The organism is Pseudomonas sp. FH1, assembly GCF_000510895.2.
GTDB lineage: Bacteria > Pseudomonadota > Gammaproteobacteria > Pseudomonadales > Pseudomonadaceae > Aquipseudomonas > Aquipseudomonas azotoformans_A.
Genome location: NZ_AOHM01000058.1, coordinates 114,251 through 170,475, shown reverse-complemented (window position 1 = coordinate 170,475; position 56,225 = coordinate 114,251). Strand labels below are relative to the sequence as shown.

The window sequence follows — 56,225 nt, the reverse complement described above, 5'->3', positions numbered from 1 at the left end:
CAAAACCGTTGGCGGTGACGATCTGGCCGTTGGAGTCCAGGTGGAAAGTACCGTCACGGGTGTAGGAAGTGGTGCCATCCGGTTGCAGGATCTGGAAGAAACCACGGCCGTTGATGGCCATGTCCAGCGGCTGGCCGGTCTGTTGCAGGTTACCGGCGCTGAAGTTCTTCTGGGTGCCGACGATCTGCACACCGGTACCCAATTGCAGGCCCGACGGCAGTTCGCTGTCCTGGGTCGACTGGGCGCCTGGCTGCTTCTTGATCTGATAGAGCAAGTCTTGGAACTCGGCACGATCACGCTTGAAACCCGTGGTCGACACGTTGGCCAAGTTGTTGGAAATGGTGGTCAGGTTGGTGTCCTGGGCGGACAGACCGGTTTTGGCAACCCATAGAGCCGGAAGCATGCTGTTCTCCTCTGCGCGCCTGTTTGTTGGCGCTACATCACAAATTAATTAGTGGGCTGCAATCAGCTCATCTGCATGACGCGGGTCATGGCCTGGTCGTCTTCCTTGGCGCTGTTCATCATCTTGATGTGCAGCTCGAACTGCTTGGAAAGCGCCAGCACTGCGGTCATTTCTTCCACCGCATTGACGTTGCTCGCCTGCAGGAAGCCCGAGGTCAGCGTGACCGTCGCGTCAGCCTGGGCCGGCCGGCCATCCTTGGTGTGGATGGTGCCGTCGAGGCCTTTATTCATGTTCTTCAGGTCCGGCTGGACCAGCTTGATGCGGTCCACTTCCGCCATCACGCGCGGACCTTCACCCATGGCGCGAATGCTGATGGTGCCATCAGCCCCCACTTCGATCTTCTGCTGGGGCGGCACGGCAATCGGGCCACCGTTGCCCATGATCGGCATGCCGTTGCCGGCGCGCAGCACACCCAATGCATCGACGTTCATGCTCGCGCTGCGCACGTAGGCTTCGCTGCCGTCCGGGGTCTGCACGGCCATCCAGCCATTGCCGCTGACGGCAACGTCCAGGTCACGGCCCGTCTCGATCATGGCGCCAGGCGTGAAGTCGGTGGCTGGACGCTCGGTCATGGCAAACGCGCGCGCCGGAAAGCTGTCACCGAACACCGGCATCGAACGCGCCTGCTCCAGGTCACGTTGGAAACCATTGGTGGAAATGTTCGCCAGGTTGTTGGCATGGGCCTTCTGCGCCAGAGCATTCTGGCTGGCGCCGGTCATTGCCACATAAAGGTACTTGTCCACGCTCTTTCCTCTTTCTGACGGACGCTTGCCGCCCACCGCTGTACTGATGAGGCTTAAGCAATTTGCGAACCAACTTTTTAAAAGAGGATGAAGTGCAGGCGGGGCGGGGGTTTGCGGGCGGGCGTCAAGAAATGACGCCCTCTCGATAGTCGAAAAAACGGCGGACTACTGCCGCCTGCGGCAAGCGCAGGTTACTTGTCGGCCTTGATCACTTCGTAATCGCGCAGCTTATTGGCGATGGTGGTATGAGACACCCCCAGGCGCTTGCCCAACTGTCGGCTGCTGGGGTGCTCGGCGTACAAGGCTTCCAACACCGCCTTCTCGAATCGACCAACGATGTCTTCCAGGCCGCCCTCCAGGGAAAAATCGCCAAGGGGCTGACGCACGCCATAATCCGGCAGCCGAATATGTTCGGCCTTGACCGTCCCGCCGTCACACAACGACACCGCCTGGAACAGCACGTTTTCCAACTGCCGTACGTTGCCCGGCCAGTGGTAGTGGCTCAGGCGGTCCATGGCGGCCGGCGCCAGCTTGGGCAACGGGCAGCCGATCTGGCGACTGGCCTGGTCGAGAAAGTGATCAACCAGCGGCGCAAGCCCGTCGAGACATTCACGCAGCGGTGGAATATGCAGGGACAGCACGTTGAGGCGGTGATAGAGGTCTTGGCGGAATTCGCCACGAGCGCACAGCTCGGACAAGTCCACCTGGGTCGCGCAGATCACCCGCACGTCCAGGTACACCTCTTCATCGCTGCCTACGCGACGGAAGCAACCGTCCTGCAAAAAGCGCAGCAATTTCACCTGCAAGCGCGCGCTCATCTCCCCGACGCCATCGAGAAACAATGTACCGCCCGCTGTCAGTTCCAACAGACCGAGCTTGCCTTCGGCCCGTGCACCTTCGAACGCGCCAGGGCCGTAGCCGAAGAGCTCGGTCTCGGCCATCGACTCGGGCAGGCCCGCGCAGTTGAGTGCCATCAACGGCGATTGCCCACGCGGGCTGGCCAAGTGACAGGCGCGCGCCAGCAGTTCCTTGCCGGTGCCGGTTTCGCCTTCTATTAATAGAGGCGCATCCAGCGGCGCCATACGACGGGCTTCGCGCACCACGGCGGCCATGACTTTGGAGCTTTGGAAAATGCTGTCAAAGCCACGCAGCTCCTGCTTGCGCACGTTGTAGATGCGCTCACCGACGCGGTCGGCGCGGTGCAGGGTCAGCACAGCGCCGGCCATGGCCTCGCTGTCGTCATGTTCGGAGGATTGCAGCGGCGCGATGTCCGCCAGGAACACGTCACCCTTGACCTTGACCCGCAGGCCGTTGATCCGCGATTTGCTGGCGCGCACCAGTTCCGGCAAATCGAAGTCCTCGGCATACCGCGACAACGGAATGCCTGGCACCTCATCCACCCGCACCCCAAGCAACTGTGCCGCCGCGCGGTTGGCAGCAACGATCGAGCCGCCCATGTCGATGGACAGCACCGGGAACTCCAGCGCGCCGAGCAGTGCATTGAGCTCCATATGCCGGCGCTCGCTGGGCATCAACCCTACCCTTTTGACGCCAAATACCCCGGCAATCGCCTCGAACTGTGGGCGCAATGCCTGGAACTGCATGTTCACCAGGTTCGGGCAAAACAGGTAGATGGCATTGCCATGCTCACCGCCCACCTCGCCCTTGGCGACGTTGACACCGTATTCCACCAGCAGGTTGAGAATGTCCCGCAGGATGCCGATGCGGTTCTGGCAATGCACTTTGATACGCATGAAGAGGCCCGAAAAGTGGGGAGGCGCCGCGTCTTTTTGTCGCTGGACGCAGATAGTCGTCAAGATTATGTGACAGCTTGCGGGCTTTTCCCAGCCCAAGACAACGGCCAGCCTCATAAGCGTAACGAATACTTTACGGAAACTGGTAAGTTTTCCTACGTAAAGGCGTTTAAAACAGATGGAATCTGGCCGCGCACGGGTTATCAATAAGCTCATCGCAGGACATAACAAGAACGAATGCCTAGCAGGAGAGCCGTATGAAGCAGACGCAGTACGTGGCCCGCGAGCCCGATGCGCAAGGTTTTATCCACTACTCGCAGGAAGAACATGCGGTGTGGAACACCCTGATCACTCGCCAGTTGAAAGTGATCGAGGGGCGCGCCTGCCAGGAATACCTGGACGGCATAGACAAGCTCGGCCTGCCCCATGACCGCATTCCGCAACTGGGCGAAATCAACAAAGTGCTGGCCGAGACCACCGGTTGGCAGGTCGCCCGCGTGCCGGCGCTGATCCCCTTCCAGACTTTTTTCGAATTACTCGCCAACAAGCAGTTTCCTGTGGCGACGTTTATCCGCACCCGCGAAGAACTCGACTATCTGCAAGAACCGGATATTTTTCACGAGATCTTCGGCCACTGCCCATTGCTGACCAACCCTTGGTTCGCCGAATTCACCCACACCTACGGCAAGCTCGGCCTGGCGGCCACCAAGGAGCAACGCGTGTACCTGGCGCGCCTGTATTGGATGACCATCGAATTCGGCCTGGTGGACACGCCCGAAGGTCGACGCATCTACGGTGGCGGCATTCTGTCGTCGCCCAAGGAGACGGTGTACAGCCTGTCGTCCGAGCCCGAGCATCAAGTGTTCGACCCGCTGGAGGCGATGCGCACGCCGTATCGCATCGACATCCTGCAACCTTTGTACTTCGTGCTGCCAGACCTCAAGCGCCTGTTCGAAGTCGCGCAGGAGGACATCATGGGCATGGTGGAACGTGGCATGCAGCTGGGTCTGCACGCACCGAAGTTTCCACCCAAGCCCAAGGCGGCTTGAACCTTACATCTTGAGGCCAGGTGAGTCTGTTCCCTGGCCGCGCGTTGCTTTAGGGTGACGCTACTGATCTTCATACCTTCGAATTCAGGACACCACCATGACCACCTTGAACCAAGCCCACTGCGAAGCCTGCCGCGCCGATGCCCCGCAAGTCAGCGACGAAGAACTGCCGGTGCTGCTCAAGCAGATCCCCGACTGGAACATCGAAGTCCGCGACGGCGTGATGCAACTGGAAAAGGTTTTCCTGTTCAAGAACTTCAAATTCGCCCTGGCCTTCACCAACGCCATGGGTGACATCTCCGAAGCCGAAGGCCATCACCCAGGCCTGCTCACCGAGTGGGGCAAGGTCACCGTGACATGGTGGAGCCATTCCATCAAAGGCCTGCACCGCAACGACTTCATCATGGCCGCGCGCACCGACGAAGTGGCCAAGGACGCCGAGGGCCGCAAGTAATGCATTTCGATGCCATTGGCCGCGTGCCCGACGACCCAATCCTCGGGCTGATGGACCTGTACGCCCAGGACAACAACCCGAACAAATTCGACCTGGGCGTGGGCGTCTACAAAGACGACCAGGGCCTGACCCCGATTCCGCACTCGGTGAAGCTGGCCGAGCAGCGCCTGGTGGACACGCAAACCACCAAGACCTACATCGGTGGCCACGGCAATGCGGCGTTCGGCAAGCTGATCAGCGAGCTGGTGCTCGGCGCCGATTCGGCGCTGATCCGCGAGCGACGTGTCGGCGCCACCCAGACCCCAGGTGGCACCGGCGCCCTGCGCCTGAGCGCAGACTTCATCGCGCAAAACCTGCCTGGTCGCGGCGTGTGGCTGAGCAACCCGACCTGGCCGATCCACGAAACCATCTTCGCCAAGGCCAGCATTCCGGTCAGCCATTATCCGTACGTGGGCGCTGACAATCGCCTGGACGTGGCGGCGATGCTCGCCACCCTGTCCAGCGTGCCCAAGGGCGACGTGGTGCTGCTGCATGCCTGCTGCCATAACCCGACCGGTTTCGACCTGTCCCAGGACGACTGGCGCCAAGTGCTACAGATCGTGCGCGAGCGCCAGTTGCTGCCGCTGATCGACTTCGCCTACCAAGGCTTCGGCGATGGTTTGGAGCAGGACGCCTGGGCCGTACGGTTGTTTGCGGCCGAACTGCCGGAAGTGCTGGTCACCAGTTCGTGCTCGAAGAACTTCGGCCTGTATAGCGACCGTGTCGGCGCGTTGATCGTGTGCGCGGCGGATGCCGAGAAACTGACGGATGTGCGCAGCCAACTGGCCAACACGGCGCGCAACCTGTGGTCGACGCCGCCGGACCATGGTGCTGCGGTAGTGGCGACCATCCTGGGGGATGCCGAGCTGAAAAAGCGTTGGAGCGACGAGGTCGAAGCCATGCGCTCACGGATCGCACACCTGCGTTCGGGCTTGGTGGAGGCGTTGGCGCCCCACGGTCTGTCGGAGCAGTTTGCGCACATCGGGGCGCAGCGTGGGATGTTTTCCTATACCGGCTTGAGTGCCGAGCAGGTGAAGCAACTGCGCGAGAAGCACAGCGTGTATATGGTGAGTTCGGGGCGGGCCAACGTGGCGGGCATTGATGCGACACGCCTGACGTTGCTGGCTCAAGCCATTGCCGATGTCTCCAACTGAAGAAACCGAATCAAAACTGTGGGAGCGGGCTTGCTCGCGAAAGCGGTGTGTCATCCGACACATCAGGTGACTGACCTACCGCATTCGCGAGCAAGCCCGCTCCCACATTTTCGACCGAGTCAGGCTCTAGCCCGCTACCATCTCTGCCTTGAGCTGCGCCTCTTTCGCCTGCGCATCCGCCAACCGATACAACTCGATGCTCCCATCCCAGTGCTCGATCAACGCCGTGCACGACTCCACCCAATCTCCGCAATTAAGGTAATCCACCTCGCCCACCTTGCGAATCTCCGCATGGTGGATATGCCCGCAGACCACGCCATGCAACTCGCGCTTGGTCACCTCGTGGGCGATAGCTTCTTCAAAATCACTGATGAAGTTCACCGCCGTCTTGACCTTGTGCTTGAGGTACGCCGACAGCGACCAATAGCCATAACCGTAGCGCGCACGCCAGTGGTTCAGCCAGCGGTTCAGCGTGAGGGTGAACTCGTAGGCCGAGTCACCGAGGAACGCCAGCCAGCGGTGGTAACGGGTGATCACGTCGAACTGATCGCCGTGGATCACCAGCAGATGACGGCCGTCGGCAGTCACGTGGATTGCTTCGTCGACCAGCTGGATATTGCCCAGGATCAGCTTGGAATAGCGACGCAGGAATTCGTCGTGGTTGCCGGTGACGTAGATCACCTCGGTGCCACGCTTGGCCATGGTCAGCAAGCGGCGGATCACGTTGGTGTGGGCCTGGGGCCAATACATGCCGCCGCGCAGTTTCCAGCCGTCGATGATGTCACCGACCAGGTAGACCTTGTCAGCGTGATAGCCCTTGAGGAACTGCGACAAATGTTCGGCCTGGCAATCCCGGGTGCCCAGGTGCACATCGGAAATCCACAGGGTACGAACCCGTTGTTTGCGGCTGGGCTTGGCGAACTCGGCACTGGTCATGGGCATCCCTCGACGGTGTTTTCGCGAGCTTGCGCCCTGGCGATTAATAGCCCATGACAACTGTGCGTCAGTCTGATGACAGCGCTCAGGGCCCGCAAAGCGTTGTAGACTGCCCGCTTGCCGCCCAGGAGACCACAATGGGACCCACCCTCACCCTACGCCACTACGTCGAAGCGCCCCTCGCCCACAGCCATGACCATGCGCAGTTGGTGTTCGGCCTGTCCGGGCACCTGGACCTGGAAGTGGACGGCCGTGGCAGCCAGGTGCGCGAAAGCAGCGTGATGGTGCTGCCCTTCTCGGCCCACCATGCGTGCGGCAGTCGCGATGGCAGCCGTTGCCTGGTGCTGGATGTGCCGACCGAGCATTGGGTGCTGCAATCGCTGGGCGAGCATGCCGATGCCAGTCGCCGCCTGCTCGACCAGCCCGCGCGGCTGACCTTGGACTCGCGGCAAAGCCAACTGGTGCAATGGCTGGCACACAGCCCGGTACATGACCCATTGATCGTGCAGCAAGGCGCGGTGCTGTTGCTGGCCAGCCTCAATCATCCGCTGGCCCCACCGCAGCCGGGCCGACGCTTACCGTACGCAGCCTTCAATCAACATATCGAGCGACACCTTGCACATCCGTTGCAGGTGGCTGACCTGGCGCGTATCGCTGATTTGTCAGTGGCGCGCCTGCACGCACGGTTCATGGCGGAATGCGGGCAAACACCGATGGACTACATCCGTAGCCGTCGCCTGCACATGGCCCTGGACCTGTTGCGCAAAACACCGCTGCCTATCGGTGAAATCGCCGATCGCGTCGGTTACGCCTCGCAAAGTGCCTTCGCCGCTGCAATGCTGCGGGAATTTGGCGCCTCGCCGGGTGCTTTACGGCGTAAGCCGTAGGAAGAGTCTCGCGATAAACATCGCGAGCCGGACGACAGACACCGATGCGGGCCACCCACTAGACTGCGGTTCTGTCACACCAAGACTCAAGGATCGCAATGACTCCCCGCTCAGCCCTCGGCGCCCTGCATATCGGCGCACTGATGTTTGGCCTCACCGGCGTATTCGGCAAACTGGCGGCCGCCTCCCCGGCCATCATCGTCTTTGGTCGCGCGGTGTTTGCCGTGGTGGCTCTGGCGGTCTTTGCACGGTTCGCCAGCAGCACCGCCTGGAAAACCCTGGAATTGCGCGACTGGCGCCGGCTGCTGGTCAGCGGCGTATTGTTGGCGGCGCACTGGGTGACCTTCTTTATTGCCGTGAAAGTCGCCGGCGTAGCGGTTGCGACCTTGGGCTTCACCGCATTTCCAGCTTTTACCGTGATCCTCGAGGGGCTGATTTTCCGCGAGCGCATCCGCGCCAACGAAGTGGTCCTGGTCGTGCTGGTCAGCGTCGGCCTGGTGTTGGTTACCCCGGACTTCAACCTTGCCAGCGAAGCCACCGGCGGATTGCTCTGGGGCATCGCCTCGGGGTTGCTGTTTTCCCTGTTGTCACTGAATAACCGCGCCAGCTCCGGACGTATCCCGGCGGTGCAGGCGGCGCTGTGCCAGAACGTGGTGGTCGCCGTGTGCCTGTTGCCCGTGGCGGCGCCCGGTCTGACAGAGGTGCGCGCAATCGACTGGTTGTGGATCGGTTTGCTCGGCGTGTTCTGCACCGGCCTGGCCCATAGCCTGTTTGTTGCCAGCCTCGCGGTGATCAAGGCGCGTACCGCTTCGGTGGTGTTCGCCATGGAGCCGGTCTACGGCATCACCGCGGCTTGGCTGCTGTTTGCCGAAACCCCGACCCTGCGCATGCTCTTGGGCGGTGTGTTGATCATCGTCGCGATCGTGCTGTCAGGGTTAATGGGCGGTGCCAGCCAGGCCAAGCAGCCCGCAACCACGGCCTGATCTATACTTTAAACATCCGCAACAGTCTGCAGTCGTTCAACGGATAACCGACAGCTCGACGACAGCCTGGGTGCGTTCTGAAGTTGCTGCACGCGAGTGGTCACAACTCAACGCGATGCGGGAGCTTTACCATGGAAATGCTCATCAATTTGTTAGTGCAGATCATCAGCGGGGCCGTCGGCGGCAACATTGCCGGTATGACCAAACAGAGCCTCGGGACCGGGCTCAATACACTGATCGGTGGTGTCGGCGGGCTGGTGTTGGGCCAGGTCGTCGCGGTACTCACCGGCACCTCGGGCGGTGAAGCGCTGGATGTGGCGGCGGTTGGCAGCAACATTGTCGGGGGTGGTGTCGGCGGCCTAGTGTTGACGTGGCTGATAGGCTTCATCAAACAAAAGATGGCCGCCAAATAGGACTGCGCTGCAGGGTCACCGCCTTTACAAGGCGGTGACTTTCACTGTGTGCGGTCGTTATGCCCCAGGTCGCGCTGCGGGTCGATCTGATCGCGCACGCGCTGCTTGAGTACCTTGGCCTCGGGAAAACCGCCGTCGACCTTGCGCTCCCAGATCTGCACGCCATCACAGGTGATGCGAAATGCGCCACCGGTGGCCGGTTCCAGCGCCACTTTGCCCAGGTCATCAGCAAACGTACTCAACAGTTCCTGCGCCAACCACGCGGCGCGCAGCAACCACTGACACTGGGTGCAATAGGTGATGACGATCTCGGGTTTGATCAGCGACATGATTTGAAAGGCTCCTGGCGTAACGGGCTAGGCGGATCGAGTGGTTATAATACCGGCCTTTATCGCCCAGCCTCGAGATTCATGATGCGCCGCCTGCTGTCCTGCCTGTTTCTGTGCTTGCTCCCCCTTGTCGCTGATGCCATTGAACCGCCACGCCCGAAGATCGGCCTGGTGCTGTCCGGCGGCGCCGCCCGTGGGTTGGCACATATCGGTGTGCTCAAGGCGCTGGAAGAGCAAGGCATCCAGATCGATGCGATTGCCGGTACCAGCATGGGCGCGGTGATCGGCGGGCTGTACGCCTCGGGCTACAAGATCGATGAGTTGGAAAAACTGGCGCTGAGCATCGACTGGCAACAGGCACTGTCCGACGCACCGCCGCGGGAAGACGTGCCGTTCCGGCGCAAGCAGGATGACCGGGATTTCCTGGTCAAGCAGAAACTCAGCTTTCGCGACGACGGCAGCCTGGGCCTGCCACTGGGCGTGATCCAGGGCCAGAACCTGGCGCTGCTGCTGGAAAGCATGTTCGCCCATAGCAGCAACACGCGTAACTTCGACAAGCTGCCGATCCCCTTCCGCGCGGTGGCGACCGATATCACCACCGGCGAGAAAGTGGTATTCCGCAAGGGTCACCTGCCCCAGGTGATCCGCGCCAGCATGTCGATCCCGGCGGTGTTCGCGCCGGTTGAGCTGGATGGCCGACTGCTGGTGGACGGCGGCATGACCGATAACATCCCGCTGGATGTGGCGCGGGAAATGGGCGTGGATATCGCCATTGTCGTCGACATCGGCACCCCACTGCGCTCGCGCAAGCAACTGGCGACGGTGGTGGACGTGCTCAACCAGTCGATCACCCTGATGACCCGGCGCAACTCCGAAGAACAACTCAAGGACCTGCACCCCAAGGATGTGCTGATCCAGCCACCCCTCGCCGCCTATGGCGTGACCGACTTCGGCCGCGCCAAGGACATGATCGATGCCGGCTATCGCGCCACCCGCGCCCTCGACGCGCGCCTGGCCCACCTGCGCCCCGCCGAGCCGATCGACCCGCAACTGGTGGCCGCCCGCACACCCGGTGAACGCACGCCGGTGATCACCGCCATCAACGTGGAGAACGACTCGAAAGTCAGCGACGACGTGATCCGCTACTACATCCGCCAACCCTTGGGCGAGCCGCTCAACCTGGGGCGCCTGCAAACCGACATGGGCACCTTGTACGGCCTGGATTACTTCGAGCAGGTGCAATACCGCGTGGTGAAAAAAGGCCAGGACAACACCCTGGTGATCAGCGCGCGCGGCAAACGCAGCGGCACCGACTACCTGCGCCTGGGCTTGAACCTGTCGGATGACATGCGCGGCGACAGCGCGTTCAACCTCGGCGCGAGCTACCGCATGAACGGCATCAACCGCCTCGGCGCCGAATGGCTGACGCGGGTGCAGATTGGGGATCGACAAGAGCTGTACAGTGAGTTCTACCAGCCAATGGACACGGGTTCGCGTTACTTCGTCGCGCCGTACATCAGCGCCCAGGCCCAGAACGTCGAGCTGATCCTGGACAACGACCCCATCTCCGAATATCGCCTGGAACGCTACGGTTTCGGCTTGAACGTCGGACGGCAGATCGGCAACAGCGGCGAGATCCGCTTCGGCGTCGGCGAAGCCTGGGGCAAGGCAGATGTGCGCATCGGCGACCGGGATCTGCCCAGCGTGAGTTTCAGCGAAGGTTTCTATGAACTGAAGTACTCCTTCGACTCCCTGGACAACGTGTACTTCCCCCACACCGGCGAAGACATCGGCCTGGCCTACCGCGAATTCGAACCGGGACTGGGCTCGGACCAGCGTTACCGCCAGTGGGAGTTCAAGCTCGACAAGGCCATGAGCCACGGCCCGGACACCCTGGTGCTGGGCGGGCGTTACGGGCGCACCCTGGATGATTCGGACGTGGTGATTTCCAGCTTCCTGCTGGGTGGTGCGCGGCAGCTGTCGGGCTTCCGCCAGGATGCAATCTCGGGGCAGAACATCAGCCTGATGCGCGCGGTGTACTACCGCAGGCTCACACCGCGTTCGTACCTGCCGCTGGATTTCCCGCTGTACCTGGGCGCGTCACTGGAACGCGGCCGCGCGTGGAACAATGACAATGAATTCGACAGTGGGTATATCAACGCGGCGAGTATTTTCCTGGGGTTTGATACACCGTTGGGGCCGCTGAACTTCAGCTATGGGTTCAATGATGATAATCAGAAGGCGGTGTATCTGAACCTGGGGCAGACGTTCTGACGGTTTGAACAGAACCCTTTTGAAGTGAGCGGGCTTGCCCGCTCACTACAACAAGCCCGTGCGGTGTTTGCTTCAGGACTTTTCCAGATTCGACAGGATATGCGCATGCACGCGCATGCACACACTCAAATCAGCTTCATCTACCCCCACGAACAGCTCATGCCGCAGGGCCGTGGCGATGGTTTCGATCTGTTCGATCAACGGGCGGGCGGTGTCACACAGCAGAATGCGCTTGGCACGACGGTCTTCCACCACGGCCTGGCGTTGCACCAAGCCCTGGCCTTCCAGGCTGTCCAGCAGGCGGGCCAATGTCGGCCCTTCTACACCCACACTCTGCGCCAGCTCACGCTGGGTGGGGGCTTCTTCAAAACGGGCCAGGTGCAGCAGCACCAGCCAGCGCGCCTGTGACAGGCCAAGCCCGGCCAGACGGCGATCCAGCTCGGCGCGCCAACCACGGGACATTTGCGCCAGTTGCATGCCAAATCGGTGTTGATCGGTTAACGGCATAAAAAACTCATGTTTTAGACTGAAAATAAAGTGTGGCTAATTATTAGTCAGCTAAGCATGAGCTTTGCCCATAGGCAAGAGTTGCTATGTACTGATTCGTTACATTGTCGTAATTGGCGCACTAAATTTCGAATTCAGACTGCAAAGCCGCCCGCACGCAGTACAAAACACCTTCAGGAACGCGCCCGGTGAACAGCGGGGCAATCTCCGCCACAGGTGGCAATTCGCCCTCTCCGTCCAGGAATGCATCCTGGATTTCGCCGAGCAGATCCTCGGGTAAATCAAGAGCTTGTTCCAGCGACAACTGCTGCTTGCCGATGGATTCAGCGAGCAAGGTGTAGACGTTCTTTTCAGAGCATTGCAACTGGCCGGCGATCTGGATCGGAGTCATGCCAGCACGTGCCAGGCTGATCAGTTCGTGGCGGAGATCGGCGACTTCCTTGGGCGCTTCGGCCTGGCCGCCGAGTACCTCAAGGAAGGCCTGGCCGTAACGCTCCAGCTTGCGCGCGCCCACACCACTGACCCGCGCCATCTCGGCCATGCTGGTGGGTTGCTCGCGCAGCATCTCCAGCAGGGTGGAGTCGGGGAAAATAACGTACGGCGGCACGCTGTGTTCCTGCGCCAGTTTGCGGCGCAGGGTGCGCAAGGCTTCCCACTGCTCGCGTTCTTCGCCACGTACAAGCTGGCTGGCCTGGCTGGTGCTGGTCTTGGCGGTGGTCTGCGGCTTGAGGTCACGGCGCAGCTCCAGACTGACTTCGCCCTTGAGCAACGGCCGGCAGCTGTCATTCAGGCGCAGGCCGCCATAGCCTTCGATGTCGATGTCCACCAGGCCGCGCGCCACCATCTGCCGGAACAGCGAGCGCCACTCGCCTTCGGCGCGGGCCTTGCCGACACCATAGACCGAGAGCTTTTCATGGCCGAAGCTGCGCACCTTCTCGTTGTCCTTGCCCAGCAACACATCCACCAAGTGACCGACGCCATAACGCTGGCCGGTGCGATAGATGGCGGACAAACCCTGGCGCGCCGGCTCAGTGGCGTCCCAGGTCTGCACGCCGTCGACGCAGTTATCGCAATGGCCGCACGGCTCGGGCATGTCTTCATCGAAATAGGCCAGCAGGGTCTGGCGACGGCAGCGGGTCTCTTCACACAGCGAGAGCATGGCGTCGAGTTTGTGCTGCTCCAGGCGCTTGTGGCGCTCGTCGCCCTCGGAGTTCTGCAGCATCTGCTTGAGCATCACCACGTCTTGCAGGCCGTAGACCATCCACGCATCCGCCGGCAAACCGTCACGGCCGGCGCGCCCTGTTTCCTGGTAGTAGGCCTCGAGGGATTTGGGCAGGTCCATGTGCGCAACGAAGCGCACGTTGGATTTGTCGATGCCCATGCCGAACGCGATTGTAGCCACCATGATCAGGCCTTCCTCGTTGAGGAAGCGCTTCTGGTGAGCTGACCGTGTTTCGTTGGGCAGGCCGGCGTGATACGGCAACGCTGGGTAGCCTTGTTCACAGAGAAACGCGGCGACTTCATCGACCTTCTTGCGCGACAGGCAATAGACGATGCCCGCATCGCTGCGCCGCTCGGAAAGGAACGCCAGCAGCTGTTTGCGCGGCTGCTCCTTGGGCACGATCCGGTAGAAAATATTCGGACGGTCAAAGCTCGACAGGAAGCGCTCGGCGTTCTGCAGGTGCAGGCGCTCGACGATTTCTTCGCGGGTACGCTTGTCGGCGGTGGCGGTCAGGGCGATGCGCGGCACATCGGGAAACAGCTCTGCCAATTGGCCGAGCTGCAAATACTCGCGACGGAAGTCATGACCCCATTGGGAGACGCAGTGGGCTTCGTCGATGGCGAACAGGGCGATTTCCAGGCTTTGCAAAAAAGCCAGCATGCGCGGCTGCACCAGACGCTCGGGGGCCAGGTACAGCATCTTCACTTCACCGCGCTTGATCCGTGCCGCCAGGTCGCGCTGCTGCTCGGCACTGAGGGTGGAGTTCAACGAAGCGGCGGCGACGCCGAGTTCTTCAAGGGTGGCCACCTGGTCGTCCATCAGGGCGATCAGCGGCGACACCACCACGGCCAGGCCATTGCGCAACAGCGCAGGCACCTGGAAGCACAACGATTTACCACCGCCAGTAGGCATCAGGACCAGTGCGTCACCGCCACTGGCCACGCGCTCAATGATCGCACCCTGGCGGCCACGAAAACTGTCGTAGCCGAAGATGTCCTTGAGGACGCGTTGTGCCTGCTCGAGCATGTAAAACTCCAAAATAGTGCCGAAATCCCTCTGTACAGGCTGGCCGAAAAAAACCGCTTTCACGGGAAATAATCCGTAAGCGAAGTTTTCGCGCACTGGCGCTTGGCCTGCAAGGGCATCACAAAACGCGGCAGTATACCCGAGCGCTACCCGGCAAAGGGCGCCACTGACGAACAGCGAGCGCTATCTAAAACCTGGCAAATATGCAGTGCGGCTGGCCTGGGCGCTCAAGAAAGCCTAGAATTCAGCATCGTTTATTCCCAAGGTAGTCCTTCAATGTCCTTCGCTGAGCAACTAACCCGCCTGCAAGCCTTCCTCGACGCCGATGAGCTGCATGACGAGGCGCTGGACTACGTGGCCGCCCACGGCTACCTGACCGCCCTGTCGATCTGCTCCGACGTCGTCCCCGACCGTGAATGGATCGATGCACTGTTTGCCGAAGAGCCGCACTACACCGACGCCGCCCAACGCGAAGAAATCGAATCCACCCTGCTGGCCCTCAAGGCCCACATCGGTCGCCAACTGGCTTCCGACGAAGAGTTCGAGCTGCCGTGCGAACTGGACCTGGGCGAAGAGCCGGATGACTCCGACCTGCGCGGCTGGTGCATCGGCTTCATGGAAGGCGTTTTCCTGCGCGAAGCCGCGTGGTTCGAAACCGCCGAGGAAGAAGTCAGCGAAATGCTGCTGCCGATCATGGTTGGTTCCGGCCTGTTCGACGACCAGCCTGAATTCGCCGACATCGCCGCCGACGCCAACCTGATGGACGACATGATCGTTCAGATCCCGGAAGCCCTGACCGCGCTGTACCTGCTGTGCAACGCACCTGACGAAAAACCGGCGATCCTCAAGCCACGTCACCACTGAGTCGCTTGCCCGTGACACCCATGGGCAATCGTCCTCTGCTCCTGCGCTACCTGTTGCTGGCCATCGGCTTGCTCAGTGTGGCGTTAGGGGTAATCGGGATTTTCCTGCCGGTATTGCCGACGACACCCTTCCTGCTGCTCGCTGCCGCCTGCTTCGCCCGAAGCTCCCCACGTTTCTACCATTGGCTGGTGCAACACCCGCGCCTGGGACCGTGGATCCGTGATTACCTGGATGGCAATGGCATTCCTCTCAAAGCCAAGGTCTACGCCATCGGCTTGATGTGGCTGAGCATCGGCGTGTCCTGTTACCTGGTGCCACTGCCGTGGGCGCGGGGTTTCATGCTGACCAGCGCGGTGCTGGTGACTATTTACATTCTGCGCCAGAAAACCCTGCCACCCCGCTAGGCCGCGACATCACGTCGCGCTCAGACCTTGGTCGACACTGACTAACCCCAAGCATTCTGCGAGACTGTCCAACCGGGCCTGGAATGCCCGGGTGTTCTTATGCGCGGAGTTACCATGACGTTGTCCAGCGGGCTGATCGCCGCCGTTGCCCTGGCCTATATGGCCATTATGTTTGCCATCGCCTTCTACGGTGATCGCCGCCGTGCGCCGCTACCGCCGCGTATGCGTGCCTGGGTGTACAGCCTGTCGCTGGCCGTTTATTGCACCAGTTGGACATTCTTCGGCGCCGTAGGCCAGGCTGCCGAACAGTTGTGGGCGTTTTTACCGATCTACCTGGGACCGGTGTTGTTGCTGGTGTTGGCACCTTGGGTGCTGCAGAAGATGATCCTGATCAGCAAGCAGGAAAATATCACCTCCATCGCCGACTTTATTGCAGCACGCTACGGCAAATCCCAATCCCTGGCCGTGGTGGTTGCACTGATCTGCCTGGTCGGCGTGCTGCCTTATATCGCGCTGCAACTCAAAGGCATCGTGCTGGGCGTCAATCTGCTGATCGGCGCTGGCGCCGACACCACCGGCACCCGCGCCCAGGACACGGCGCTGATTGTGTCGCTGGTGCTGGCGCTGTTCACCATTGTGTTTGGTACGCGCAACCTTGATGCCACGGAACACCACCGGGGCATGGTGCTGGCGATTGCCTTTGAATCCCTGGTCAAACTGCTCGCGTTTCTCGCGGTCGGCGCGTTTGTGACCTACGGGCTGTACGACGGTTTCGGTGATCTGTTCAGCCAAGCCATGCTCGCGCCCCGCCTGGATGAATACTGGAAAGAGACCGTCAACTGGCCATCCATGGTGGTGCAGACCGGCGTGGCCATGATGGCGATCATCTGCCTGCCCCGGCAGTTCCATGTCACGGTGGTGGAAAACATCGATCCCCAGGACCTGCGCCTGGCCAAGTGGGTGTTTCCCGCCTATCTGATTCTTGCCGCACTGTTTGTAGTACCTATCGCCCTGGGCGGCAAGATGATGCTGCCCAGCTCGGTACTGCCGGACTCCTACGTCATCAGCCTGCCCATGGCCGAAGCCCATCCGGCACTGGCCGTGCTGGCCTTCATCGGCGGCGCGTCGGCTGCGACCGGCATGGTCATCGTGGCGAGCATCGCGCTGTCGACCATGGTCTCCAACGACATGCTGCTGCCCTGGTTGCTGCGTCGCTCCAGTGCCGAGCGGCCGTTCGAAGTGTTCCGCCACTGGATGCTCTCGGTACGCCGCGTAAGCATCGTGATCATTCTGTTGCTGGCCTACGTCAGCTATCGCCTATTAGGCTCCACCGCGAGCCTGGCGACCATCGGCCAGATCGCCTTTGCTGCCGTGACGCAACTGGCTCCCGCCATGCTCGGTGCGTTGTATTGGAAACAAGCCAACCGACGCGGGGTATTTGCCGGGCTGGCAGCCGGTACTTTCCTGTGGTTCTACACCTTGGTCCTACCGGTGACGGCGAAAAGCCTGGGCTGGTCCCTCAGCCTTTTCCCAGGGCTGACATGGATGCATTCCCACCCGCTAGGCCTGTCTGTCACCTCATTGACCTTGGGTACCGTGTTTTCCCTGGCCGGCAACTTCACGCTGTTTGTGTGGGTGTCGATGCTGTCGCGCACGCGCGTGTCCGAACACTGGCAAGCCGGGCGTTTCATCGGCCAGGAAATCAGCCAACGTGCCAGCGCCCGTTCGATGTTGTCGGTGCAGATCAGCGACTTGCTCAGCCTGGCGGCGCGCTTTGTCGGTGAAGAACGCGCCCAGCAGAGCTTTATCCGTTTCGCCTATCGCCAGGGCAAAGGCTTCAACCCCAACCAGAATGCCGACAACGATTGGATTGCCCACACCGAGCGATTATTGGCCGGCGTACTGGGCGCCTCGTCGACACGTGCAGTGGTAAAAGCCGCCATCGAAGGTCGGGAAATGCAGTTGGAGGACGTAGTCCGCATCGCTGACGAAGCGTCGGAGGTGCTGCAATTCAACCGCGCATTGCTGCAAGGGGCCATCGAGAACATCACCCAGGGCATCAGCGTGGTCGACCAGTCCCTCAAGCTGGTGGCCTGGAACCGGCGTTATCTGGAGCTGTTCAATTACCCGGACGGGCTGATCAGCGTTGGCCGACCGATCGCCGACATCATCCGCTACAACGCCGAACGCGGGCTGTGCGGGCCGGGCGAGGCCGAAGTACATGTGGCGCGGCGTCTGCACTGGATGCGCCAGGGCCGTGCGCACACCTCCGAGCGTTTATTTCCCAATGGGCGGGTGATCGAGCTGATCGGCAACCCGATGCCGGGCGGCGGTTTTGTCATGAGCTTCACTGACATTACCGCGTTCCGCGAAGCCGAGCAGGCACTCACCGAGGCCAACGAAGGCCTGGAACAACGGGTGACCGAGCGCACCCATGAACTGTCCCAACTCAATGTGGCACTCACCGACGCCAAGGGCGTGGCCGAGTCCGCCAGCCAGTCGAAGACCCGCTTCCTGGCGGCGGTCAGCCATGACTTGATGCAACCTTTGAATGCTGCGCGCCTGTTTTCCGCCGCCCTCTCCCACCAGAACGACGGCCTCTCCACCGAAGCCCGGCAATTGGTGCAGCACCTGGACAGCTCCTTGCGCTCCGCCGAAGACCTGATCAGCGACCTGCTGGATATCTCGCGCCTGGAAAACGGCAAGATCAATCCGCAGCGCCAGCCCTTTGCACTCAACGAACTGTTCGACACCTTAGGCGCAGAGTTCAAGGCGCTGGCCAACGAGCAAGGTTTGCGTTTCCGCCTGCGCGGCAGTCGCTTGCGCGTCGACAGCGATATCAAATTGCTGCGGCGCATCCTGCAGAATTTTCTCACCAACGCATTCCGTTATGCCGACGGCCCGGTGCTGCTCGGCGTACGCCGACGCAAGGGCGAGCTGTGCCTGGAAGTGTGGGACCGTGGCCCCGGCATCCCGCTGGATAAACAGAAGGTGATCTTCGAAGAGTTCAAACGCCTGGACAGCCACCAGACCCGCGCGGAGAAAGGCTTGGGACTGGGCCTGGCAATCGCCGATGGCTTGTGCCGCGTACTCGGCCATCGGTTGAGCGTACGCTCGTGGCCAGGCAAAGGCAGCGTATTCAGCGTGCGCGTGCCGTTGGCGCGCAATCAAGTCAGCGCGTCGATCAAGACACCCCAGGAAACCGGGCTACCGTTGAGCGGCGCACAGGTGCTGTGTGTGGATAACGAAGAGAGCATCCTGATCGGCATGCGCAGCCTGTTGACCCGCTGGGGCTGCGAGGTGTGGACCGCCACCGACCAGGCGCAATGCGCGGCGTTGCTCGCCGACGGCGTGCGTCCGCAGTTGGCCCTGGTGGATTACCACTTGGACCATGGCGAAACCGGAACTGAGCTGATGGGGTGGCTGCGCGCACAATTGGCCGAGCCGATTCCCGGTGTGGTGATCAGCGCCGACGGCCGCCCGGAGATGGTGGCCGAAGTGCATGCGGCGGGGTTGGATTACCTGGCCAAGCCGGTGAAGCCAGCGGCGTTGCGGGCATTGTTAAGCCGACATCTTCCCTTGTAACTCAGTTACTCGGGTAGGTGCGCGACACCGTCTGAATCCGTCATCGCCCGCTCGAGCAAATCCGCCGGCAGGCTTTTACTCGCCCGCGCCCCCAGCAACCTCAATTGCTCGGTGCGGCTGACCAGATTTCCGCGTCCATCTGTCAGCTTGTTTCGCGCCGCACTGTAAGCCTTATCCAACTGCTGCAAACGGTTACCCACTTCATCCAGGTCCTGGATAAACAGCACAAACTTGTCGTACAGCCAACCGGCGCGCTCGGCGATTTCCCGGGCGTTCTGGCTCTGGCGTTCCTGTTTCCACAGGCTGTCGATCACACGCAGGGTCGCGAGCAAGGTGGTTGGGCTGACAATCACGATATGACGGTCGAACGCTTCCTGGAACAGGTTGGGCTCAGCCTGCAACGCAGCGGAAAATGCCGCTTCGATCGGCACGAACAGCAACACGAAATCCAGGCTGTGCAGGCCTTCCAGGCGTTTGTAATCCTTGCCGGCCAAGCCTTTGACGTGGTTTCGCAGCGACAGTACGTGCTGCTTCAGGGCCGCCTGGCCGATCACTTCATCGTCTGCTGCCACATACTGTTGATAAGCGGTGAGGCTGACCTTGGAGTCCACCACCACCTGCTTGTCGCCGGGCAACATGATCAGCACGTCGGGCTGGAAACGCTCGCCGTCCGGGCCCTTGAGACTGACTTGGGTCTGGTACTCACGGCCCTTCTCCAGCCCGGCGTGCTCCAGCACCCGCTCAAGGATCAGCTCACCCCAGTTGCCCTGGGTTTTCTGGCCCTTGAGCGCGCGGGTCAGGTTGGTGGCTTCGTCCGACAGACGCAGGTTCAACTGCTGTAGGCGCTCCAGCTCCTTGGCCAGAGAAAAACGCTCACGTGCCTCGTTCTGGTAGCTTTCTTCCACGCGCTTTTCGAAGGACTGGATGCGCTCCTTCAGCGGGTCGAGCAATTGACCCAGGCGCTCCTGGCTGGTTTCGGCGAAGCGCTGTTCACGCTCGTCGAAGATCTTGCCGGCCAACTCGGCGAACTGCGCACGCAGCTCATCACGCGAGCCTTGCAGGTCGGTAAGGCGTTGTTGATGACTGTCCTGTTGTTCACGCAGTTCGGCGCGCAGAGCGGCCGACAAGGCATCGAGGCGGCGTAGCTCGACTTCCTTGGCGCTGCGGTCGAGGTTCCAGGCGTGGGCGGCGTCGCGGGCATTGTCACGGTCGATCTGCAGCAACTCGACTTCGCGACGCACAGCGGCCAGGTCAGCCTGCTTGGCGGCGTTGGCCTGGCTCAAGTCGCTGATCTCGTCGCGGCTGGCATCCAGCTGAGCGGCCAGGCCTTCCTGGGCCAGCTGTGCAGTGGCCAGGCGCTCTTCGAGCAGTTCCCAGCCGGTCATGCGTGCGCTCAGGCGTCGCTGGAGCTGCCAGCACACGGCCAATAACGGCACGGCAGCGCCAGCCAGGCCCAAGGCAATACTGGTCCAGTCAAAAACCATAGACATGTCTGCCATCACCGAAAAAAACCAAGGTTAGCGGAGCACAGGGCCTGAGGACAGCTCAGTCTTCGACTTGGCCTAATTCGCGCTGGGCGCGGCGGTCACCGGCGCGGGCGGCAAGGCGTAGCAGGTCGTGGCCGATGCGGCGGTCGCGGGCATTCCCGCATTCGCGGCACATCAGTTGGCCCAGGCGGCTTTGCGCGGCAACCACACCCTCACGGGCCGGCTGCTTGAGCAAACGCCCGGCGAAGTGCTTTACGTTGGTGTTGTGACCCAGGCGCGGACTGTCGAGCAACCACAAGGCAACTTTCAACGAGAAGCGCTTGGGGGCGGTAACAGTTTGAGGGGTGTCGGTAACAGAAGGTGATACTGAGCGAAACTTCATAAAGCACTGTGGGACAGAACGGAAGGCGCGCCACTCTACTCTTTTTTTCGTACAGGTAAAGCTGAAAAAACTCGGCACGCCCGTTCTAGAGCAAGCGCTCGGGACAATCCACAGAAGCTGTGGATAACTCAGTGGACAACCCCCCTTTAACTCGCGCAAAGCCCCATGGAATGGGGGCCGCAGTCAAACTGACGATTTTTTCACCAATAAAAAAAAGCCAGATTTTTCATTGACTTAAATTTCCATTACAGGCAAATGGCGGCCCTGCAGTGCAGTTGACAGCGCGGTTACACACGCCGCAACTAATGTGCACAAGTACCCATTCGATGGTTATATCCCCGGCTTTTTTTGAAGCGACTCGCTGAAAAAATGTTACCGCGAGGGCAAAGCGGGGACTTTTCAAATCTTTCCCGGCTCGCCACACTCCCCCACCTACATCGCAACGGTGGGTGGGTTGATGAAAGGGATTCTGTTATTCGCCGTGTTGCTGCTGGCCATCTGCGCCGTTTCCTTGGGGATCAATGCCGCACTGCCGTCACCGGATGGGGCGCTGTTCGCCATCGCGATCCTGCTGTCGGCGGCGTTCACGGCCGTGAGCCTGTGCATCGAACTGGGTGAAGGCCGGATAAACGACATGGGCGACGTGATGAAGGTGGTAGAAACCGGTCAATCCTTACGCCTGACGCTTGCCGCCTACGGGCTGGGCTGCTCCCTGGCGGCAGCGACCACCGTACTGGTCTATCGCGGCCTGTTGGGCGGCTGATGAAAGTTTTTTGGCTAACACACTTCCCTTACCTGTTTCAATCCGTTACTATCCGCGGCGTTAGTACCAAGCTGAAAGTCAATTCTGGTCGAACAACTCCCCTGTCCAACACGGGATCGACCACCTCGATGGTTTCCAGGTATCACTTGCGACGACACTGCCTTTGAACAAGCAAAGGGTGTCGCGAAGTTTCCGTACTCTGACCGAACCAACCTGCAAATTGATCAGGATCTTCACCCCGGGCCCAGAACCTTTGCCCCTGTTGTGTTGCCTGCCCTCCTAAGTACCTACCTGCCAGCCCAAGCGCGCCTGAACTAATAGCGCTTCAAACTGGCTGCGTTGTTCCAGTCGGGTTCTTCGTTTGATCAATAGTGGTCAACGTCACTGGAACGTTTTAATACGGCACGGTTCTTATCCGTGTCATTTGTAGGAACACCAATAATATGAACGCTCAAATCCATACTCAGGATGCCATTCGCACCCTCACCAACGCTTTTGCTCCAATGAACTGCCTGATCATGGCCGCTCGCAAAGGCTGCTTCAGCTTCACCCTGGTCAACGAACACGGCATCGCTCGTCACAGCGAACGCCTGTACCCCGATCAATACTCCAGCGCAGAACCGCTGCAGGCCGTGATCGAGCGTACCCGTCAGGCGCTGACTGCCTGATCGACCCGAGTCGCTGAAACACAAAAACCCTGTTTGAAAAGCAGGGTTTTTTATTGCCCGGAATTTGCCTATTGAGCTTTTGCACTAAGTTCGAATAGATATAAACGTTATAACTAAATGAAGAAGATGTTTTAAAAACAGTCCTTTACATCACAAATATGACACTACACTTCAACTCAAGCGGCATGATCCGCTTCCGGCGAGCCTGAGATCCGATCCACTGCTGCCAAGCCCCCACCTTCTCAGGCTTCGTCGACCACTTTCACGGATTGAGGCGTGTATGGGTATCGCTGCCAGCGAATTGTGTCGTTATGTGATCCGGCCGACCTTGATGTACCTCGGCCGCCATAACCCGACGGCCGAGTCCCTGCTGCTGGGCATTGCCGCCAGCCAGTCGGAACTCGGTTCCGCGCTGCACGACCGCCGTGGGCATGGCCTGTACAGCATCACCGAACCGCGCCACCGCGCCTTGTGGGATAACTACCTGGCGCTGGACCCCGAGCGCGCCAGCCTGGTACGCGGGCTCGCGAGCCAGCACGCGTTCCTCAGCGCCCCGCAATTGGAGCTCACCGTCAACCTGCGTTACGCCACCGCCATTGCCTGGTTGTTGGTCGAACAACACACCCCCGCACTGCCTCCGCCCGGTGACGTACTGGCCATGGCGCGTATCTGGAAAGAAATTTTTCATCCACAAGGAAGGCTGCGCGATTTCACTCAAGCCTGGCAAACCTGTGTTTCACCCATGAATCAGGTGGTTTGCTGACCGGGCAATTTGCAAGATTCGCCAAAAACCCTGGAATTTGGTCGGATTGTCCTACAAAACCGCTCTATCTCCTACATTACAGCCTATAGCGCGATCTTAAAATTATTGTTACTTTCCGCAGCGGTGATCACCACGGAGTTCTAATAATGAAAAAAGTAATGCTCAAGACCACACTTAGCCTCGCCGTTGCCATGGCATCCTCCCACCTGTTCGCAAGCGGTTTCGCACTGAACGAACAGAGCGTCAGCGGGATGGGTACGGGTTTCGCAGGTCGCTCTTCTTCTGCCGATGATGCAAGCACTGTTTACGGTAACCCTGCCGGTATGTCTCGCCTGAATGGCCAGCAAATCACCGGTGGTGTTGCTGCGATTGATGCTTCGACCGATATTAAAGATGCAAGCGGCCGCCCAAGCGGCTCCAACAAAGGTGACATGGTTCCGTTCACCGCGGTGCCATTTGGTTTCTACACCAACAAACTCAATGACCAGTGGGCTATCGGCTTCGGCGTTTATGCTCCGTTCGGCCTGGTGACCGACTACGAAAGCGGCTTCCAGGGCCGTGGGTTCGGCAGCAAGAGCGAAGTGAAGGTCATGACCTTCCAGCCAACTGTCAGCTATGCGTTCAACGACCGAGTATCCATTGGCTTTGGTCCGACGATCAACCGTATTTCCGGTGTGCTCGAGTCGGATAAAACACTGGTGATTGGTGCCCCGTTCGGTGACACCAACGTCAAGATCAAGGGTGACGACACTGCGCTCGGCTTCAACTTCGGCGTATTGGTCCAAGCGACCGACACCACCCGCGTCGGCCTGACCTACCACTCGAAGGTCAAGTACAAGCTGGAAGGTCACACCACCGTCAGCGGCCCGGCCCAAACTCAAACGGCCCTGCGTAACAACCGTTACGATGCCTCCTTGAAAATCGACACCCCAGAATCCTATGACCTGTCGGTGACGCAAGACCTGACTGACGCATGGAAACTGTACGGCGGTGCGACCTGGACACGCTGGAGCCGCCTGAAAGAAATCACCGTCAAAAACGAAGGCGTGACTGCCGTAAACGGTGGTGGCTTGGCCCCAAGCCGAATCAGCAACATCACCGAAGAGCAAAACTGGCATGACACCTGGGCTTACGCCGTGGGTACTTCGTACCAGTTGACCAAGCAGGTAGTGCTGCGTACCGGCCTGACCTTCGACCAGTCGCCAACCAACAACAAAGATCGCTCGCCACGTATTCCTACCGGCGACCGTACGATCTTCAGCGTGGGTCTTGGCTACAAAGTGATGGATAACATGACCGTCGACCTGGCTTACTCCTACCTCAAGGAAGAAGACGTCAAGGTCAACAACACCTCCCTTCCGTCGAACTACCAAGCCAAATACCAAAACAGCGCCAACGGTTTCGGCCTGGGCATGACTTACACCTTCTGATCCAGACCGGTGTAAAAAAGCCCCGCTCTCCTGCAAAGGAGGCGGGGCTTTTTAATGGCTGACGATCAAGGCTTGGACGCTATCGCCTCCTCCACCGCCTTGATCATGTCCGGACTGTCCGGCTTGGTAAGGCTGGAAAAATTGGCAATCACCTTGCCCTGCCGATCCACCACGTACTTGTAGAAATTCCACTTCGGCGGCGCGTCGGTCTGCTGCGCCAATACCTTGAACAGGTGCACCGCATCCGGTCCCTTGACCTTCTGTGGCTCGGTCATGGTGAAGGTCACGCCGTAATTCACGTAGCAGACCTTGGCGGTTTCTTCGCCGGTCTTGGCTTCCTGCTTGAAGTCATCTGACGGCACGCCGATCACTTCCAGCCCTTCGCCCTTGTAACGCTGGTACAAGGCTTCGAGGCTTTTGAATTGTGGAGCGAACCCGCAAAAGCTGGCGGTGTTGACGATGACCAAGGGCTTGCCGGCGAAGCGCTGGCACAGGTCGATGGATTCCTTGGCGCGCAGCTTGGGCAATTGGCCTTCCAACAGCGGCGGGCAACTGGCGGCCATGGCGGCACTGCCAATGGCCATCAGGACGGGTACAGCGAGCCAGCGCATCTGCATGTGGTGTGTCCTTGAAAGTATTCAGACCACGAACTTAACAGATCGACATACCCAGTTGCATCAATGCCAGCCCGCCGTTTTGCCAGCCCCACCAGGCCAGCAACATCAAAACCAACACTGCGGCGAGTATCACACCGCGTATCGCTATGTTCATGCCGCCTCCATCTGTGCCTGCAATCGCGCCACTGGCCGCTCGCGTACCGGCCAATTCAGGGCCGCGGCGAGCAGGCTCAACAGGATCGCCACCTGCCAGATCAAATCGTAGTTGCCGGTTCGATCATAGACCACCCCGCCCAACCAGCCGCCCAGGAACGAACCGAGCTGGTGGAACAGGAACACGATCCCACCGAGCATGGAGAGGTTTCGTACACCAAACAACGTTGCGACGGTACCGTTGGTCAGCGGCACGGTGGACAGCCACAGGAAGCCCATCGCCATACCGAACAGGTAGGCCGTGACTTCGGTGACCGGCGCCCACAGGAACAACACGATCACCACTGCGCGCAGCAGGTACAGCCCGGTCAGCAAACGCGGCTTGGACATGCGCCCACCGAGCCAGCCGGCGGTGTAGGTGCCGAAGATATTGAACAGGCCAATCAGCGCCAGCACCGTTGTACCGACGGTGGCCGGCAAGTGCTGGTCCACCAGGTAGGCTGGCAAATGCACGCCGATAAACACCACCTGGAAACCGCAGACAAAAAAGCCGAAGGCCAACAGCCAGAAACCGGAATGGGAACAGGCTTCCTTCAAGGCTTCGCGCAAGGTTTGCTGACCGGCCAGCACCGGCAATGGACGATCCTTGAGCATGGCGACCAGCGGCAGAATCAGTGCCACCATCAGCCCCAGCGCCAGCAGTGCTGCGGACCAGCCCAACCAACTGATCAAACCCAGGGTGCCCGGCACCATGGCGAACTGGCCGAACGAACCTGCAGCACTCGCGATGCCCATGGCCATGCTGCGTTTTTCCGGCGCCACGGCCCGGCCGACCACGCCGAGAATCACCGAGAACGACGTGCCGGACAGACCGATACCAATCAGCAGGCCCGCACTGAGGGACAGCGACCACGCCGAATCGGACATACCCATCAACACCAGGCCCGCCGCGTAAAGGACGCCGCCGACAAACACCGCTTTAGTCGCACCAAAACGGTCGGCCAGGGCGCCGGTGAACGGCTGCGCCAGGCCCCAGATCAGATTCTGCAAGGCGATGGCAAAGGCGAAGGTCTCACGGCCCCAGCCGAATTCGCTGCTCATCGGCGCCAGGAACAGGCCAAAACCGTGCCGCACGCCCAACGACAACGCCAGGATCAGCGCACTCCCTACAAGAATCCAGCCACTGGTGCGCCACATCGAGGTCATTTCTTATTCTCCGCTCGCGGGTATATACCCGCTTGTATTCGAACCAACCCGCGCTCAGGCGAGTTCGTCCAGCAAGGCCAACAAGGTTTCGCGTTTTTCCGCGCCGAGTTGATCGATCAATTTCTGCTGCGCCGCTTCCCAGGCGGGTAATGCCGCGGCCAGTCGTGCTTCACCGTCCTCGGTCAACATCACCAGACGGTTGCGCAGGTCATCGCCTTCCACCAATTTCACCAGGCCCTCGCCTTCCAGCACCCGCAGGTTGCGCCCCAACGTGCTGCGATCCAGGCCCATGGCTTCCGCCAGGCTGGAAATGCTCGGCTGATCGAGGCGCTGCAAGTTACACAGCAAAGAATACTGGGCGACATTGATCCCGAAGCCATCAAGAGCGCCGTCGTAATGCCTGCTGACGCCACGGGCGGCACGTCGCAGGTTGGTACACAAACATTGGGAGGCAAGCATGGAAGGTGTATATACCCGCGATTGAGGGAATGCAAGAAAGTGTTACAGCGCCAGGCCAACCAGAACCGCGACTTCCAGCAGCTCCAGCAAGGCGCCTGCGGTATCACCCGTGGTGCCGCCCAGGCGGTTGACCATCAAATGGCGCAGCCCGATAAAGCAGATCGCAGCGAGCAATACAGCCATCCCACCGCTGAAGCCGCCGATAAGAATGCAGGCCAAACCACTGAGGATCAGTACCTGTTGGCCGACGATTCTCGGTAAATGATCCGACAATGCCTGACCCAATCCACCAGCACGCACATAGCGGGTGGTAAGAAACAGCGCCAGCATCGAGGCGCGGCCGATCAGCGGCGCCAGGATCAGTGCGGCGCCGTTGCGCTGCTCGATCAAAGCCACCAACGCGGTGAACTTGAGCAGCAGCACCAACCCGAGCGTGACCACGGCAATCGGACCGCTGCGGGGGTCCTTCATGATCGTCAGTGTGCGCTCGCGGTCGCCAAAACCGCCGAGCCAGGCATCGGCGCTGTCCGCCAAGCCGTCCAGGTGCAGGCCACCACTGAGCAACACCCAGGCCGTCAGCAACAATGCGGCATGCAGCAGCAACGGGGCGCCCATCAATACCGAATTCAAGCCCAACAACAGCACGCCGAACAACAACCCAACCAACGGATAAAACAGCAGTGAGCGTCCCAACTCCTGAGGCTGCGGCATACCCGGCAGACGAATCGGCAGGCTGCTGAGAAATTGCAGGGCGATCCAGAAGGGCAGCATGTCTACACGCCTTCCGTCAGTGTGCCGCCAGCATCGACGTGCAGGCTGAACAACCCGCCATGGCCCACTTCGACATTCAACAGTTGCTCCCTTGGCAGGCCACGCGCTCGCGCCAATAACAGACGCATCACACCGCCATGACTGATCAACAGCACACGCTCACCGGCATAGGCCTGATGCAAGCGTGCGACAGCGCCCAGGACCCGGTCGGAAAAGGCGCTGACAGGCTCCCCTTCCGGTGGCGTAAAGCTGTAGGGGTCAGCCCAGAACAACCCCAGCCCTTCGGCGTCGGTCTCCATCAAGGCCGCTGCACTGTGCCCTTCCCAGGCACCGAAGTGCAGCTCTTGCAGATCTTTTTCCAGGCTCACCGGCAGCTTGAGTTGAGCCCCCAATTCCTCGGCAAACCGCGCGCAGCGTTGCAGCGGCGAGCTGACCAGACGGTCCCACGGCCCCTGCGCCACCACGGCCGCGCGCATCTGCGCCCAGCCATTGGCGGTGAGCGCATCGTCCAGGCTGCCGCGCAATCCGCCGCCCAGCTCGGTTTCACCGTGGCGCAGCAAGTCCAGGCGCAAGGTCATGCCGGGCGATCTGCCACAGCCGCTTCGGCGAAGGTTGCCATCTGCCCGTGCAACGCACAGGCCAGGCGCAACAACGGAACAGCAATCGCCGCGCCGCTGCCTTCGCCCAGGCGCAGGCCCAGTTCCAGCAGCGGCTGTGCGTCGAGACTTTGCAACACATGGCGATGACCCGGCTCGGCGCCGCGATGGCCGAACACAAGCCAGTCACAGCAGGCCGGATTCAAACGTGTCGCGACCAGCGCCGCGACGCTGCAGATAAAGCCATCCACCAATACCACGATGCCTTCCTGGGCGCAGGCCAGGTACGCGCCCACCAGCGCGGCAATTTCAAAGCCGCCCAGATTGAACAGCGTCTGCAACGCGTCACCACGCTGGCCGGCGTGCAGCGCCAGGGCGCGCTCGATCACGGCCACTTTGTGGCTGACGCCTTGGGCATTCAACCCCGTCCCCGGCCCAGTGAGGTCACTGACCGGGCAATCGAGCAAGGCACACGCCAACGCACTGGCGGCGGTGGTGTTGCCGATGCCCATCTCGCCGCCGATAAACAGCTGCGCCCCACCTGCCAACGCACGCCGCGCACTGTCGCGACCGGCTTGCAGGGCGAGTTGCCCTTGGGCCTCAGTCATCGCCGGGCCGTTGACGAAATTAGCGGTGCCCGCGCCGATATTCAGGTGACGCACACCGGGCAGGTCCAGGGACGGCGTGACCGTGCCGAGATCGACCACTTCCAACTGCGCGTCCAACTGCCGCGCCAACACACTGATGGCGGCGCCACCGCTGACAAAGTTGTGCAACATCTGCCCGGTCACTGCCTGGGGAAACGCCGACACACCTTCCGCGACCACGCCATGGTCACCGGCAAAGATGGCGATCCACACGTGATCCACCAACGGTTTGACCTGGCCCTGCAAGCCCGCCAATTGCACCGCCAGCGCCTCCAACTGCCCGAGGGAGCCGGCCGGCTTGGTCAATTGCTGCTGGCGAGCCAGGGCGTGTTCGTACGCTTGAGCGTCAATCGCCTTACAAGGGTTGAGCCACCAGGTGTCAGTCATAACGCAGTACCTTTCAAAGTCAGGGGCAGGCCGGCGACCGTCAGGACAACACGCTGACAACGCTCGGCCAAAGCTTGATGCAGCCAACCGGCTTCATCCACATAGCGGCGAGTCAATTCGCCCAGCGGCACGACACCCAGACCGGTCTCGTTGCTGACAAAAATGATTTCACCCGGCAGCGTGGCCAGGGTTTCCAGCAGTTGATCGCGTTCGGACGCCAGGCGATTAGCGTCTTCAAGCATTAGCAGATTGGTCAGCCACAGGGTCAGGCAATCCACCAGCAAACACTGCGCAGGCGCCGCGTTGTCGCGCAGCACGCGAGCCAGTTCCACAGGTTCTTCGATCAGGCCCCAATGCTCGGGGCGACGCTGACGATGCAGCGCGACGCGCTCATTCATCTCACCATCCAACGGCTGGCTGGTGGCGATATAAGTGACGGGCAAACCACTGTCGCTGGCGAGCTTTTCGGCGAGACGACTTTTGCCGGAACGGGCGCCGCCGAGGATCAGTTGAAGCATGGGATGGCACCTTGATCTGGCTGAAATGTATCGGCCCTCAGGCCGCCTTCGCGGGCAAGCCCGCTCCCACTGAAAAGCCAATCTGCGTTTGATCTGGCTGTTGATCTGGCTTTTGATGTTGATCTCAAGCGCCCCGTAAAACCACGCTGGCCGAGCGCAGGCTTGAATCCGTGGGTAACCCGGCAGGACGCCGGGTTAGCCGTCCTGGGCCAAGGATGGCCCATGACGGCGGCCCACGGATTCAAGCCGGAGCGAGGGCACACCGAGCCTAGGCGAGGTGCCGAGTGGTGGGGCGAGAGCCTTTTGGTTACTTTTGGGCTCTTCCAAAAGTGACCCGCTGTAAGAGCGGAACCATATTCAGCCGTTACCGCAGCAACGGATATGCACACCGAAACACCGCCTTCGCGAGCAAGCCCGCTCCCACATTGGGACCGCGTACTCACCGTCAAACCCCACACAGCTTGCGTAACAAATCGGTATCCAAGTGGTTCTCCACCAAATCCGCCAAGCGCTCGATATCGCGCTCACGCAAAGCGTGGTAATCCACAGATTGCACATCCTGCAATCCAGCCCAGCGCAGCAAGGCACTACACGCCGCCGGATTTTCGAACAACCCGTGCAGGTAAGTACCAAGGATCTGTCCATCAGCGCTTTGAGCACCGTCCGTGCGACCGTCATCCAACAACACAGCAGCGTTAAGCAATGCTTCGCCGGACGTCACACCCGCATGAATCTCATAACCACTGACCTCGGCATCCTCCAGCAACAGACGCCCACGTACATTACGCAACTGCTTCTCTTCTTCCAGCGTAGTGCTGAACGCCAGCAACCCCAGGCCATCGCTGGAACCGGCAGCCCCTTCCATGCCCAACGGGTCATGCACCTGCTCGCCAAGCATCTGCAGGCCACCGCAAATACCCAGCACCTTGCCGCCATAGCGCAAGTGCCGCGCCACGGCCGTGTCCCAGCCGTTGGCGCGCAAGTACGCCAAGTCGCTGCGCACGCTTTTCGAGCCGGGGAGGATGATCAGGTCGGCAGCCGGGATCGGCTGGCCTGGCCCGATAAATTGCAGATCCACTTGGGGATGCAGGCGCAGTGGGTCGAAATCCGTGTGGTTGCTGATGCGCGGCAACACCGGCACCACCACCTTGAGTACCTGGGCCGCCTTGTCGATCTGGCGCCTGTCGATGCCGTCTTCAGCTTCCAGATGCAGGTCCATCACATAGGGCAACACGCCGACCACCGGTTTGCCGGTGCGCGCTTCCAGCCAGTCCAGGCCGGGTTGCAACAGCGCGATGTCACCGCGAAAACGATTGATGATAAAGCCTTTGACCCGCGCCTGTTCCGTGGGCGACAGCAGTTCCAGGGTGCCGACCAGATGGGCAAACACGCCGCCACGATTGATATCGGCGATCAGCAACACCGGGCAATCCACCGCCTCGGCGAAGCCCATGTTGGCGATGTCATTGGCGCGCAGGTTGATCTCCGCCGGAGAGCCCGCGCCTTCCACCATCACCACCGGGTAGGCCTGGCTCAACCGGGCGTGGGAGGCCAGCACCGCCTGCATCGCGATGGCTTTGTAGTCGTGATAGGCCACCGCGTTCATGCTGGTGACGGCGCGACCGTGGATGATGACTTGGGAGCCGGTGTCGCTGTTGGGCTTGAGCAACACCGGGTTCATGTCGGTGTGCGGCGCCAGGTGGGCGGCCTGGGCCTGCACGGCCTGGGCGCGGCCGATTTCGCCGCCTTCGGCGGTCACGGCGCTGTTGAGCGCCATGTTCTGCGGCTTGAACGGCGCCACCGCCACGCCCTGGCGGACCAACCAGCGGCACAGCGCGGTCACCAAGGTACTTTTGCCGGCGTCGGAGGTGGTGCCTTGCACCATCAGCGTACTCATGTGGCGTCCTTATAGGCGAGCAGGGCTTGATCCAGACGCAGCCAGTCAGCCTCGGTATCGGGCAGGCCAAGGCGCAGGCTGCTGTCATGGACAAACAGCCGCAGCAAAATGCCGCGCTGGGCCATGAATTCGTGCATGCGTTCGGCGTGGGGCGTGATCAGCCATTGAAACAACGCGCAGCCGCCCTGGGGCTGGAAGCCGTGGCGCTCTAGCAGGGCGAACAACCGCTCGCCCGCCTCGATGCAACGCGTGCGTTGCCGCGCATGCCCGGCCGTGTCGCGCAGGCATACCTGGCCCAACACCCGCGTCGGCCCGCTGACCGCCCAAGGGCCGACCTGTTCGGCCAGCAACTTGAGCAGCTTGCGCTCGGCCAACACAAAACCCAGCCGCACCCCGGCCAGGCCGAAGAATTTGCCGAACGAGCGCAACACGATCAGGCCAACCTGATGGGCCTGGCCCGCCAGGCTCAGTTGAGGGGTGACATCCATGAAGGCTTCGTCTACCACCAGCCAGCCGCCGCGCTGGGCCAGCCGCGAGTGCCAGTCCAGCAAACGTTGCGGGGTCAGGCTCAGGCCGGTGGGATTGTTGGGGTTGACCACCACCAGCACGTCGAGACCATCGAGAAAGAAGTCGACTTCCTGCTCCTGCACTTCGCGCACCACGTAGCCGGCGCGACGCCAGGCTTCGGCGTGTTCGGCATAACACGGCGACAGCACGCCGACTTTGCCCGCTCGGCGCAGGCGTGGCAGCAACTGGATGGCCGCCTGGGAACCGGGCACCGGCAACACGTGCGCAGCGCCGTAGTATTCGCTGGCGGCCTGCTCCAGGCCATCGTCGGTTTCTGGCAGGCGTGCCCAGGCCCGCAGCGGGATCTCGGGGATCGGCCAGGGCCAGGGCGCGAGGCCGCTGGACAAGTCGAGCCAATCGGCCTCGGCAATCCCGTACTGAATCGCCGCCTTACGCAGCCGGCCACCGTGCTCAAGCATAGAATTGCGCCCCCGCGCATAGGATCAGCAGCCACAACCATACGCCGCGCTGCACCAGTTGCCAGCCTCGGTCGATGGAATCGGCATCCGCCGGAGGGCCTTCGCCCAGTTGCGGACGCTGGTGCACTTCGCCGTGATAGATCGCGGCGCCGCCCAACTCCACGCCAAGCGCACCGGCACCGGCCGCCATGACCGGGCCCGCGTTGGGGCTGTCCCAGGTCGGGCCCTGGGTGCGCCAGCATTTGAGCGCCAGGCGCGTCTTGCCCAGTACGGCGTAGGTCAACGCCACCAGGCGCGCAGGAATGTAGTTCAGCACATCGTCGATCTTTGCCGCCGCCCAGCCGAAACGCTCGAAACGTTCGTTGCGATAGCCCCACATGGCGTCGAGGGTGTTGCTCAGGCGGTAAAGCACCACGCCCGGCACACCCGCGACGACAAACCAGAAAATCGCAGCAAACACCGCATCGCTGCCGTTTTCCAGCACCGACTCGGTGGCGGCGCGGGCGACTTCGGTGCGGTCCAGCTCACTGGTCTGACGGCTCACCAGGTAGCTCACGCGCTTGCGTGCTTCCTCGAGGTCATCACTGCGCAAGGCCTGGGCCACCGGGATCACATGTTCACCGAGACTGCGCATGCCAAGGGCGCAGTACAACGCCAGGATCTCCAATACCCAGCCGATATACGGCGCCCAGGACAACGCCGTGGCCAGCAGGGTCAGCGGCACCACAGCGATAAACCACGCGGTCACGCCATGGCTGCGCCAGCCGCGACCACCGGTATTGAAACGTTGCTCGATGCGCCCGGCGAAATTGCCGAACGCCACCAGCGGATGCCAGCGCCTGGGTTCGCCCAGCAGCGCATCCAGCGCGACTGCAGCGACACACAGCAAGGCCACACTCATTGACTCACTCCCCACCCATTCTCATACAACATGTCACTCAGCGGCCGGGGCTCGGTCCAGCCCTCGAGTTGCAACATCGGTGCCGGGTAGAACTCGGCCACCGGCCCCAGGCACAGCACGGCCAACGGTTTCGCGCCGGGCGGCAAGCCCAGCAGATCGGCCAGGGCCTGGGGCTCGAACAGCGAGACCCAGCCCATGCCCAGCCCTTCGACACGGGCCGCCAGCCACAGATTCTGGATAGCACAGGACAATGACGCCATGTCCATTTCCGGCAAGGTGCGCCGCCCAAAGATGTGCCGCTCACGATCATCCATCAACGCCGCCACCAGTACTTCGGCGCAGTCGTGAATGCCTTCGACCTTGAGCTTCATGAACTCGTCGGAACGCTCGCCCAGGGCTTCGGCGGTGCGTACGCGTTCTTCTTCCACCAACTGTTGAATCTGACTACGCAGTTGGCGGTCGCTGATGCGGATAAAACGCCAGGGCTGCATCAGGCCGACACTGGGTGCCTGGTGCGCGGCCTGGAGCAGGCGGTGCAGCAATTCGGGGGCGACAGTGCCGCCGCTGAAGTGGCGCATGTCGCGGCGTTCGGCGATGGCGCGGTAGACGGCGTCGCGGTCGGCCTGGGGGAAGGCGTTGTCGCTCATAGTGCTGGATCGGGCGCGAACAATGCGGCCACCGCCTGGGGATTCGAGGGGAAATAGAAGTGTACGTAGGACGCCGTCATCCGCCCCTGCCGATAAACCGCCTCGGCACCGCGCCCGCCATTGGGGCTCAGGCCACGGGCAATCGGCTGCCATTCGGTGGTGGTCAGCGAGTGGTGATAGGTATGGCCGCGCAGTGTGCCTTCGGGCAATTCGACATTTTGCAGCGCCAAGGCCGCGAGCTTCTTCTGCATCACCGCATCGCCTTGCAGCAGGCCGACCAGTTCGGCGCGAGTGCCGTCGACATCAGTCAGCGAGTCCAGCAGGTAGAGCATGCCGCCGCATTCGGCGAGCAGCGGTTTGCCGGCGGCATGATGAGCGCGGATGGCGTCGAGCATCGGGGTATTTTGCGACAGCGCCTGGTGGTGCAGCTCCGGGTAACCACCGGGCAGGTAGAGGCTGTCGGCGGCCGGCAATTGGCGATCATGGATCGGCGAGAAGAACTTCAGCTCGGCGCCCATTGCCCGCAACAGGTCAAGGCTGGCGCCATAGGTGAACGCGAAGGCTTCGTCGCGGGCCACGGCGATGCGCACGCCGTTAAGCAGTGGCTCGGCGTCGATCACTTCAGGCGCGGCAAAGGTGACCGGCGGCGGCAAGGCGACTTCGCAACTGCTGCCCAGTGCTTGAGCGGCGGCATCCAGGCGTACATCGAGGTCATTCAGTTCGCTCGCCTGCACCAAACCCAAGTGACGGCTAGGCAGCTCGATACCGGTCTCGCGAGATAATGCGCCGTACCAACGCAGGCCTTCGGTGAGGCTGCCTTCAAGCAATTGCGCATGGCGCAGGGTGCCGACGCGGTTGGCCAGCACGCCGGCGAACGGCAAGTCCGGCTGATAACGCGCCAGGCCCAGGGCCAACGCGCCAAAGGTCTGGGCCATGGCGGTGCCGTCGATCACGCCAAGTACCGGCACACCAAAGTGTCGCGCCAGGTCGGCGCTGGACGGCGTGCCGTCGAACAGACCCATCACGCCTTCGATCAGGATCAGGTCCGCCTCCCCCGCCGCTTCCCACAGCAAGCGGCGACTTTCCTGCTCGCCCACCATCCACATATCCAATTGATACACCGGTGCACCGCTGGCGCGTTCGTGGATCATCGGGTCGAGGAAGTCCGGGCCGCATTTGAACACGCGCACCTTGCGCCCCAGGTTGCGGTGCAAGCGGGCCAATGCGGCGGTGACGGTGGTTTTGCCCTGGCCGGACGCCGGTGCGGCGATCAAGACGGCCGGGCAATGACGGGGCTGATTCAAAGTTCGACGCCCTTCTGTGCCTTGATACCGGCCTGGAACGCGTGCTTGAGCATGCCCATTTCGGTGACGGTGTCGCCCATTTCGATCAGTTCAGGCTTGGCGCCACGGCCGGTGACCACCACGTGTTGCATCGGCGGGCGGGCTTGCAGGTCGCTGAGCACCTGGTCCAGGTCGAGGTAGCCATGCTTGAGGGCGATGTTCAGCTCATCCAGTACGACCAGGCCGATGGACGGGTCCTGCAGCAACTCGCGGGAAACCGCCCAGGCGGCTTCGGCGGCGGCGATGTCGCGCTGGCGATCCTGGGTTTCCCAGGTGAAGCCTTCGCCCATGACGTGGAAACGTACTTGCTCGGGGAAACGGCGGAAGAACAACTCTTCCCCCGTACTGTTGCGCCCCTTGATGAACTGCACCACACCGCACTGCATGCCGTGGCCCATGGCCCGGGCCAGCATGCCGAACGCGGAGCTGCTCTTGCCTTTGCCGTTGCCGGTCAGCACCAGCAGCAGGCCGCACTCGTTCGGGGAATTGGCGATGCGTTCATCGATCACGGCTTTTTTGCGCAGCATGCGCGCCAGGTGACGTTCGTCGCGGTCGGGGGAATCGGTCATGGCAGCTCTCCGTTGGGGCTGGACAAAAACGGCGGGCAGGAAAAAGAAAAAACAGACAGCCAAGCATCGCCCACCGTGATGCTGTTGGATGTTGCAGGCCGGTCTCCGGGCTCATGAGTGGCGCGCGCCTTATAGAGGCGCAGACCGACGCTGCGCCTTCCCATATCGCGAGCGATACAGTGGCAAAAGGCAGCGTCTTGACTCATTTACCGTTGCGGGGGCAGCGCCGGAATCGCGGCGGCACTGTGTACAAGCGCGCTCACTCACCGGCTTCCCTGTTTCACTCCGTCGACCCATGGGTCACAGAGCACCTGGAACAAGCGGCGAAGGGTAGTAGGTTGAGGGGCGAGCTGCAAGCTTCAAGCAGATAGCTGCAAGCAGGTATCCCCTCCTTGCAGCTTGAAGCTTGAAACTTGCCGCTGCTTCTTACGGATTACGCGCCAGGTTGCCCGGCAACACGCGCTTGGCACTCAGGTAGGCATTCTGCCAATACGCCTTGGACAGGGTGTCCAGCTTCACCGTACCGCCGGTTTGCGGTGCATGCACAAAGCGGCCTTCGCCGACGTAGATCCCGGCGTGGCTGACCTGTGAACCGCCGCCTGTAGCGAAGAACAACAAGTCGCCGGTCTGCAGATTCTGCTCGCTGACATCCTGGGCGCGCATCACGATCAGTTCGCGGGTGGTACGCGGCAGGGAGATGCCGGCAGCATCGCGGAAGACAAACCCGATCAGGCCGCTGCAATCAAACCCGGAGTCCGGTGTGTTGCCGCCCCAACGATAAGGCGTGCCGACCAGGCCCAGCGCGCGGAAGAGCACATCTTCGGCCGCAGGCGAGAAATTCTGGGTGGAGTAGTTGAACACCGGCTTGGGCTTGACGGCCACAGGCGCGGGCGGCGGGCGGCTTGCGCAGGCGCTGAGCAGCGCGGCGCAAAGAATAAGGATCAGGCGGGCCGAGGTCGACATGGGCAGAACAATCCTGGTCTGGATGCGGCTTTCGCTGCCGAACGCTGAAAACCAGAACGCGCAAGCAAAGCTCGCGCGAACAGATTACAACAATGTCCAGGGATTCTAGCGCTTACACGTCAAACTTCAAGTATCACTTTAAGTTTACTTGCTAGCGGTTACCGTCGTCGGGGCCATGGCGAGTGCGCGCTTGGCTTCGATGAAGGTTTTGCTCCAGTAGCTGTCACCCAGGTTATCGACCCGGACACCGCCACTGCGACGGCTGCTGGAGTGGATAAACTGGTTATCGCCCAGGTAGATACCGGCATGGCTTACACGACCACGACCCGCTGTACTGAAGAAAAGCAGATCACCGGGCTTGAGGTTGTTGCGTGCGACCAACGGTGCATCCACGTTGATCATTTCGCGGGTGGAGCGTGGCAGGTTCATGCCAGCTTCTTCGCGGAACAGGTAGCCGATGAAACCGCTGCAGTCGAAACCGGCTTCAGAGGTGCCGCCGAAACGGTAACGGGTACCGATCAGGGACATGCCGCGTTCGAGGATGCTGTCGGCCAGAACGGGCAGCTGGTAAGGCTTGCTGCCATTGAAATTGGCCAGTTCTTTTTCCGTTGCCAGCTCTTCTTCATAAACAGAAGCAGACTGTGCAGCAACGAATTTTGCCTGATTTTGAACCTGTGGTTTTTGCTGTTCTGCCACCTGTTGAGGGTGGGAGGCGCAACCAAACAACAGGGTAACGAGTGCGAGGGGCACGAGGGGTGCGAAGCGATTTAGCATGGGCACGACCGTGGCTGATATGTAAAGAAGACGAGACTATGCCCTCTATCACATCGATTTGCAAATTCAATCGTGATCTATGTGACTTCTTGTTTGGACTATGACATCTAAGCCCTTAACACCCTATATCTGCCTTTTGCGTAGCTAAACCGGCTCAAACGCAGGTTTTCTGGCGCCTGGAATTTGCCGAAAGCCGCGAAAACAGCAGGCCGGCTACCAGCCGAGGGTTTCTTTCAGGAAGGGAATGGTCAGCTTGCGCTGGGCCTGCAACGAGGCTTGGTCGAGCTGTTCAAGCAGGTCGAACAACGCGCTCATGCTGCGCGTGCCGCGGGTGAGGATGAAATGCCCCACTTCGTCGGTGAGGTGCAGGCCGCGACGGGATGCACGCAATTGCAAGGCACGCAATTTGTCTTCATCGGACAGCGGGCGCATCTGGAAGATCAGCGCCAGGGTCATGCGCGACTTGAGGTCGGCCAGCTTGATCGGTAACTCACGTGGCGAGGTGGATGCGGCAATCAGCAGGCGCCGACCGCTGTCACGCAAGCGGTTGAACAGGTGGAACAGCGCCTCTTCCCACTCCGCCTTGCCGGCGATGGCTTGCAGATCGTCCAGGCACACCAGCTCGTACTGCTCAAGATGGTCGAAGATGCCGATACCGCGGCCCATCAACTCCGCCAGGGGCAGGTAAACCGCTGGCTCGCCCATCTGCTCGAACCGCAGGCACGCGGCCTGCAACAGGTGGGTACGCCCTACGCCGTGCTTGCCCCACAGATAGATCAGGCTTTCGGTCCACCCGGCGTCGGCTTCGCAGAGCCGCTCGACATAGCCGAGTGCAGCGGCATTGGCGCCTGGGTAATAGTTGATAAAGGTGGCGTCGTCACGCAGACGCACACCCAAGGGCAGCTGAATCGGTTTCATGCTGACTGAACGGCTCCAAACGAACCGTTAGTGGCCTCTGTGTAAAGTTTGCAAAGTTTATACCCGTGACGCCGGGCGCACAATGCAACAGACCCCAAGCAAAATCAAAGGTTTGCGTTAACTTGTTGGATTTACGCAGATTGTTTGACGCACCGGCTCCAGAAACAACAAACCCGGCCTGGGCCGGGTTTGTTACAGAGGGATTACAGATCGGGGTCTTCAACCCCCGTGTACACCTCCGAATCCTTATACAAATCGTGTACATGGCGCACCAGCACCATGATCACCGCCGCCACCGGCAGCGCGAGCAGAATGCCAGTGAAGCCGAACAACTCACCGCCCGCCAGGATCGCAAAGATCACCGCCACCGGATGCAGGCCGATCCGATCACCCACCAGCAACGGCGTTAGCACCATGCCTTCCAAGGCCTGGCCGACCATAAACACCGCCACGATCCCCAGCATCGGGTACAGGTCACCGCCAAACTGGAACAACCCCGCCACCAACGCCGCACCGATACCAATCACAAAGCCCATATAAGGCACGATGGCGGCGAGACCGGCGATCAGGCCGATCAACAGGCCCAGCTCCAGGCCGATGGCCATCAAGCCAGCGGCGTAGATAATCCCCAGTGCCAACATCACCAGCAACTGCCCCCGCACGAATGCGCCGAGCACTTCATGACACTCCTCGGCCAGAGACACGATGCGCTCCTCACGATTGCGCGGCAGCAGGCTGCGAATCTTGGCCATCATGATGTCCCAGTCGCGCAGCAGGTAGAACGCCACCACCGGGATCAGCACCAGGTTGGTCAACCAGCCAATCAACGCCAGGCTGGAGGCCGTCGCCTGGCTGAGGACCACACCGACGATATCGGTGGTCTGGCCCATATGCTCGCTGATAGCCGCCTTGACCTTGTCGAACTTCCAGAAACCATCCGCCAACCCCAACTTGGCCTGGGCCCACGGCATTGCCGTGTGTTGCAGCCAATCGAGCATCTGCGGCGCCAGCTCATACAGGCGGAACAGTTGTTTGGCCAGCATCGGCACCAGCACCAGCACCAGCGCCGTGATGATCAGGGTAAACAGCGCGAACACCGCCACCACGCCCCAGGTGCGCGACAACCCGGCCTTCTCCAGACGATCCACCACCGGATCGAACAGATAGGCCAGCAGCAACGCGACCAGGAACGGCGTCAGGATCGAATGCAGCAGGAACACAAAAACGCACAGCAGGACAATCCCGCCAAGCCACACCCAACGACGCGTATCCGCCATAAACCACTCCATCTATATAAAGAAGAAAACTGCTACCAACGAAAACGCAGTTGCGCCTGAGGTTCGGGCGCAATCGCAGGCTGAGTGCCATCCACTACGGGTTGCTGGACCGGCACTTCACCTGCTGGAATTTCCTGCAACTTGGCCAGGCTCAACTGGGTACGTAATTGATCGGCACTGCCATTGACGCGGTACACGATGCGATTGCCGTCCACGAGCTGTGGCTGACCGCCAAAAGGCTCAAGCAGATGACCCAGCGCGGCATAACGCTCCAGGGTCATGCCCTGCACTACCAGTAATTGTTCGGTGCTCACGCCAGGCTTGACCGCAAAGCGCGGCGCCAATTTCTGGCTGACCGCCAGCATCACCGCGCCGGCCACAGCGCCGGTGTCGGCCCCTTGCGCGGTGCCCTGCTCGCTCTTGTCACCCAGCCACAGACGCCATTTGGCTTGCCATTGGCTGCCTTCCTGGCGAGCATGCACGGCCAGCAAGGCGTCGGCGCCATAACGCTCAGAAGCGTCGCGCAGCGGTGTGGCGTCAGCACTTTCCAGGTTCGGTGCGGTGGCGACCACTTGCTCATCCAGGTCGCCCAGGGGCAAGCGCAACGGCAAGCCCCGGTGTTGCGCGGCACGGCGCAGCGCTTGGGCGACAGTCTGACCATCACCCACCAGGCTGCTGCCTTCGGTGGAGTCGTTCAGCCACCAGCCGAGGATCGACGGCCGATTGCTGCCCCAGATCGACAAGCCAGCTTCACGCAAGACGCGATCAGTGCTCACCGGGTCGAAATCCACTTGCAGGCTTTCCGGCGGGCCGGCGTCGTAGCCATATTGACTGATGATTTGTTGCGGATCTTTACGAACGGCCGCCAGGCCTGGGCCGTCGGCGGCCTTGGCGTCGCCGGTCAGGCGGATCACCAGGGTCTGCACGGCGCGCTGGGTCGCCTGGTCACGCTCTTGGGGCGACTGGCTGCTGACGGGTTCGAGTACTTGATAGAGGCCATTGAGGGTTTCGGCATGACTCGCCAGGCTGACCAACGACAAACAGCCTACAAAGAAGAATTTACACAGACGCATGGAAGATTCCCGAACGACAAATTTAGCGGCTGGAACAGACCGCGTGAACTCGGTTTGCCAAGGCTGTGACCACGGCGACCGGTAAAACATTCACAGGGTCTTGGTAAGTTTTCGTACTGTCACAACGCTAGCGCCGTAAAGGCTATACCTTAATACGCGCCAAAGCAGACCCGATTAGCATTTTTTTAACACCATATGCCCCTGCCCGTCGGCCCGAGGATGGCCGCTGCCCCTCAAGCCTGATAAAATCGCGCGCCTTCGCAGACCGTCAACGGCGTGGCCTTTATAAAAGCCCCCGCCAGCTCGGTCGTTACCCCTGAATCCCCCCTAAAGGCCTGGATCATGAGCAAGCAACCCTCCCTGAGCTACAAGGACGCCGGTGTAGACATCGACGCCGGTGAAGCATTGGTCGAACGCATCAAGAGCGTCGCCAAGCGCACTGCGCGCCCCGAAGTCATGGGCGGCCTGGGCGGTTTTGGCGCCCTCTGCGAAATCCCGGCCGGCTACAAGCAGCCTGTACTGGTTTCCGGCACCGACGGTGTGGGCACCAAGCTGCGCCTGGCACTGAACCTGAACAAGCACGACACCATCGGTATCGACCTGGTTGCCATGTGCGTCAACGACCTGGTGGTGTGCGGCGCCGAGCCGTTGTTCTTCCTGGACTACTACGCTACCGGCAAGCTGAACGTTGACACCGCTGCACAAGTGGTCACCGGTATCGGCGCTGGCTGCGAACTGTCGGGTTGCTCCCTGGTCGGCGGCGAAACCGCTGAAATGCCAGGCATGTACGAAGGTGAAGACTACGACCTGGCCGGCTTCTGCGTCGGCGTCGTGGAAAAAGCCGAAATCATCGACGGCTCCAAGGTTGCCGCCGGTGACGCCCTGCTGGCCCTGCCTTCTTCCGGCCCGCACTCCAACGGTTACTCGCTGATCCGCAAGATCATCGAAGTGTCCGGCGCCGAGATCGAGAACACCCAACTCGACGGCAAGCCGCTGACCGACCTGCTGATGGCCCCGACCCGCATCTACGTCAAGCCTCTGCTCAAGTTGATCAAGGACACTGGCGCCGTCAAGGCCATGGCCCACATCACCGGTGGCGGCCTGCTGGACAACATCCCGCGCGTCCTGCCGAAAGGCGCCCAGGCGATCGTCGACGTGGCCAGCTGGCAGCGCCCTGCGGTATTCGACTGGCTGCAAGAGAAAGGCAACGTCGATGAAACCGAGATGCACCGCGTGCTGAACTGCGGCGTGGGCATGGTCATCTGCGTGGCGCAAGAGCACGTTGAAACCGCGCTGAACGTACTGCGTGAAGCCGGCGAGCAGCCTTGGGTCATCGGTCAGATCGCCACTGCCGCCGAAGGCGCGGCCCAGGTTGAACTGAAGAACCTCAAGGCTCACTGATGCCTGAGACCTGTGATGTCGTGGTGCTGCTTTCCGGCACCGGCAGTAACTTGCAGGCCCTGATCGACAGCATGCGCACCGGCGACAGCCCGGTGCGCATTGCTGCGGTGATCTCCAACCGCAGCGACGCCTACGGCCTGCAACGCGCCAGGGACGCGGGTATTGACACCCGCTCGCTGGATCACAAGGCTTTCGAAGGTCGCGAGGCCTTCGACAGCGCCTTGATCGAACTGATTGACGCCTTCAACCCCAAACTCGTGGTACTCGCCGGCTTCATGCGCATCCTCAGCGCTGATTTCGTGCGACATTACGAAGGGCGCCTGCTCAATATCCACCCTTCCCTGCTGCCCAAATACAAAGGCATGCACACGCACCAGCGTGCCCTCGATGCCGGCGACAGCGAGCATGGCTGCAGCGTGCACTTTGTCACCGAGGAACTCGATGGCGGGCCTCTGGTCGTACAGGCAGTGGTTCCGGTAAAGTCTGACGACTCGGCGCAGACGCTTGCGCAACGGGTTCACACCCAGGAACACAGGATTTACCCGCTGGCAGTTCGCTGGTTTGCCGAGGGGCGGTTGATTCTTGGTGACCAGGGTGCATTATTGGACGGTCAGTTACTTGCGGCCAGCGGCCACTTGATTCGAACCTAGGAGATTTTATGCGTCGCGCCTTGCTCTTCGCTTTTGCGCTGTTCGCCTTGCCAGCCGTGCAAGCAGCAGACCTTCACCCTTTCTCCGTAAGCTACACCGCCGACTGGAAACAGTTGCCCATGAGTGGTTCGGCTGAACGCAGCCTGGCCAAGAATGGCGACGGCACTTGGACCTTGAATTTCAAGGCCTCCATGATGATCGCCAGCCTCACCGAAACCAGCGTGATCCAATTCGACAAGGACACCCTGCAACCGAAGAGCTACACCTTCGAACGCGGTGGCCTGGGCAAGGCGAAGAAGATCAACCTGGACTTCGACCAGACCGCCAAGAAAGTCACCGGCTTTGAAAACAAGGACGCGGTCAACGTGCCCCTGCAAAGCGGCATGCTCGACAAGTCGACCTATCAGTTGGCCCTGCAGCGCGATGTGGCGGCCGGCAAGAAGAGCATGAGCTACAACGTGGTGGAAGGAACTGACGTCGACACCTACGACTTCCGCGTGATCGGCCCGGAAAAGGTCCAGACCAAGGTCGGCTCCATCGACGCGATCAAGGTCGAGCGCGTGCGTGATCCGACTCAGAGCAAGCGCATCACCCAGATGTGGTTTGCCAAGGACCAGGGCGGCATCCTGGTTGCACTGCGTCAGGTAGAAACTGACGGCAAGGAATACAACATCATGTTGCAGGACGGTACTGTTGACGGTAAGGCTGTCAAAGGTAGCTGATCGGTAGCTGGAACAAAGAGCCTCGCGAATGCGGGGCTTTTTTTTCGTCTGTCGATTGGGTTCCACCCTGACGCGAACATGAAACTTTTGTCATAAAACTCAGCACCCTGCGGCGCAATGTCGCGGTTTACGCGGCCTGCAGGACTGTTGCATCGGCTGCAATGAATTGTTGCGCGAAAAGTCGGTTTACTTAGCAAGCTAACAAATCATATAACAAAGGCCTGCGACGACTTGCCGCAGATCCACCAGAGATTGGAGCAAGCAGATGACTGTAAAAGTAACTGAACGCGACGACGAACATATGTCCCACGAAGCACTGGGCCATGGGATTCACATCTGGGATGTACACCAACAAGACCTGTTGGTCGGCATGTTTCACAACGAGAGCGACGCTCATAATTATAAAAACGAGCTTGAGTCGCTTGAGATGAAACGTCAGGCAGAAAGCTCCTGAGTATTCGCAAGGCTCAGGTACAAGGCCCACGCAGCCTGGATACCTGAAAACACAAAACCCGCCTCTTGAGCGGGTTTTGCATTTATGGGGCCGCTTCGCAGCCCAACGCGAGCAAGCTCGCTCGCCACAATGTTGTTTCTACAGCCTTACCACATCAGATCATCCGGGATCTGGTACGCCGCGTACGGGTCATCCTCGTCCGGCACCTGGCTTTCCGTCAGGATATTGAGCTGCACGATACGCTCCGGTGCGCGCTCCTGGATCTTCAGCGCGGCTTCGCGCGGGATTACCTCGTAGCTGCCGCCGTGATGCACGATAGCCAGGGAGCCGTTGCTCAGCTTGTTGCGCATCAGCGTGTTGACCGACAGGCGCTTGACCTTCTTGTCATCCACGAAGTTGTAGTAGTCCTCGGTGGTCAGCTTGGGCAGGCGCGAGGTTTCGATCAACTGCTTAACCTGGGCGGTGCGGGCCTTGGCCTCGGCTTTTTCCTGCTGCTGGCGGTTCAGTTCCTGGTCGCGCTTGACCTTCTCGGCGTGCGCTTCGGCCGCCAGGCGGGCCTGGGTGTCATCCGCCTCGATCTGGCCTTTGTGGACCAGGCGCTGCTGCTTCTGCTTGTCTTTGCCGACCTGCTTGGCCTGCTTTTGGTTGACCAGACCTGCTTTGAGCAACTGGTCGCGAAGGGAAAGGCTCATGGTGCTTACTCACTTAGGCAACTGCTCAACCGCAGCTGGACACATTCTTTTCCTGACGTTTGGCTTCGCCCCACAGGGCGTCCATCGTTTCGAGGGTGCAATCTTCTATGGATTGGTGCGTATCGCGCAATGCCTGTTCGATAAATCGGAAGCGTCGTTCGAACTTGGCATTGGCGCCACGCAGCGCGGTTTCCGGGTCGACCTTGAGGTGACGGGCCAGGTTGACCGCCGCGAACAGCAGGTCACCAACCTCATCGGCAATGGCCACCGAATCGTTGTCGGCCATGGCCTCGAGCACTTCATCCAGCTCTTCGCGCACGTTATCCACCACCGGCAGGGCCGACGGCCAGTCGAAGCCGACCTGGCTGGCGCGCTTCTGCAATTTGGCGGCGCGGGACAGGGACGGCAGCGCCGTGGGCACATCGTCCAGCAGGGAAAGTTGCTCCGGTGCGTCGGACTTTTCCGCACGTTCCTCGGCCTTGATCTGCTCCCAGCGCTCCTTGACCTGTTCTTCACTCAGCTGCGGGATATCCAGCGGTGCATACAGATCGCCCGTGGGAAACACGTGGGGATGACGACGGATCAGCTTGCGCGTGATGCTGTCGATCACCCCGGCGAATTCGAAGCGCCCTTCTTCCCGCGCCAACTGGCTGTAATACACCACCTGGAACAACAGGTCGCCCAACTCGCCTTGCAGGTGATCGAAGTCGCCGCGCTCGATGGCGTCGGCCACTTCGTAGGCTTCTTCCAGGGTGTGCGGGACGATGGTGGCGTAGGTTTGCTTGATGTCCCACGGGCACCCGTATTGCGGGTCCCGCAGGCGGTTCATCAAGTGCAGCAGGTCTTCAAGCGAATACATCATGGGGTTCGGTTACGCCGCGTCTCGATGATATTCGGTAGCTGGGAAATCCGCCCCAGCAACCGCCCCAATGCGTCCAACCCCGGAATCTCGATAGTCAGGGACATCAGCGCGGTATTGTCCTCTTTATTCGAACGGGTGTTGACCGCCAGCACGTTGATCCGCTCATTGAGCAATACTTGCGACACATCCCGCAGCAAGCCGGAACGGTCGTATGCACGAATAATGATGTCCACCGGGTAGGTGAGCACCGGCACCGGGCCCCAGCTGACCTGGATGATCCGCTCCGGCTCACGCCCGCCCAGTTGCAGCACCGAGGCGCAGTCCTGGCGGTGAATGCTCACGCCACGGCCCTGAGTGATGTAGCCGACGATGGCGTCACCCGGCAGCGGCTGGCAGCAGCCGGCGATTTGGGTCATCAGGTTGCCCACGCCCTGGATCTGGATATCGCCGCGTTTGCCGGGCTTGTAGCCGGTGGCCTTGCGTGGGATCAGCTCCAGCTGTTCGCTGCCGCGTTCCGGCTCGACCAGTTGTTGCGCCAGGTTGACCAGTTGGGCCAGGCGCAAATCGCCAGCACCGAGGGCAGCGAACATGTCTTCGGCGATCTTCATGTTGGCTTTTTCGGCCAACTTGTCGAAGTCCACCTGAGGCAGACCGAGGCGCCCCAGTTCGCGCTCAAGCAAGGTTTTACCGGCGGCGACGTTCTGGTCGCGCGCCTGCAATTTGAACCAGTGGACGATCTTCGCCCGTGCCCGCGACGTGGTGATGTAGCCCAGGTTCGGGTTCAGCCAGTCGCGGCTCGGCGTGCCGTGCTTGCTGGTGATGATCTCGACCTGTTCACCGGTCTGCAGGCTGTAGTTGAGCGGCACGATGCGCCCATTGATCTTGGCGCCCCGGCAGTTGTGGCCGATCTCGGTGTGCACGCGGTAGGCGAAGTCCAGCGGCGTGGCGCCCTTGGGCAAGTCGATGGCGTGGCCGTCCGGGGTGAAGATGTAGACCCGGTCCGGCTCGATATCCACGCGCAGCTGTTCGGCCAGGCCGCCGATGTCGCCGAGTTCTTCGTGCCATTCCAGCACTTGGCGCAGCCAGGAGATTTTCTCTTCGTACTGGTTGGACCCGGCCTTGACGTCGGTGCCCTTGTAACGCCAGTGCGCACACACGCCCAGCTCAGCCTCTTCGTGCATGGCGTGGGTGCGGATCTGCACTTCCAGCACCTTGCCCTCGGGGCCGATCACCGCAGTGTGCAGCGAGCGGTAGCCGTTCTCCTTGGGGTTGGCGATGTAGTCGTCAAACTCCTTGGGAATGTGCCGCCACAGGGTGTGGACGATACCGAGCGCGGTGTAGCAGTCGCGCATTTCCGGCACCAGCACGCGCACGGCCCGCACGTCGTAGATCTGGCTGAACGCCAGGCCCTTGCGCTGCATTTTGCGCCAGATGGAATAAATGTGCTTGGCGCGGCCGCTGATGTCGGCTTCGACGCCGGTGGCCTGTAACTCGGAACGCAACTGGTTCATCACGTCGGCGATGAAGCGCTCACGGTCCAGCCGCCGCTCATGCAGCAGCGTAGCGATCTGTTTGTATTGATCGGGTTCGAGGTAGCGGAAGGACAAGTCCTCCAGCTCCCACTTGATATGGCCGATACCCAGGCGGTGGGCCAGCGGCGCATAGATATCGAAGACTTCGCGGGCGACGCGGTTACGTTTCTCGTCGTCGGCGGTCTTCACCGCACGGATCGCGCAGGTGCGCTCAGCCAGCTTAATCAGGGCGACACGCACGTCGTCGACCATCGCCACCAGCATCTTGCGCAGGTTCTCGACCTGCCCCTGGGTGCCCAGCACCATGGACTGACGTGGGCTGAGGCTGGCGCTGATCGCGGCCATACGCAGCACGCCGTCGATCAACTTGGCCACCACGGCGCCGAAACGCTGGCTGACGGTGGGCAACTGAATATGCCCTTCACGCACGCCGCGATACAGCACGGCGGCAATCAGTGAATCCTGGTCCAGCTTGAGATCGGCGAGGATCTCGGCGATTTCCAACCCGGTGCGAAAGCTCGAAGTGCCTTCGGCCCACAGGTTCTTGGCCGCATTGTCTTGCTGCTCAGACTCGCGAGCGAACTCGCAGGCTGCTTTCAAGGCTTCACGGTCCAGTGCCGGGTCGACACTGATGGCATGATCCAGCCATGCCTCGAGATTGATACTGCCGTCGGTGTTGATCGGCTGGTGTGCTCTCACCTGTACCATCTTGCTTACCTTCCCTACGACGCACCTTCGATGCGCCAGAATTCATCGCCGACCTTCTACTGCTCCCTGGCAGATCACAGGCCCTGGAGACGACAGGCCGGTCGGATTAAACGGGCATCCTAGCCCGCTTCAAATAACGCCATGGCCTCGACATGCGCGGTTTGCGGAAACATGTCGAGGATCCCGGCACGTTTTAGCCGGTAGCCCTGCTTGACCAACTCAACCGTGTCCCGCGCCAGCGTGGCCGGGTTGCAGGACACATACACCAGACGCTTGGCTCCCAGGGTCGCGAGCTTGCGCACAACCTCCATGGCACCATCACGGGGTGGGTCCAAGAGTACCGCAGAAAAGCCCTGTTTGGCCCATTCCGCGTCAGTCAAAGGCTGGGACAAATCGGCCTGAAAAAACTGTGCATTATGCAAATCGTTGCTGACGGCGTTGACGGCCGCGCGGTCCACCATGGTCTGCACGCCTTCCACCGCCACCACTTCACGCACCTGGCGCGCCAGTGGCAGGGCGAAGTTGCCCAGGCCGCAAAACAGGTCCAGCACCCGTTCGTCGGGTTGTGGCGCCAGCCATTCCAGGGCCTGCGCGACCATCGCTTCGTTGACCCCGGCGTTGACCTGCACGAAGTCGCCAGGTCGGTAGGCCAACTCCAGATCCCATTGTTCCAATCGAAAACCCAAGACCGAATCGACGTCGACCGGCTCAGGTTGACCCTCGCCATGCAGCCACAATTGAGCTTCATGGAAGGCGCAAAACTCTTTCAATACCTGCAAGTCCGCTTCCGACAGCGGCGCCATGTGCCGCAGCAACACGGCGATGGAGGTGCCGCTGAACAATTCAACATGCCCCAACGCCTGCGGCTTGCTCAGGCGACGCAGCATGTTCGGCAGGCGCTGCATGATCGGTTGCAAGGCCTGTACCAGCACCGGGCAATCGTCGATGGCAACAATGTCTTGGCTGGCCACGGCGCGAAAACCCACTTCCAGCTGTTTGGCCTTGGCATCCCAGCGCACGGCCACGCGGGCGCGGCGACGGTATCCGAATTCCGGACCGCTCAAAGGCGCAGCCCACTCTTGCGGTTCGACACCGGCCACACGGGACAGTTGCTCGGCGAGCATGCGCTGTTTCAGGGCAAGCTGTTCGGTATGGGGCAAGTGCTGCACGCTGCAACCGCCGCAGCGGCCGACATGGGCGCACGGCGCCGGGCGGCGCAATTCGCTGGCCTTGAACACGCGCTCGGTGCGCGCCTCGACAATCTTGCCGTGGGCGCCTAACACCCGCGCTTCAACTTCTTCGCCGGCCAGCGCGCCGTTCACAAACCAGGTGCGGCCTTCAAAGAACACAATGCCACGGCCGTCGTTGGCCAGGCGCTCAATGGTCAGGCGCTGTTTCTTGCCTACAGGAATCTGCGGGGCCCGGCTGCCGCCCGTCGGTTGGAAGCGCAGGCCTCTCTCGTGCTTGGCCATCAGTTGGGTTCGTCGAAGATGCCGGTCGACAGGTAGCGGTCGCCTCGGTCACAGATGATCGCGACGATCACCGCGTTTTCCACTTCTTTAGACAAACGCAACATGCCGGCCACCGCGCCACCGGACGACACGCCGCAGAAGATGCCTTCTTCACGGGCCAGGCGGCGGGTGGTGTCTTCGGCTTCGCGCTGGGCCATGTCGATGATGCGGTCTACGCGGGTCGCGTTGTAGATCTTCGGCAGATACTCTTCGGGCCAGCGGCGGATACCGGGAATGGCCGAGCCTTCCATCGGTTGCAGGCCGACGATCTGGATTGCCGGGTTCTGCTCCTTCAGGTAGCGCGAGTTGCCCATGATGGTGCCGGTGGTGCCCATGGAGCTGACGAAATGGGTGATGGTGCCCCCCGTCTGGCGCCAGATTTCCGGGCCGGTGGTGGTGTAGTGCGCCTCGGGGTTGTCGCCGTTGGCGAACTGGTCCAGCACCAGGCCACGGCCTTCGGCGGCCAAGCGCTCGGCCAAGTCCCGTGCGCCTTCCATGCCTTCTTCCTGGGTGACCAGGATCAGCTGGGCGCCGTAGGCGGTCATTGCCGCCTTGCGTTCGGCGCTGCCGTTGTCGGGCATGATCAGGATCATCTTGTAACCCTTGATCGCGGCGGCCATGGCCAGGGCGATCCCGGTGTTACCCGAGGTGGCTTCGATCAGGGTGTCGCCGGGCTTGATCTGCCCGCGCAGCTCGGCGCGGGTGATCATCGACAACGCCGGGCGGTCCTTCACGGAGCCGGCCGGGTTGTTCCCTTCGAGCTTGAGCAACAGGGTATTGCTGGTTTCACCCGCCATGCGTTGCAAGCGGACCAGGGGCGTGTTGCCGACGCAATCGGCGATTGTAGGGTACTGCAAGGTCATGGCGTATTCGCAATCCAGACTGCGGGGGCGAACATCATACCGGGAAAGGCCGGCGGGCCATATCACGCAAAGTGTGGTGCTTATGGCTTAAAGGAATAAGGCACCGAATGTTCACCGCTCGCCATGGTTGCGGTTGAACACGTCAGGCCCCATCGCCGCAATCTGGCCGTCGATCAACGCATCGAAGGGTTTGAGCAAGGCTTCGAACGAAGCGGGCGACTCCAAGACCTCCAGCGCCTGCACAATCGCTTCCACTGTCGACAGCGCGCCGGGGCCAGGCGCCTTGCGCAGCCGATAGCGGGACACTGCGCCTTCGGCCAACGCCACCCTGGGTAGCGCAGCCAACAACGGATTGAGGTGCAAGAGCTTGCGCGCCTTGCGCCAAGTGCCGTCGGGGACCACCAGCAGCAGCGGCTGATCTACTGGCGCATAGACTTTAAGTGGCTGGGCGTCGTCAGCCGGAAACAGCAGCCGTGCCTGGTAGCCGGGCACGTTCAACAACGCAGGCAGGTCCTCAAAGACCTCTCCCACCACCAACTGCGCATTGTTCAACCCCAACGCCGCCAACCGCGCGGTGTTCAGCGCATGGTTGACCTCGCTCGGGTGCTGCAACAGCAACACCCGCGTGCGACTGTAGAGATTGGGGATTAACGCGCACAGGCAGTGGGCGACAGGCCTGAGGCAACGGGAACATTGGGGTCTGGACATGGGTTTTCAGGCCTGGTTGAGCTGGGCTTTGAGCAAGTCGCGGAAAGTCTGGATCAGCGGTTCTCGGCTGCGCCCCCGGCGCATGATCATCGAAAACGGCGCCTGGTAGCCGAAGGTCGCCGGCAGCAAGACGCGCAAATCGCCCTTGTCGGCCCAGGCCTGGGCGTAGTGTTCGGGCAAATAACCGATGTAGGCGCCGGACAGCACCAGGATCAACTGCGCCTCCATACTTTCCACGGTGGCTGCACTGTGTTTGAAGCCGTGCCTTGCCAATTCGGCCTGGCTCCAGTAGCCGCGACCGACCATGCGTTGCTGCGTGATCACCTGCTCGGGAATGCGCCGTTCATTGAACAAAGGATGCCGCGTGCTGCAATACAACCAGTGCTGCTCCCGGTACAGCGGCATGTAGATCAGCCCGCTCATGCGGTTGGAAAACGCGCCGATGGCCAGGTCGAGACGGTTGTCCTGCACGCCCAGTTGCAGTTCGTAAGGGCTCATCACCGACAGATGCAAGTGCACCGCCGGGTGTTCCAGGCTGTAGGCGCCGATCACTTCGGCGAAGGGTAACGCTTTGTCGCTGACCGTGGAGTCCAGTACACCCAGCTTCAGCGTGCCGCGCAACTCGCCCTTCAACGCGGCGGCGTACTGCTCGAAACCTTCCAGCTCGCCCAGCAGGCGCAAGGTCTCTTGATGAAACAATTCGCCTTTGCTGGTCAGGCTGAAACCGCCACGCCCGCGATGACACAGCACCAGGCCCAGCGCCGCTTCCAGCTGACTCATGTAGGTGCTGATGGCGGAGGTGGACAGGTTGAGTTCGTGCTGGGCATTGGCGAACCCCTGGTGCCGCACGACGCTGACGAAGATGCGCAGGAGTTTCAGGTCGGGCAAGGCGTTGGCCATGGTCGGCTCCGGGTGTAGGTCGTTGCAGTCTACCTGTGCGCATTAGTTTAGAAAAATCTGAACTAAGTATTTGCCCCTGCCGATTCTTTCGTTTCCACGTATTTCGCAGAATCGGCCCCTAACAAACAAAACAACGATGAGGCACTCCCGTGGACAAGATTTTCCACCAACCACTGGGCGGCAACGAAATGCCGCGCTTTGCCGGCATCGCCACCATGATGCGTCTTCCCCACCTGCAAACCGCCAAGGGCCTGGATGCCGCCTTTATCGGTGTGCCGCTGGACATCGGTACCTCGCTGCGCGCCGGTACTCGCTTCGGGCCGCGTGAAATCCGCGCCGAATCCGTGATGATCCGCCCGTACAACATGGCCACCGGTGCCGCACCGTTCGACTCGCTGTCGGTGGCCGACATCGGCGACGTGGCGATCAACACCTTCAACCTGCTCGACGCCGTGCGCATCATCGAAGAAGCCTACGACGAGATCCTCGAACACGACGTGATCCCGATGACCCTGGGCGGCGACCACACCATCACCCTGCCGATCCTGCGGGCGATCCACAAGAAACACGGCAAGGTCGGGCTGGTGCACATCGATGCCCACGCTGACGTCAACGACCATATGTTCGGCGAGAAAATCGCCCACGGCACCACCTTCCGCCGCGCGGTAGAAGAAGGTTTGCTCGATTGCGACCGTGTGGTGCAGATCGGCCTGCGCGCCCAGGGCTACACCGCCGAAGACTTCAACTGGAGCCGCAAACAAGGCTTTCGCGTGGTCCAGGCCGAAGAATGCTGGCACCACTCCCTCGCGCCCTTGATGGCCGAAGTGCGTGAAAAAGTCGGCGGTGGCCCGGTGTACCTGAGCTTTGACATTGATGGCATCGACCCGGCCTGGGCACCGGGCACCGGCACCCCGGAAATCGGCGGGCTGACCACCATCCAGGCCATCGAGATCATCCGTGGCTGCCAGGGTCTCGACCTGATTGGTTGCGACCTGGTAGAAGTTTCGCCGCCCTACGACACCACCGGCAACACTTCGCTGCTGGGCGCCAACCTGCTGTACGAGATGCTCTGCGTACTGCCTGGCGTGGCACATCGCTGATGAGCGCCCAAGAAGTACTGCAAGCCGCCGCCGACCTGGTGGCGGCCTTCGCCCGCAATGACCGCGCCGCCTACTTCGGCGCGTTCACGGCGGACGCCAGCTTCGTGTTCTACACCCTGCCCCAGCCACTGCTCAGTCGCGACGCCTACCAGGCGTTGTGGGACAGCTGGCGCCGGGACGAGGGGTTCGAGGTGCTGTCCTGCACCTCGAGCAACGCCTTTGTCAGCCTGCAAGGTGACGTGGCGATTTTCATGCATGACGTGGCCACCGAGCTGCGCATGAACGGGGAGCAATTTTTTAGCCAGGAACGCGAGACCATTGTCTTCAAACGGCAAGAGTCTCGCACAGAACAAAAACAAGGCCTGTGGCTGGCCTGTCACGAACATTTGTCCGCTATGCCGGAAGGGCTGCCGCCCCCTTAGCCAATGTGATCGGAGCAGATCATGAATAATAAAAACAACGATAAAAGTATTCGCAAGATAGAAACCAACGGGGTCGAGCAGATCCCGGACCACGAACGTACCGCCGGCCCCAAGGATCTGTTCCGACTGATCTTCGGCGGCGCCAATACCTTTGCCACCGCCGTGCTGGGTTCTTTTCCCGTGCTGTTCGGCCTGTCGTTCCAGGCCGGTGTCTGGGCGATTGTGCTGGGCGTGCTGGTGGGTGCGCTGATCCTCGCGCCAATGGGCCTGTTCGGGCCGATCAATGGCACCAACAACGCCGTGTCTTCCGGTGCGCACTTTGGCGTGCACGGGCGGATTGTCGGCTCGTTTCTCTCGCTGCTGACGGCGATTGCCTTCTTCTCACTATCGGTGTGGAGTTCAGGTGATGCGCTGGTGGGCGGTGCGAAACGTCTGATTGGCTTGCCGGAAACCGACCTGAGCCTGGGCCTGGCCTACGGCGTGTTCGCGATTCTGGTGCTGACCGTGTGCATCTATGGCTTTCGCTTCATGCTGTGGGTCAATCGCATTGCCGTGTGGGCGGCGAGCCTGCTGTTCCTGCTGGGGATCTTCGCGTTTGCGCCGGCCTTCGACAGCCACTTCGCCGGCACCGTAGCGCTGGGCCAGACCGGCTTCTGGGCGGCCTTTATCGGCGCCGCGCTGGTGGCCATGAGCAATCCGATTTCGTTCGGCGCGTTCCTGGGTGACTGGTCACGCTATATCCCGCGTGAGACGCCGAAAATACACATCATGCTGGCAGTGGTCCTGGCGCAAATCGCCACCTTGATCCCCTTCCTGTTCGGCCTGGCCACCGCGACCATCGTGGCGATCAAGGCACCGGACTATATTGCGGCCAACAACTATGTCGGCGGTTTGCTGGCCGTGGCGCCGAGCTGGTTCTTCCTGCCGGTGTGCCTTATCGCGGTGATCGGTGGCATGTCCACCGGCACGACGTCGCTGTATGGCACCGGGTTGGACATGTCCAGCGTATTCCCGCGCCTGCTGTCGCGGGTCAAGGCCACGTTGCTGATCGGGGTGATGTCGATTGCCTTCATCTTTATCGGACGTTTCGCCGCCAACCTGGTGCAGAGCGTGTCGACCTTCGCCGTGCTGATCATCACCTGCACCACGCCGTGGATGGTGATGATGATCATCGGCCTGATCGTGCGTCGCGGTTTCTATTGCCCGGATGACCTGCAGGTGTTCACGCGTGGTGAAACCGGCGGCCGCTACTGGTTCAGCCACGGCTGGAACTGGCGCGGGCTGGGAGCGTGGATCCCGAGTGCGCTGGTGGGCCTGTGCTTCGTCAACCTGCCGGGGCAGTTTGTCGGGCCGCTGGGCAATCTGGCGGATGGCATTGATATCAGCCTGCCGGTGACGCTGGGGTTGGCCTCGGTGGTGTACCTGACCTTGCTTCGTGTGTTCCCGGAACCGGCGGCTGTTTATGGGCCGACTGACTCCCGCAGCAAGCGCACGGATGCGCACGTTAAACCGGCGCTGCAACAGGCCGCCTGATCCCCATAAAAAAGATAATCGGAGAACCGCCGTCATGGCTTTGGATTTATTCGTCGTACTCATCTACGCCGCCGGCATGCTCGTGCTCGGCTACTACGGCATGCGCCGCGCCAAGACCCACGAAGACTACCTGGTGGCCGGTCGCAACCTGGGCCCATCGCTGTACATGGGCACCATGGCCGCCACGGTATTGGGCGGGGCGTCCACCGTCGGCACCGTGCGCCTGGGCTACGTGCATGGCATCTCCGGCTTCTGGCTGTGTGCCGCGCTGGGCATGGGCATCATTGCGCTGAACCTGTTCCTGGCCAAGCCGCTGTTGAAGCTGAAGATCTTCACCGTGACCCAGGTGCTGGAAAAACGCTACAACCCCATGGCCCGCCAGGCCAGCGCGGTGATCATGCTGGCCTACGCACTGATGATCGGCGTGACCTCGATCCTGGCCATCGGCACCGTGCTGCAAGTGCTGTTCGGCCTGCCGTTCTGGATCTCGGTGCTGCTCGGCGGTGGCGTGGTGGTGGTGTACTCGACCATCGGCGGCATGTGGTCGCTGACCCTCACCGACATCGTGCAATTCGTGATCAAGACCGTCGGCCTGATGTTCATCCTCTTGCCGATCTGCCTGTACCGCGTCGGCGGCTGGGACGAACTGGTGGCCAAGCTGCCCGCGTCGAGTTTCAGCTTCACCGCGATCGGTTGGGACACCATCATCACCTACTTCATGATCTACTTCTTCGGCATCCTGATCGGCCAGGACATCTGGCAGCGGGTGTTCACTGCCCGCGACGAAAAGGTCGCCAAGTACGCAGGCACGTTCGCCGGGTTCTACTGCATCCTCTATGGCCTGGCCTGTGCATTGATCGGCATGGCCGCGCATGTGCTGATCCCG

General features: G+C 61.2%; 56 protein-coding genes and 1 riboswitch (2 of these 57 running past the window's edge). Of the genes, 22 read left to right on the top strand and 34 right to left on the bottom strand.

The annotated features are described in order from the left end of the window. The 3 genes from flgG to H096_RS18685 all read right to left on the bottom strand — a co-directional run. Positions 1–403, bottom strand: the 5' portion of a protein-coding gene (gene flgG / locus H096_RS18695; protein WP_005790105.1) for a flagellar basal-body rod protein FlgG. The gene continues 383 nt to the left of window position 1, outside the view; the window shows 403 of its 786 coding nt (coding positions 1–403); it begins with the start codon at positions 401–403; the stop codon falls past the left edge of the window. A gap of 62 nt (positions 404–465) precedes the next feature. Beyond that, a complete protein-coding gene (locus H096_RS18690) occupies positions 466–1,206 on the bottom strand; it encodes a flagellar basal body rod protein FlgF (RefSeq protein WP_033900736.1) in 741 nt (246 codons plus the stop codon). A gap of 191 nt (positions 1,207–1,397) precedes the next feature. Then, the gene (locus H096_RS18685) at positions 1,398–2,960 is read right to left on the bottom strand and encodes a sigma-54-dependent phenylalanine hydroxylase transcriptional regulator PhhR (RefSeq protein WP_033900735.1); all 1,563 of its coding nucleotides are present in this window, start codon (positions 2,958–2,960) and stop codon (positions 1,398–1,400) included. A 257-nt stretch (positions 2,961–3,217) separates the two neighbouring features. Between H096_RS18685 and phhA the strand changes: the two genes are divergently transcribed. From phhA to H096_RS18670, 3 genes are all read left to right on the top strand, one after another. Continuing rightward, positions 3,218–4,009: a phenylalanine 4-monooxygenase gene (phhA, locus tag H096_RS18680; RefSeq protein WP_033900734.1), complete on the top strand. Its 792-nt coding sequence runs from the start codon at positions 3,218–3,220 to the stop codon at positions 4,007–4,009. Between the two features lie 97 nt (positions 4,010–4,106). Beyond that, positions 4,107–4,463: a 4a-hydroxytetrahydrobiopterin dehydratase gene (locus tag H096_RS18675; RefSeq protein WP_016976549.1), complete on the top strand. Its 357-nt coding sequence runs from the start codon at positions 4,107–4,109 to the stop codon at positions 4,461–4,463. After that, positions 4,463–5,656: an amino acid aminotransferase gene (locus H096_RS18670; protein ID WP_033900732.1), complete on the top strand. Its 1,194-nt coding sequence runs from the start codon at positions 4,463–4,465 to the stop codon at positions 5,654–5,656. The genes H096_RS18675 and H096_RS18670 overlap by 1 nt, the downstream gene beginning before the upstream one ends. A gap of 126 nt (positions 5,657–5,782) precedes the next feature. On the opposite strand, the gene H096_RS18665 is transcribed toward H096_RS18670, so the two are convergent. Continuing rightward, entirely contained in the window at positions 5,783–6,592 is an 810-nt protein-coding gene (locus H096_RS18665; RefSeq protein WP_033900731.1) for a UDP-2,3-diacylglucosamine diphosphatase, read from the bottom strand. Positions 6,593–6,729: 137 nt separating this feature from the next. Here H096_RS18665 and H096_RS18660 point away from each other — a divergent pair, with 137 nt between their 5' ends. The 3 genes from H096_RS18660 to H096_RS18650 all read left to right on the top strand — a co-directional run bounded on the left by H096_RS18660 (position 6,730) and on the right by H096_RS18650 (position 8,875). Continuing rightward, positions 6,730–7,479 (top strand): AraC family transcriptional regulator, encoded by a 750-nt coding sequence (locus tag H096_RS18660; RefSeq protein ID WP_033900730.1) that lies wholly within the window; start codon positions 6,730–6,732, stop codon positions 7,477–7,479. 98 nt (positions 7,480–7,577) lie between these two features. After that, positions 7,578–8,462, top strand: coding sequence for a DMT family transporter (locus tag H096_RS18655; protein WP_033900729.1), 885 nt, complete (start codon positions 7,578–7,580; stop codon positions 8,460–8,462). A gap of 131 nt (positions 8,463–8,593) precedes the next feature. Beyond that, positions 8,594–8,875 carry a hypothetical protein gene (locus tag H096_RS18650; RefSeq protein ID WP_033900728.1) on the top strand — a complete coding sequence of 94 codons (282 nt, stop codon included), beginning with the start codon at positions 8,594–8,596 and terminating at the stop codon, positions 8,873–8,875. Positions 8,876–8,916: 41 nt separating this feature from the next. Here the strand turns inward: H096_RS18650 and H096_RS18645 are convergent, their stop codons facing one another. Then, positions 8,917–9,204, bottom strand: coding sequence for a SelT/SelW/SelH family protein (locus H096_RS18645; protein ID WP_033900727.1), 288 nt, complete (start codon positions 9,202–9,204; stop codon positions 8,917–8,919). 84 nt (positions 9,205–9,288) lie between these two features. Here H096_RS18645 and H096_RS18640 point away from each other — a divergent pair, with 84 nt between their 5' ends. Further along, complete coding sequence (locus tag H096_RS18640) at positions 9,289–11,478, top strand: patatin-like phospholipase family protein (RefSeq protein ID WP_033900726.1); 2,190 nt, start codon at positions 9,289–9,291, stop codon at positions 11,476–11,478. 72 nt (positions 11,479–11,550) lie between these two features. On the opposite strand, the gene H096_RS18635 is transcribed toward H096_RS18640, so the two are convergent. Both H096_RS18635 and recQ read right to left on the bottom strand, forming a co-directional pair. Then, positions 11,551–11,985 (bottom strand): MarR family transcriptional regulator, encoded by a 435-nt coding sequence (locus tag H096_RS18635; protein ID WP_010208708.1) that lies wholly within the window; start codon positions 11,983–11,985, stop codon positions 11,551–11,553. 121 nt (positions 11,986–12,106) lie between these two features. Continuing rightward, a complete protein-coding gene (recQ, locus tag H096_RS18630; RefSeq protein ID WP_033900725.1) occupies positions 12,107–14,233 on the bottom strand; it encodes a DNA helicase RecQ in 2,127 nt (708 codons plus the stop codon). A 276-nt stretch (positions 14,234–14,509) separates the two neighbouring features. On the opposite strand from recQ, the gene H096_RS18625 reads away from it, so the two are divergent. From H096_RS18625 to H096_RS18615, 3 genes are all read left to right on the top strand, one after another. Then, a complete protein-coding gene (locus H096_RS18625) occupies positions 14,510–15,097 on the top strand; it encodes a YecA family protein (protein WP_016976541.1) in 588 nt (195 codons plus the stop codon). A gap of 20 nt (positions 15,098–15,117) precedes the next feature. Next, positions 15,118–15,501, top strand: a complete 384-nt coding sequence (locus H096_RS18620; protein ID WP_033900724.1) for a YbaN family protein — start codon at positions 15,118–15,120, stop codon at positions 15,499–15,501. A gap of 114 nt (positions 15,502–15,615) precedes the next feature. Beyond that, entirely contained in the window at positions 15,616–19,086 is a 3,471-nt protein-coding gene (locus H096_RS18615) for a PAS domain-containing hybrid sensor histidine kinase/response regulator (RefSeq protein ID WP_033900723.1), read from the top strand. Positions 19,087–19,091: 5 nt separating this feature from the next. Here H096_RS18615 and rmuC read toward each other — a convergent pair whose 3' ends face one another. Together rmuC and H096_RS18605 are read right to left on the bottom strand one after the other, a co-directional pair. Then, on the bottom strand, positions 19,092–20,456 hold the full coding sequence (gene rmuC, locus H096_RS18610) for a DNA recombination protein RmuC (protein WP_177112173.1): 1,365 nt from the start codon (positions 20,454–20,456) through the stop codon (positions 19,092–19,094). A 175-nt stretch (positions 20,457–20,631) separates the two neighbouring features. Then, a complete protein-coding gene (locus H096_RS18605) occupies positions 20,632–20,955 on the bottom strand; it encodes a hypothetical protein (RefSeq protein WP_025855837.1) in 324 nt (107 codons plus the stop codon). 457 nt (positions 20,956–21,412) lie between these two features. Between H096_RS18605 and H096_RS18600 the strand changes: the two genes are divergently transcribed. From H096_RS18600 to H096_RS18585, 4 genes are all read left to right on the top strand, one after another. After that, on the top strand, positions 21,413–21,718 hold the full coding sequence (locus H096_RS18600) for a hypothetical protein (RefSeq protein ID WP_028617356.1): 306 nt from the start codon (positions 21,413–21,415) through the stop codon (positions 21,716–21,718). Between the two features lie 443 nt (positions 21,719–22,161). Then, a complete protein-coding gene (locus tag H096_RS18595; protein WP_005790139.1) occupies positions 22,162–22,386 on the top strand; it encodes a hypothetical protein in 225 nt (74 codons plus the stop codon). A 280-nt stretch (positions 22,387–22,666) separates the two neighbouring features. After that, positions 22,667–23,149: a hypothetical protein gene (locus H096_RS18590; RefSeq protein WP_033900718.1), complete on the top strand. Its 483-nt coding sequence runs from the start codon at positions 22,667–22,669 to the stop codon at positions 23,147–23,149. Between the two features lie 146 nt (positions 23,150–23,295). Then, on the top strand, positions 23,296–24,579 hold the full coding sequence (locus H096_RS18585; protein WP_033900716.1) for an outer membrane protein transport protein: 1,284 nt from the start codon (positions 23,296–23,298) through the stop codon (positions 24,577–24,579). Between the two features lie 65 nt (positions 24,580–24,644). Here the strand turns inward: H096_RS18585 and H096_RS18580 are convergent, their stop codons facing one another. The 18 genes from H096_RS18580 to H096_RS18495 form a co-directional block, all read right to left on the bottom strand. Beyond that, positions 24,645–25,196 (bottom strand): redoxin domain-containing protein, encoded by a 552-nt coding sequence (locus H096_RS18580; RefSeq protein WP_033900714.1) that lies wholly within the window; start codon positions 25,194–25,196, stop codon positions 24,645–24,647. A gap of 150 nt (positions 25,197–25,346) precedes the next feature. Beyond that, positions 25,347–26,546 (bottom strand): MFS transporter, encoded by a 1,200-nt coding sequence (locus H096_RS18575; protein WP_161630248.1) that lies wholly within the window; start codon positions 26,544–26,546, stop codon positions 25,347–25,349. Between the two features lie 63 nt (positions 26,547–26,609). Continuing rightward, the gene (locus H096_RS18570; protein ID WP_010208689.1) at positions 26,610–27,014 is read right to left on the bottom strand and encodes a MarR family winged helix-turn-helix transcriptional regulator; all 405 of its coding nucleotides are present in this window, start codon (positions 27,012–27,014) and stop codon (positions 26,610–26,612) included. A gap of 42 nt (positions 27,015–27,056) precedes the next feature. After that, complete coding sequence (locus H096_RS18565) at positions 27,057–27,785, bottom strand: adenosylcobinamide-GDP ribazoletransferase (protein WP_033900706.1); 729 nt, start codon at positions 27,783–27,785, stop codon at positions 27,057–27,059. A 2-nt stretch (positions 27,786–27,787) separates the two neighbouring features. After that, positions 27,788–28,363, bottom strand: a complete 576-nt coding sequence (gene cobC, locus H096_RS18560; protein ID WP_033900704.1) for an alpha-ribazole phosphatase family protein — start codon at positions 28,361–28,363, stop codon at positions 27,788–27,790. Continuing rightward, positions 28,360–29,415, bottom strand: a complete 1,056-nt coding sequence (gene cobT, locus H096_RS18555; RefSeq protein ID WP_033900702.1) for a nicotinate-nucleotide--dimethylbenzimidazole phosphoribosyltransferase — start codon at positions 29,413–29,415, stop codon at positions 28,360–28,362. The genes cobC and cobT overlap by 4 nt, the downstream gene beginning before the upstream one ends. Next, positions 29,412–29,933, bottom strand: coding sequence for a bifunctional adenosylcobinamide kinase/adenosylcobinamide-phosphate guanylyltransferase (gene cobU, locus H096_RS18550; RefSeq protein WP_033900701.1), 522 nt, complete (start codon positions 29,931–29,933; stop codon positions 29,412–29,414). Before cobU ends, cobT begins: the two co-directional genes overlap by 4 nt. 445 nt (positions 29,934–30,378) lie before the next feature. Beyond that, complete coding sequence (locus tag H096_RS18545) at positions 30,379–31,830, bottom strand: cobyric acid synthase (protein ID WP_033900699.1); 1,452 nt, start codon at positions 31,828–31,830, stop codon at positions 30,379–30,381. Further along, positions 31,827–32,816: a threonine-phosphate decarboxylase CobD gene (cobD, locus tag H096_RS18540; protein ID WP_033900698.1), complete on the bottom strand. Its 990-nt coding sequence runs from the start codon at positions 32,814–32,816 to the stop codon at positions 31,827–31,829. The genes H096_RS18545 and cobD overlap by 4 nt, the downstream gene beginning before the upstream one ends. Continuing rightward, positions 32,809–33,717: an adenosylcobinamide-phosphate synthase CbiB gene (gene cbiB, locus H096_RS18535; RefSeq protein ID WP_033900697.1), complete on the bottom strand. Its 909-nt coding sequence runs from the start codon at positions 33,715–33,717 to the stop codon at positions 32,809–32,811. The genes cobD and cbiB overlap by 8 nt, the downstream gene beginning before the upstream one ends. Then, complete coding sequence (bluB, locus tag H096_RS18530) at positions 33,714–34,364, bottom strand: 5,6-dimethylbenzimidazole synthase (RefSeq protein WP_033900696.1); 651 nt, start codon at positions 34,362–34,364, stop codon at positions 33,714–33,716. The genes cbiB and bluB overlap by 4 nt, the downstream gene beginning before the upstream one ends. Further along, on the bottom strand, positions 34,361–35,668 hold the full coding sequence (locus tag H096_RS18525; protein WP_033900695.1) for a cobyrinate a,c-diamide synthase: 1,308 nt from the start codon (positions 35,666–35,668) through the stop codon (positions 34,361–34,363). The genes bluB and H096_RS18525 overlap by 4 nt, the downstream gene beginning before the upstream one ends. Continuing rightward, the gene (gene cobO / locus H096_RS18520) at positions 35,665–36,276 is read right to left on the bottom strand and encodes a cob(I)yrinic acid a,c-diamide adenosyltransferase (RefSeq protein WP_010208674.1); all 612 of its coding nucleotides are present in this window, start codon (positions 36,274–36,276) and stop codon (positions 35,665–35,667) included. Before cobO ends, H096_RS18525 begins: the two co-directional genes overlap by 4 nt. Before the next feature lie 78 nt (positions 36,277–36,354). Then, positions 36,355–36,606: riboswitch (cobalamin riboswitch) on the bottom strand. Positions 36,607–36,702: 96 nt separating this feature from the next. Further along, entirely contained in the window at positions 36,703–37,239 is a 537-nt protein-coding gene (locus tag H096_RS18515; protein ID WP_028617370.1) for a C40 family peptidase, read from the bottom strand. A gap of 144 nt (positions 37,240–37,383) precedes the next feature. Further along, positions 37,384–38,013: an NlpC/P60 family protein gene (locus tag H096_RS18510; protein WP_033900694.1), complete on the bottom strand. Its 630-nt coding sequence runs from the start codon at positions 38,011–38,013 to the stop codon at positions 37,384–37,386. A gap of 213 nt (positions 38,014–38,226) precedes the next feature. Then, positions 38,227–38,931, bottom strand: a complete 705-nt coding sequence (hda, locus tag H096_RS18505) for a DnaA regulatory inactivator Hda (protein WP_033900693.1) — start codon at positions 38,929–38,931, stop codon at positions 38,227–38,229. Positions 38,932–39,134: 203 nt separating this feature from the next. After that, positions 39,135–40,208: an AI-2E family transporter gene (locus H096_RS18500; protein WP_033900692.1), complete on the bottom strand. Its 1,074-nt coding sequence runs from the start codon at positions 40,206–40,208 to the stop codon at positions 39,135–39,137. A 32-nt stretch (positions 40,209–40,240) separates the two neighbouring features. Next, positions 40,241–41,281: a DUF2066 domain-containing protein gene (locus H096_RS18495; RefSeq protein ID WP_033900690.1), complete on the bottom strand. Its 1,041-nt coding sequence runs from the start codon at positions 41,279–41,281 to the stop codon at positions 40,241–40,243. 342 nt (positions 41,282–41,623) lie between these two features. Here H096_RS18495 and purM point away from each other — a divergent pair, with 342 nt between their 5' ends. From purM to H096_RS18475, 4 genes are all read left to right on the top strand, one after another. Continuing rightward, entirely contained in the window at positions 41,624–42,682 is a 1,059-nt protein-coding gene (purM, locus tag H096_RS18490) for a phosphoribosylformylglycinamidine cyclo-ligase (protein ID WP_016976515.1), read from the top strand. Then, positions 42,682–43,332 carry a phosphoribosylglycinamide formyltransferase gene (purN, locus tag H096_RS18485; protein WP_033900687.1) on the top strand — a complete coding sequence of 217 codons (651 nt, stop codon included), beginning with the start codon at positions 42,682–42,684 and terminating at the stop codon, positions 43,330–43,332. Before purM ends, purN begins: the two co-directional genes overlap by 1 nt. Positions 43,333–43,340: 8 nt before the next feature. Beyond that, on the top strand, positions 43,341–44,054 hold the full coding sequence (locus H096_RS18480) for a DUF3108 domain-containing protein (RefSeq protein ID WP_033900686.1): 714 nt from the start codon (positions 43,341–43,343) through the stop codon (positions 44,052–44,054). Between the two features lie 265 nt (positions 44,055–44,319). Then, positions 44,320–44,508, top strand: coding sequence for a hypothetical protein (locus H096_RS18475; protein ID WP_033900685.1), 189 nt, complete (start codon positions 44,320–44,322; stop codon positions 44,506–44,508). Positions 44,509–44,654: 146 nt separating this feature from the next. Here H096_RS18475 and H096_RS18470 read toward each other — a convergent pair whose 3' ends face one another. The 7 genes from H096_RS18470 to H096_RS18440 form a co-directional block, all read right to left on the bottom strand. After that, on the bottom strand, positions 44,655–45,200 hold the full coding sequence (locus tag H096_RS18470; protein WP_033900683.1) for a DUF2058 domain-containing protein: 546 nt from the start codon (positions 45,198–45,200) through the stop codon (positions 44,655–44,657). 25 nt (positions 45,201–45,225) lie between these two features. Beyond that, entirely contained in the window at positions 45,226–46,059 is an 834-nt protein-coding gene (gene mazG / locus H096_RS18465) for a nucleoside triphosphate pyrophosphohydrolase (protein WP_028617376.1), read from the bottom strand. Next, positions 46,059–48,302 carry a GTP diphosphokinase gene (relA, locus tag H096_RS18460; RefSeq protein ID WP_033900680.1) on the bottom strand — a complete coding sequence of 748 codons (2,244 nt, stop codon included), beginning with the start codon at positions 48,300–48,302 and terminating at the stop codon, positions 46,059–46,061. The genes mazG and relA overlap by 1 nt, the downstream gene beginning before the upstream one ends. A 119-nt stretch (positions 48,303–48,421) precedes the next feature. Beyond that, complete coding sequence (gene rlmD, locus H096_RS18455; protein ID WP_033900678.1) at positions 48,422–49,774, bottom strand: 23S rRNA (uracil(1939)-C(5))-methyltransferase RlmD; 1,353 nt, start codon at positions 49,772–49,774, stop codon at positions 48,422–48,424. Beyond that, the gene (gene cysM / locus H096_RS18450) at positions 49,774–50,676 is read right to left on the bottom strand and encodes a cysteine synthase CysM (RefSeq protein ID WP_033900675.1); all 903 of its coding nucleotides are present in this window, start codon (positions 50,674–50,676) and stop codon (positions 49,774–49,776) included. The genes rlmD and cysM overlap by 1 nt, the downstream gene beginning before the upstream one ends. Before the next feature lie 111 nt (positions 50,677–50,787). Beyond that, positions 50,788–51,384 carry a DTW domain-containing protein gene (locus tag H096_RS18445; protein WP_033900674.1) on the bottom strand — a complete coding sequence of 199 codons (597 nt, stop codon included), beginning with the start codon at positions 51,382–51,384 and terminating at the stop codon, positions 50,788–50,790. A gap of 6 nt (positions 51,385–51,390) precedes the next feature. Beyond that, entirely contained in the window at positions 51,391–52,284 is an 894-nt protein-coding gene (locus tag H096_RS18440; RefSeq protein WP_028617381.1) for a LysR family transcriptional regulator, read from the bottom strand. Between the two features lie 149 nt (positions 52,285–52,433). Between H096_RS18440 and speB the strand changes: the two genes are divergently transcribed. The 4 genes in view from speB to H096_RS18420 are tightly spaced (at most 34 nt apart) and all read left to right on the top strand, a layout consistent with a single transcriptional unit that may run on beyond the window. Continuing rightward, a complete protein-coding gene (gene speB, locus H096_RS18435) occupies positions 52,434–53,384 on the top strand; it encodes an agmatinase (protein WP_033900672.1) in 951 nt (316 codons plus the stop codon). Continuing rightward, positions 53,384–53,806 (top strand): nuclear transport factor 2 family protein, encoded by a 423-nt coding sequence (locus H096_RS18430; RefSeq protein WP_033900670.1) that lies wholly within the window; start codon positions 53,384–53,386, stop codon positions 53,804–53,806. The genes speB and H096_RS18430 overlap by 1 nt, the downstream gene beginning before the upstream one ends. 21 nt (positions 53,807–53,827) lie before the next feature. Further along, positions 53,828–55,339 carry a cytosine permease gene (locus H096_RS18425; RefSeq protein WP_033900668.1) on the top strand — a complete coding sequence of 504 codons (1,512 nt, stop codon included), beginning with the start codon at positions 53,828–53,830 and terminating at the stop codon, positions 55,337–55,339. A gap of 34 nt (positions 55,340–55,373) precedes the next feature. Continuing rightward, a protein-coding gene (locus H096_RS18420) for a sodium:solute symporter (RefSeq protein WP_028617385.1) crosses the window boundary here: on the top strand, positions 55,374–56,225 show its 5' portion. Its footprint extends 531 nt past the window's final position; 852 of the gene's 1,383 nt are visible here — the first part of the coding sequence; the start codon lies at positions 55,374–55,376; its stop codon lies beyond the right edge, outside the window.

Excerpts from the sequence above, each read along its gene's own strand:
- purM (WP_016976515.1), top strand. The coding sequence starts at position 41,624 with ATGAGCAAGCAACCCTCCCTGAGCTACAAGGACGCCGGTGTAGACATC.
- bluB (WP_033900696.1), bottom strand. The coding sequence starts at position 34,364 with ATGAGCGACAACGCCTTCCCCCAGGCCGACCGCGACGCCGTCTACCGC.
- H096_RS18670 (WP_033900732.1), top strand. The coding sequence starts at position 4,463 with ATGCATTTCGATGCCATTGGCCGCGTGCCCGACGACCCAATCCTCGGG.
- H096_RS18640 (WP_033900726.1), top strand. The coding sequence starts at position 9,289 with ATGCGCCGCCTGCTGTCCTGCCTGTTTCTGTGCTTGCTCCCCCTTGTC.
- H096_RS18480 (WP_033900686.1), top strand. The coding sequence starts at position 43,341 with ATGCGTCGCGCCTTGCTCTTCGCTTTTGCGCTGTTCGCCTTGCCAGCC.
- H096_RS18475 (WP_033900685.1), top strand. The coding sequence starts at position 44,320 with ATGACTGTAAAAGTAACTGAACGCGACGACGAACATATGTCCCACGAA.
- cbiB (WP_033900697.1), bottom strand. The coding sequence starts at position 33,717 with ATGAGTGTGGCCTTGCTGTGTGTCGCTGCAGTCGCGCTGGATGCGCTG.
- H096_RS18625 (WP_016976541.1), top strand. The coding sequence starts at position 14,510 with ATGTCCTTCGCTGAGCAACTAACCCGCCTGCAAGCCTTCCTCGACGCC.
- H096_RS18650 (WP_033900728.1), top strand. The coding sequence starts at position 8,594 with ATGGAAATGCTCATCAATTTGTTAGTGCAGATCATCAGCGGGGCCGTC.
- H096_RS18445 (WP_033900674.1), bottom strand. The coding sequence starts at position 51,384 with ATGTCCAGACCCCAATGTTCCCGTTGCCTCAGGCCTGTCGCCCACTGC.
- H096_RS18500 (WP_033900692.1), bottom strand. The coding sequence starts at position 40,208 with ATGGCGGATACGCGTCGTTGGGTGTGGCTTGGCGGGATTGTCCTGCTG.
- H096_RS18590 (WP_033900718.1), top strand. The coding sequence starts at position 22,667 with ATGGGTATCGCTGCCAGCGAATTGTGTCGTTATGTGATCCGGCCGACC.
- H096_RS18440 (WP_028617381.1), bottom strand. The coding sequence starts at position 52,284 with ATGGCCAACGCCTTGCCCGACCTGAAACTCCTGCGCATCTTCGTCAGC.
- rlmD (WP_033900678.1), bottom strand. The coding sequence starts at position 49,774 with ATGGCCAAGCACGAGAGAGGCCTGCGCTTCCAACCGACGGGCGGCAGC.
- H096_RS18655 (WP_033900729.1), top strand. The coding sequence starts at position 7,578 with ATGACTCCCCGCTCAGCCCTCGGCGCCCTGCATATCGGCGCACTGATG.
- phhA (WP_033900734.1), top strand. The coding sequence starts at position 3,218 with ATGAAGCAGACGCAGTACGTGGCCCGCGAGCCCGATGCGCAAGGTTTT.
- H096_RS18635 (WP_010208708.1), bottom strand. The coding sequence starts at position 11,985 with ATGCCGTTAACCGATCAACACCGATTTGGCATGCAACTGGCGCAAATG.
- purN (WP_033900687.1), top strand. The coding sequence starts at position 42,682 with ATGCCTGAGACCTGTGATGTCGTGGTGCTGCTTTCCGGCACCGGCAGT.
- H096_RS18645 (WP_033900727.1), bottom strand. The coding sequence starts at position 9,204 with ATGTCGCTGATCAAACCCGAGATCGTCATCACCTATTGCACCCAGTGT.
- cobO (WP_010208674.1), bottom strand. The coding sequence starts at position 36,276 with ATGACCGATTCCCCCGACCGCGACGAACGTCACCTGGCGCGCATGCTG.
- H096_RS18575 (WP_161630248.1), bottom strand. The coding sequence starts at position 26,546 with ATGTGGCGCACCAGTGGCTGGATTCTTGTAGGGAGTGCGCTGATCCTG.
- H096_RS18585 (WP_033900716.1), top strand. The coding sequence starts at position 23,296 with ATGAAAAAAGTAATGCTCAAGACCACACTTAGCCTCGCCGTTGCCATG.
- H096_RS18425 (WP_033900668.1), top strand. The coding sequence starts at position 53,828 with ATGAATAATAAAAACAACGATAAAAGTATTCGCAAGATAGAAACCAAC.
- H096_RS18665 (WP_033900731.1), bottom strand. The coding sequence starts at position 6,592 with ATGACCAGTGCCGAGTTCGCCAAGCCCAGCCGCAAACAACGGGTTCGT.
- mazG (WP_028617376.1), bottom strand. The coding sequence starts at position 46,059 with ATGTATTCGCTTGAAGACCTGCTGCACTTGATGAACCGCCTGCGGGAC.
- H096_RS18515 (WP_028617370.1), bottom strand. The coding sequence starts at position 37,239 with ATGTCGACCTCGGCCCGCCTGATCCTTATTCTTTGCGCCGCGCTGCTC.
- H096_RS18600 (WP_028617356.1), top strand. The coding sequence starts at position 21,413 with ATGAAAGGGATTCTGTTATTCGCCGTGTTGCTGCTGGCCATCTGCGCC.
- hda (WP_033900693.1), bottom strand. The coding sequence starts at position 38,931 with ATGAAACCGATTCAGCTGCCCTTGGGTGTGCGTCTGCGTGACGACGCC.
- H096_RS18605 (WP_025855837.1), bottom strand. The coding sequence starts at position 20,955 with ATGAAGTTTCGCTCAGTATCACCTTCTGTTACCGACACCCCTCAAACT.
- H096_RS18545 (WP_033900699.1), bottom strand. The coding sequence starts at position 31,830 with ATGAGTACGCTGATGGTGCAAGGCACCACCTCCGACGCCGGCAAAAGT.
- H096_RS18595 (WP_005790139.1), top strand. The coding sequence starts at position 22,162 with ATGAACGCTCAAATCCATACTCAGGATGCCATTCGCACCCTCACCAAC.
- H096_RS18470 (WP_033900683.1), bottom strand. The coding sequence starts at position 45,200 with ATGAGCCTTTCCCTTCGCGACCAGTTGCTCAAAGCAGGTCTGGTCAAC.
- H096_RS18685 (WP_033900735.1), bottom strand. The coding sequence starts at position 2,960 with ATGCGTATCAAAGTGCATTGCCAGAACCGCATCGGCATCCTGCGGGAC.
- H096_RS18675 (WP_016976549.1), top strand. The coding sequence starts at position 4,107 with ATGACCACCTTGAACCAAGCCCACTGCGAAGCCTGCCGCGCCGATGCC.
- cobD (WP_033900698.1), bottom strand. The coding sequence starts at position 32,816 with ATGCTTGAGCACGGTGGCCGGCTGCGTAAGGCGGCGATTCAGTACGGG.
- H096_RS18580 (WP_033900714.1), bottom strand. The coding sequence starts at position 25,196 with ATGCAGATGCGCTGGCTCGCTGTACCCGTCCTGATGGCCATTGGCAGT.
- recQ (WP_033900725.1), bottom strand. The coding sequence starts at position 14,233 with ATGCTCGAGCAGGCACAACGCGTCCTCAAGGACATCTTCGGCTACGAC.
- relA (WP_033900680.1), bottom strand. The coding sequence starts at position 48,302 with ATGGTACAGGTGAGAGCACACCAGCCGATCAACACCGACGGCAGTATC.
- H096_RS18510 (WP_033900694.1), bottom strand. The coding sequence starts at position 38,013 with ATGCTAAATCGCTTCGCACCCCTCGTGCCCCTCGCACTCGTTACCCTG.
- cobU (WP_033900701.1), bottom strand. The coding sequence starts at position 29,933 with ATGCTTCAACTGATCCTCGGCGGCGCCCGTTCCGGCAAAAGTCGTCTC.
- H096_RS18495 (WP_033900690.1), bottom strand. The coding sequence starts at position 41,281 with ATGCGTCTGTGTAAATTCTTCTTTGTAGGCTGTTTGTCGTTGGTCAGC.
- cobT (WP_033900702.1), bottom strand. The coding sequence starts at position 29,415 with ATGACTGACACCTGGTGGCTCAACCCTTGTAAGGCGATTGACGCTCAA.
- H096_RS18565 (WP_033900706.1), bottom strand. The coding sequence starts at position 27,785 with ATGCTGCCCTTCTGGATCGCCCTGCAATTTCTCAGCAGCCTGCCGATT.
- cysM (WP_033900675.1), bottom strand. The coding sequence starts at position 50,676 with ATGACCTTGCAGTACCCTACAATCGCCGATTGCGTCGGCAACACGCCC.
- H096_RS18615 (WP_033900723.1), top strand. The coding sequence starts at position 15,616 with ATGACGTTGTCCAGCGGGCTGATCGCCGCCGTTGCCCTGGCCTATATG.
- H096_RS18430 (WP_033900670.1), top strand. The coding sequence starts at position 53,384 with ATGAGCGCCCAAGAAGTACTGCAAGCCGCCGCCGACCTGGTGGCGGCC.
- H096_RS18660 (WP_033900730.1), top strand. The coding sequence starts at position 6,730 with ATGGGACCCACCCTCACCCTACGCCACTACGTCGAAGCGCCCCTCGCC.
- H096_RS18570 (WP_010208689.1), bottom strand. The coding sequence starts at position 27,014 with ATGCTTGCCTCCCAATGTTTGTGTACCAACCTGCGACGTGCCGCCCGT.
- cobC (WP_033900704.1), bottom strand. The coding sequence starts at position 28,363 with ATGACCTTGCGCCTGGACTTGCTGCGCCACGGTGAAACCGAGCTGGGC.
- H096_RS18620 (WP_033900724.1), top strand. The coding sequence starts at position 15,118 with ATGGGCAATCGTCCTCTGCTCCTGCGCTACCTGTTGCTGGCCATCGGC.